This window comes from Actinophytocola glycyrrhizae, from assembly GCF_042653545.1.
In the GTDB taxonomy this organism is placed as follows: domain Bacteria; phylum Actinomycetota; class Actinomycetes; order Mycobacteriales; family Pseudonocardiaceae; genus Actinophytocola; species Actinophytocola glycyrrhizae.
In genome coordinates this window covers 1-56056 of record NZ_JBHSIS010000022.1, presented here as the reverse complement: position 1 = coordinate 56056, position 56056 = coordinate 1, and the positions used below count along the sequence as shown (strand labels likewise).

Here is a 56056-nt window from a genome sequence, read left to right as displayed (position 1 = left end):
ACGAAGACGAGCAGACGCACAGAGCCACAACGCGCTGCCATCGAGGAAGACCGCAAGCAGCGATCGAAGTGAGGCCGAAGGGAGGTCGAAACCCTCCCTGGCTGGAACTAGATCGGCCACAGAAGGGTCGCATCGCTGGCAAGCCTGGCAGACGGCGAGTGAGGATCAACCATCTGGGCTTGTCACGCTACGTGATCAGGCATGATCTTTCGCGTTCGATAGAGGCGACTCAGCAAAGTCTGACTCGATCTAAGTAAGAAGAGATCTTACTTAGATCGAGTCAGACTTTGACGGCGTTCCGGGGGACGCACCAATGATCTTGCGCTGCTGGACAGGCAGCTTCGCCTGGTCCGCGAGGGGGTCGCGACAACCCCCGGACAGGCCTGTCGATGGAGTCTCTCCAGGAGTACGGTCGCCCCTTTCACTGCCGCGCCGCGCGAATGCTCGTCCGTCCTCTCGACCCCGCCGACGTGCGAGAGATGACTGCCCTCGACCCCGGCCGAGGCCATCGACGCGTTCCTGATCACCGGCGGCTTTCCCGAAATCGTCCAGCGGTGGGCGCCAGGCACCAGCCGCACCGGGCTCCTGCACGACCAGCTCGCCGACCCGCTTTCCCCGCTACTGATGGCCGGCGAACTGTCGCTGCTCGGCGAAGTCCCCGAGCCATCGCACAGCCGCTCAGCACTTGAGGCGATCGGTGCCGGCGAACGCACCTTCGGCACGATCGCCAATCGAATCGGTGTCGGAAATCCGATCCCTTCCGGCACCCTCGCTCCCATCCTGAACACCCTGACCGCGAAGCGCATCGTCGCCACCGACACCCCGCTTGCCACCCGTCCGGACACCAAGAACAAGCGCTACCGGATCGAGGACCCGTACCTGCGGTTCTGGCTCGCCTTTCTGCAGCGCGCCATCGCCGAAGTCGAGCGCGGCCGCGGCGACTTGGTTGCAGCACGACTCGAACGATCCTGGCCATCCTGGCGCGGACGCGCCGTCGAGCCAGTTGTCCGCGCCAGCCTCGAACGGCTCCTGCCCGACGATCGGCTGTCCGGCGCGGAAGTGGTGGGCGGCTGGTGGAATCGGCAGAACAACCCGGAGATCGACCTGATAGGCGCGGACCGCGAGCCCACAGCGACCCGCATCGCCTTCACCGGCTCCATCAAGTGGCTGGAAACCGAACGCTTCGGTCAACGTGAGTTGGAAAGCCTGCTCGCCGGATCCATGTCGGTACCGGGGCGCGACCACACCACTCCGCTACTCGCAGTCTCCCGCAACGGCGTTGAGGAAGGGCTACCGCTGGCCGCATCCTTCGGCCCCGAAGAGATCGTCGCGGCATGGCGGAACTGAACTCCCGAGACCTTCCTGATATTCGTGAGCGCTGTCAACACGCCGACAGTCATGAATGGTCACAGGTGGTGGGGCCGAAGGGAGTCGAACCCTCACTGGCTGGAACCTAAATCGACTACACGCCGCAGCACCTTCGGCGACCTGGGCGAACGCCGCATCCAGAGGACGACTCCGTAGATCCAGAGGCACGGATGGCGGGACGTTCGCACCCAGACTCGCACCCAACCCAGTCCCCTTGACCTGCAAGTCCAGGAACGTTACGGCACACCATATCTTGAGCCCACCTGGGCTACTACCCAGGCGAACCACCACGAGGTGGTCACTCGCTTGTAGTGGACCCACCCGCCTAGCGCTCGTCTAAATGGGTGATTAAGCATTGATCACCTCCAAGACACCCGCAGCGGGGGACGGCACTGCATGCTTGATCAATATAACGCTACTGCCGATCAACCCACCGCGACCTGCATGTATCGAGGCATAAAGATCAACTAACTGATCGTCGAGGGTTGCTACCATCCTCGGGCCGCATGACCAATTTCGACCTGTCATCAAATTGACCAGAATTAGGACTCCACTAATGCCCGAGCAGTGCGCGATACTTTGCCCGTAACGCGCAACGGCACAGGGAGCGACTGTCAGGTACGGAGGCGTGACTGGGGCGCCAACACGGACGGCGACCAGCGAGACGAAGGGCGTAAGCGCTTGTGAGACGACTAAAGGACCTCAGCCGGTACGTCATGACCGGAGCTCTTCCTGTCGTCATCGCGGTCACATCCAGCATCTCCGCAGCTAACGAAGGTCAAGTAAGAGTCTACTGGGCGCTCGGTGCAATTGCCTCCACTAGCGGCCTTTCTCTTCTGAGCATATTCAAGGAGATTCGATCCGAGAAGGCAACTCTACGCGCAGAGAGCGGCCAGGCGAAATTACGTATGCTGCTGGCCAACGCTAGCCAGCCTCTCGTTACAGCACTAGGTCGCGTAGCTTCTGCCAATGACCTGTCGAGAAGGAAGGAAACAGTCCATACTCTTGTTCAAAGCGCCGTCTCAACCGCCAGAGCAGAATGTGGCACCGGTAATCGGGAACAATACCGCAGCTGTTTCTACTCTTTATGCAACAGTCACCTTTCTCGCGTCCATTATGAAGGTCGCGAAGGAACTGATCCGCCGAGGACGAAGTTCGACCTTAATGACAAGAACCTCTCGCGTCGCGCAGACGCACAATTCGCTCGCGACGTCGCCAGAGGCGAGCGTGCTGTACTGATCGAAGACCTCCATGAGGAGGACTTGGACGATGAGATTTCAAAACCAAAGGATCGATTCTACCGGACAATGTTGGTCGTGCCCGTGAATGCCGGAGACCAACATTTCGGGTTTTTGTCAATTGACTCACCGGAGCCCAGAACCCTAAAAGAAATTGACCGCAAGAACACGGTATTGATTGCGGGAGTACTTGCGACAGGTCTAGCTATTCTCCGTCAAGACGGCTACAAGATGGTAGCGGACGGCAGTTTTGAGAAGGTGAGATGACGATGAGCCTGCGTGCTGATAGCAACTCCGCGCCGCTGCGTTCGGAATTTGAGGATGACTTCCTCGCAGGCCGAATAACCGCCGTCCAGTATCTCGAACATGCAAGGGCAGTCGCCGACAGGACTGTCGCCGCAGAGCGCCAGCAGGACACCGCCGAGCAGAAACGTCTCGACTTGCTTAGTCATAGACTTGTACTTCTGGTTCGAGTGATCTTCCTTGTCATTGCACCGCTTGCATATGTCAGCGTGGGCGTAACTCAAATATCAACGGGGGCCAGTATAGATATCGGCGTGTTGAGCATCGTCACCGGAGCAGCGATCAGTGCCGCAACTGCGGCGTGGCGGCGTTATCTACGCGTGCATAAAAGGCGAGGATAATTTTCCCTTCATCTGACGCCTGCGAACGCAGGTAGCATTGCAGTAACACACAACTCAAAACAAGATAGCAATCGCAAAAAATCCAACACTAAGCAACGCCAGCGATAGAGAAACTTGGACCAGTCTGTGCTTTCGCCAGTTTCTTTTGCTCATTTCGATGAGTTGTAGGCACAGCATATCAAGCTGCATGTCTGACTCAAAGGCGCACAGTTCGGCCCGAAAACGTCCCGGTTCCCAATGCCGCAGGTGGCCAAAATATATGAAGTTGCCCCGATGAGCGCGCTCGTGGCTCCGGGAAGACCCTAATTGGGGGTACACGGCTCCAACTGCGACAACGAGAGCGGCGAGCAGTGTCGAGGCCCCAATTATCTCGAGGATCTGACGCCAGCCAACGATTTGCGAGAGCAGTCCGCCTTTAGCATTAGCCGACAGTATGGCAAATAATGCACCGCCTTCCAACGCCAATAGAATCGCGGCTTTGGTATCTACCTTACTTGTCCACGCTTCCTGAGCCCCGTGCACTCGCCAGGCGAAGTCTGTTGTGAGCACCCCAGGCGCCTCGGTCGGCCCTTGTGGCGACGAGTGTCGATCACGAAACCACATTACGCTGTTCCTGAAGGTAGGCGTGAGCAACGTCGCGAACAGCAGGATCGCTAAAAGCTCGCCTTAGGCATTTAATCCATTTTTTATGACAGTTTCCGAGTCGCCGACCGGAACCGCACGGACAGCGATAACCAGGACTGGCTGGATTCTCGGCGGCCTTAAGCAGACTCTCAAATTGATCGGGACTAAGACCTTTCGTGGTCTCTCGAAACCACTGTCGATGGCCGTGATGACCGTGGTCCCACTGCTCACCAGCCCAGTGCGGCACTATTCCATGCTTTCGTCGCGTGTCGTACATTTGCTGTAAAATAATAAACTCCTGCATACGTATGATGTATCTAGCCAGGCCGCCGGGCCGCTGAAAGTCATCGATAGGCGCAGTTTGCGGAAGCCACATACAGAATCGACCCGACGATTCAATATGCCGGTCAGCGTCTCGCGGAAAATTATGATCCAAGTCGTACGTATCGGGTAGAACGAAAGGGTCAAGGCTGGGATAAGCGATATAAAGTTGGTAGGCGTCCACGCGACCGTCCTGGCGTGGCACCTGAACCGATCCAACAATTCGAGCACTAGAGACGCCGCGGTTAATTACTCGAAGACCCGGCTGGATTGTGGCGAGTTCGACACGATCTCGTTGCCACCGCCGGTAGCCGGCATCCGTTAGCCGTTCGACCACGGCTTGGCCGGCTTCCGCGACAGCACTACGGCACCGGCCGCAGCCAGCCCCACGACAGCAGTGGTGGCGGCAAGGGCACCCAGTGCCCGATCCTTCTGCTCGGAGGCCTCCAAGATGGCCAGATCATTGTATGTCAGGTCGGTAGCAACATACGCTTGCACCGAGGATGACCAAGGAAAGGCCTGCTGCAGCCATGCAGGGAGATAGTCCCTCACGGACCGGTCAAGACCGATCTGGCCTCCGTCGAGTCGCTGTTGGATCGTAGCCGCCGCCGCTGTAGAGCCACCAAGGCTGATGACATCAGTGTTGCCGTGCTCCCCGACCCTAGACACCAGTACTTGCCCCCACGACAAGCCGATAGCCAGCCGGTGAGCCGGCAACTCAGGCAACACGTGCGGGATGACTTCATCTGCCACGCTTGTCAACGCTGCGGCCAGACGTACAGCCGAGAGAGCAGCTTTCTCTTCCTCCTGCACGGGCCGGTATGCGAGGGACTGCATCCGGTCGCCCTGGTATTGGATCCGTAGAGCCTCGAAGTCCTGTACGGCAGAGTCACGCATGACACCCCGGATCACGTGAAACAGGCGGATGGCCTCAACGAGATCGTCATCAAGGGACTGTAGACCGTCGATATAGCTGGTGAAGCCATCCACATCAGCGAAGATCGATGCACCCTGCACCCGCTTGGTATTGGAAAGGGTTAGGGTCGCCTTATCGATCTTCTCCTTCACCTTGGTGCTGGTGACAGAGCCGACCGGATAGCGCTCGGCTGCATCCTCAAGGCGCTTCCGGCTATCCGCCCGGGTCCAGGGCCAGCCGTACTCCGCAGACAGACGTTCGACCTCACTCGCTGACAGCGATATCCGGTAAGTGCCGTCGCCCATATCTTCCACTTTATCCTGGAACGTTTGGGGCAGGAGGTCATACACGCGCGTCGTCATACGAACACCGGAAGATTGCAGCAATTTGGCCGCGTGGTTGGCTGCGCCCCCCAAGAACAGGAGTTCCTGGTCACCACCGGCACCGTTACGAGTGGCAATACAGCGACCGTGATCAAGCCCTGCAGCAATCTGCCATGCTTCTGATCCGTCAAGATCAAGAACGTCGTTGAATACAGCGGTCGAGTGGCGGATTGCCAAGCACGTCAGTACGGCCTTTACAGCGATCGTGGACTCGTCCGAGATCGGGCGATAGGACAGAGCGTGAACACGGGGCCCCTGAAAGTGGATCTTCTGCCCATCGAAGTCGTGCGCGATGATCTTGCTTACCTCACGAGCAAAAACGTGCAGCATCCGCAGTAGCTCTTCACCGTCATCCCCATCCTCCTCCTGAGCCCTTAGCTGCCGGTTGAAGTTGACGATGTCCACGTACAAGTGTGTACCCGTGACACGGCGCGGCCGTGTCCTGGAGATATTGTCGAAATCGATCTTTCGAGTAACATCTTCAATCCGAAGATCGGCGGTTTGCATGTAGCGATCTTCGGCACGTTCCTGTGCCAGCTCAAAGGTCCAAGTCACGTTCCGCGCCTACTTACACGGTAGTAGTTACAAATTTGTTATTAGCATACGCAAGGTGGTCCATGAACAGCCACCAACAGTCGTAGACCAATGGCGCATACAGCAGCACCGGTAACCTTCTGTAGTCAGTGCTACGTCAAGTAACGTTCCTGCGATGTGCGTGTCATCAGCTTCGGCGCCGGTCGACGACAAGCGCAACAAACCCATCAAAAGATGGATCACTCGTCCCGTCAGGTACCTTGCTCGGCGAACCGGATTAGGGAACCGATGTCGCGAACCAGGAGCCGCTTACCGCCAGTATCGATGAGGCCGGCTCGGCGGAGGTCCCGTAACGCTCGCTCTGCACTAGCTCGTTTGACACCAACCAGAGTGCCTAGCTCGATCTGGGTCAGGTCTACGCCGATGATCAATCCAGCGCCCGTACTGCCATTCCCGTGGGTCTCCACCAGTTCGCGGAGAACCCTGGCCAGACGTACCGCCGGCGGACAACCGGTGTAGTCGACGCGGCGTCGCGTGGCGGACCGCAGCTTGCCGCTCATGTAGGCGCTCAATGCAAGCATCCCGCTCGGATCATCACGGAGAATCGCGATGAAGTCAACGCGATCGAGTTTGCTTGCAGTTACTGGCGTGCGCCCGCAGGCCCTCACCGTGGCAGATCTCTGTCGCGCATCGACAGCGGCTAGCTCACCCACGAGATCACCGCCGAACCGGACAGCTAGCAGCGCTTCCCCAACCTCGCCTAGCCGCGCAGTGACTTTGACGCATGACGACAGCAGCAGGTAGACGGATGTATCCGTATCACCCTCGGTAATCAGGGTGTTGCCCGCATGAAACTCAACCATACGGCCTGCTGAGATCAGGTTCCCGAGGGTGCCGCTGCCGAGCTGGAACAGGAAGCTGTCTGGCCGCCAGGACTTACGGTGCGTCGCTAGTGCCAGCTCTCTGTTCATAGCTCCTGCCCAGGAGTCGATACCAAGCGGTTGATCGATGGTATCTTCACCCGCCTGCATCTGAACTTGGACATGAAGACTCAGTCTTCGCCCCGCGTGGATTCTAGACATCAACGGAGCACAAGGCTTCTATGATCAAGTTGTGCGATCTTGTTTAGACCGTCGCAGCTGGTAGAAGTAGTGGGGCCGAAGGGAGTCGAACCCTCACTGGCTGGAACCTAAATCCAGTGCCTCTGCCTGTTGGGCTACGGCCCCGGGTGGTGCGGTGACAGCGTAGCCGGGCGTGGGGTGGCCGGACCAACACCATCCGGGCCTGGACTGGCTACGATCTCACCGTCAGTGACCAAATGGGTTCGCACAGGGTTCGCGGTGAACAGCGAGAGCGACGGGGACGCGTGCAAGGTCTACTGCGCGTACGGACTGGTCGCGTGGCACCATTCCTGTACGGCAGGTGAGGAGGCCCGGTATGCGGTTACCGCACCTCTTCGTGCGGCTCGTTGACCGGTTCGAGGAGCGTGGGGTCTACGTGCCCGGCGAGGACAGCAAGGCGATCTCCCCCTGGCGTGACTTCGGGTGGTTGATCACCTTCTTCATAGTGACCATGGCAGTCTTCGTGCTGTTCTTCGCGCTCGCTGCGTGAGTGGCGTCGGTCACTCCTGGTGGCGCTCTGGTCACAGCTCGGCCACGGCTGGACACCAGGTCCGGCAACGGACCCCTGCACCAGCTGTCGCACCGGCATAGTGCATTCAGACGTACCGATCTCCCCCTGGAAGGGGCCCCTTCGTGCCAGTGGTCAGACTTGCGGTCGCGGCATGCGTTCTGCTGGTCCTGACGGCCTGCGGCGCTGGTCACGCGGCCGACGACGACGGCAGCGTGCGCCAGTCGCTGACCACCCCCGACCCCACGGTGGCCGCCGAGCGGTCCGATCTCGCGTCGGGTGGGCTCGTGCGTTCACTCGCTGAGGGGATCACTCTCACGGTGTCGGCGCCGACGTCGTTCACGCCCACCGACACCGCGTACCCGAGGGCGGCGCGGGCGGTGGCGTTCGAGCTGCTCATCGAGAACGGCAGCGACACGGTCTACCGGCCCGCACAGATGTCGTTCGTCGCCACCGCGGACGGGGCCGCCGCCGTCCAGGTCGTCGACTCGACGCAGGGGTACACCGGCGTGGTCGGGGCCATCGACGAGGTGCCGCCGAGTGACACCCTGCGGTTCGCTGTCGCGTTCGGGGTGCCGAGCAAACCATGCGTGGTGCGGGTCGCGGTGCGGCCCGCGTCGTCCGCCGCCAGTGCGATCCCCATCTTCGACGGCACGGTCTGAACAAATTGTCGGTGCCACCGGATAACGTCCCCGCCATGAGCAACCGACTCGCCGAGGGCGACGCCGCCCCCGGCTTCACGCTGCCCGACTCGGAGGGCGCCCAGGTGTCGCTGTCCGACTACCGGGGCAAGCACGTCGTCGTCTACTTCTACCCCAGCGCCGGCACGCCCGGCTGCACCAAGCAGGCGTGCGACTTCCGTGACAACCTGGCCGAGCTGAACGACGCCGGGTTCGCGGTCCTTGGCATCTCGCCCGACAAGCCCGCGAAGCTCGCCAAGTTCGTCGCCGACGAGGGGCTCACGTTCCCGCTGCTGTCGGACGAGAACCGCGAGGTGCTCACCGCGTGGGGCGCGTACGGGGAGAAGCTGAACTACGGGCGCAAGATCATGGGTGTGATCCGCTCCACGTTCGTCGTCGACCCGGACGGCAAGATCGCGAAGGCGATGTACAACGTGCGAGCGACCGGTCACGTGGCGAAGCTGCGGCGGGACTTGAACGTCTGATTCGCCCGCCACACAACTGAAACAGAACCGAGGGCAACCTGACGTGTGCGGCACGCGTACGTCACAGACGTGCGAAAAGTTGCCGCGCGACCGGGTCAACTTCGCCGAACCAGGCGGCGTATTCAAGGCATGCTCAACCATGCTGCCCGCCGCGTCGCGATCCTCGCCGTTCTGGCGGCCACCACTGTGGTGGTCGGCAGCGGCTGCGGCGCGCGTCCGTCCGCCTCCGTCGGCGATCCGGTGATCCTGGCGGCGCCCGCACCAGCGGCGCCCCAGCCATTGCCGCTGCCGAAGACGGGGACGGGGACGGGGACGACACCGACGCAGCCCCCGGCCAATCCGGACGTACCCGCGATCGAGCCTGCGCTGCCGGAGGCAGCGGCCAGGAAGGTGGAGCCGAACACGACGCTGGGGGCGGTGGTGTTCGACCGGGTGAGCAACGGAGCGCGGCTGTCGGTCAACGCGGACCGGCAGTTCCGGTCGGCGTCGCTGGTCAAGCTGATGATCGCGATCGACGCGCTGCACCAGGGGGTCAGCTCGTCGGAGCGGCGACAGCTCGTACGGATGCTGACGGTGAGCGACGACGAGATCGCCAGCTCGTTCTGGGTGAAGCTCGGGCCGGACCTCGTCCCGAGGGTCGTGCGGCTGGTCGGCCTGGCGGACACCGAGGCACCCGAGCTCGCCGGCAAGTGGGGCGAGGTCAAGGTCAGCCCGGACGACGTCGTGCGGATCTACCGGTACGTCATGGAACACATGCCGTCCGAGGACCGCCGCCTTGTGGTGGACGCGCTCGCGCGGGCTCCCGAGTACGCGGCCGACGAGTTCTACCAGCACTTCGGGATCCCCGACGGGCTCGACGCCCAGTGGGCGATCAAGCAGGGCTGGGGGAACAACGAACACGCGATGGTGCTGCACAGCACCGGGCTCGTCGGCGAGGACTGGCGCTACGTCGTGGTCCTGCTGACCGAGCACCCGCTCGGTTCCGGGTGGCGGACGAGCGCGGACTCGGTGACGGCCGCGGCTAACGCGCTGGCCGAGGCGCTGCCCGAGACGTGAGTCAGCGGTCGCCGAGACTGCGCAGGTGGGGCAGCAGCAGCGACAGCGCGCGGCCCCGATGGGAGATCGCGTCCTTCTCCTCGGTCAGCAGCTCCGCCGACGTCCGGGTCTCGCCGTCCGGCACGAAGATCGGGTCGTAGCCGAAACCGTTGGTGCCACGGGGTTTGCGCACCAGTGTGCCCGGCCAGACCCCACGCACGACGATCTCCGTGCCGTCGGTGAGCACGAGCGCGGTCGCGCACACGAACTGGGCGCCGAGGCGCTCGTCCGGCACGTCCGCGACCTGCTCCAGCACCAGTTCGAGGTTCGCCTGGTCGGAGCGGGCGCTGCCGGCCCACCGCGCGGACAGCACGCCGGGCATGCCGTTCAGCGCGTCGACCGAGATACCGGAGTCGTCGGCCACGGTGGGCAGCCCGGTCGCGGCGGCCGCGTCGCGGGCCTTGGCGACGGCGTTGTCCTCGAACGTCGCGCCGGTCTCCGGCGCCTCCTCGAACGGCGGCACCTCGTCGAGGCCCACGACGGTCACGCCCTCGATGCCTGCCCGCTCGATGATGCGGCGCATCTCCTGGAGCTTCTTGGCGTTGCGGGACGCGACGAGCAGCTGGGTACTCATGACCGGACCGCCTTCGGAGTGGGCAGTTCGCCGGGGTACGGCTCGGCCAGCACCGAGGTCTGCAGCGCGTTGATCTCCGCGCAGCCCCCGAGCGCCAGGTCGAGCATGCGGTCGAGCGTGGAGCGGGTGAACGTGGCACCCTCGCCGGTGCCCTGCACCTCGATGATGGTGCCGGCGTCGGTGGCGACGACGTTCATGTCGACCTCCGCGCGCGCGTCCTCCTCGTACGGCAGGTCGAGCCGCACGCGGCCGTCGACAACGCCGACGCTGATCGCCTGCACCGCGCACGACAGCGGCTGCGGGTCGGCGAGCCTGCCCGCGGCGCCCAGCCACGTGACCGCGTCGGCCAGCGCGACGTAGCCGCCGGTGATCGCCGCGGTGCGGGTGCCGCCGTCGGCCTGGATGACGTCGCAGTCGATCACGATCGTGTTCTCGCCGAGGGCGGCCAGGTCGATGCACGCCCGCAGCGAACGGCCGATGAGGCGGCTGATCTCGTGGGTGCGGCCGCCGACGCGGCCCTTGACCGACTCCCGGTCACCTCGGGTGTTGGTCGCGGACGGCAGCATCGCGTACTCCGCGGTCACCCAGCCGAGACCGGAGCCCTTGCGCCAGCGCGGCACGCCCTCGGTCACGCTCGCCGCGCACAGCACTCTGGTCTTGCCGAACTCGACCAGCACCGAACCGGCCGGCCAGATCTGAAAACCACGAGTGAGCTTGATGTCCCTGAGCTGGTCGTCGTTCCTGCCATCGCTACGTGCCACAGGGGAAGCCTATGCACTGTGGCCGACGTTACCCCGTTCGGGCTCATCTTTTCGATTGACCGGACGGCAGGCACGGAGGACCATTCAACGTAGGTTGAAATCGGAGGCGGCCATGCCCGAGGGGGACGAACCGGCCAGGAACAAGCACAGCCACCCGGTACTGACCGGCGCGCTGAAAGCCGCCGCGGTGGTGCTGGTCCTGATGGTCGCCGCGTTCTTCCTGCATGGCAACCTGCCGAGTGCCGCAGCGGTGGGCGAGGCCCTCGCGGGCGCCGACGCGGGCTGGCTCGCCGTCGCGGCGGGTGCGGAGTTCGTCTCCATGGCCATGTTCGCCCACCAGCAACGCCGCCTGCTCACCGCGTTCGGCGTGCGGATGCCACGCCACCGCGCGCTCGCCCTGTCCTACAGCCGCTCCGCCATCGCGATCAGCCTCCCGGCCGGCTCGGCCGTGTCGGCGGCGTACGCGTTCCGCCGGTTCCGCACCGACGGCGCGAGCAAACGCACGGCCGCGACCGTGATGGTGCTGTCGGGCCTGTTGTCCTTCGCCGCTCTGGCACTGCTGTACGCGACGGGCGCGCTCGCCGCCACCGCCGTGCACCTCGGTCTGGCGTGGCGGGAGCACCCCGGCGTCGCACCGGTCGCGGTGGCCTTGTCGACCGTGCTGATCGCGTTCGTCGGGCTGTTGGCGTGGCACTCGAGCGCACAGATCCACCCGCACCGGCCACGCGCACACCGCCCGGTCACGGCACGCTGGCCGCGGCTCGCGCCGCTGCTGCGCCCGGTGACCGACGCGCTCGCCAGCTCACGCGAGGTCGACGGCAGGCACTGGACGCTCGCGCTGGGTGCCGCGGTCGCGAACTGGCTGACCGACCTGCTCTGCCTGTACGCGGTGGCCCGCGCGTTCGGGCTGCCGGTGGGCATGGTGGAGATCGGCGCGGTGTACCTGACCGTGCAGATCGTCCGGCAACTGCCGCTGACCCCGGGCGGGATCGGCGTGATCGAGGTGAGCCTGCTGGCCGGCCTGGTCTCCGCGGGCGCGGGCGAGGCGGCCGCGGCGGCGACCGTACTGGTCTACCGGCTGCTGTCCTGCTGGCTGATCATCCCGGTCGGGCTGCTGTGCTGGCTGGTGCTGCGCCGGCCGTCACCGCACCACCCGGTCGAGCACGAACGAGAGGTGTTCGGGCAGGTCGGCGGTCGCGCGCTCGTCCCCGGACAGGTGCCCGAGCAGCGCGTTCTGGAACACGCCGTCCACCAGGGCATAGGCCAGGTAGGCCGACGTCGTGAGCCGTAGGCCGGCCAACTGCGCGTAGTGGCCGAAGATCCGGCCGATCATCCGCTCCAGACTTGAGTCGATGGCACGAACGTCCTCCCGGAACGCCTCGGAGAACATGCTCTGGTTGCGCAGGTCGTACCAGAGGCGGTGCATGGGCGCGTCCTGGCGCAGGGTGGCGACCATCGCGCCGATCCACTGGTCACGCAGCTCGTCCGGCGTGGTCGAGACCGCGACGACCTGGTCGTAACGCGCAACCGACGCGGCCTTGTACTGGCGCACGCAGTAGGTGATGAGGTCGACCTTGTCGCGGAAGTAGTAGTGCAGAACCCCGTGGGAGAACTCGGAGTTCTCGGCGATGTCACGGAGACTGGTGCCCGCGTACCCCAGCTTCGAGAGCGTGCGGAGCGCGGAATTGGCAAGCTGCGCACGACGCACAGCGAACTTGTCGATCTGTCGGCGGACTGGTTTCCGCTCGGCGATCTGGGACACGGCGTTCCTTCGCGTCGTCCCTCCCCCGGCCCACGCCCTGCGGGCCGAAGCCAAGTCTACCCGGCAATTGCCGCCGCCAAGATCATGAACACGCCGGACCAGCCGGATGGCCGAGAGCGACGACGCTGAGTGACACCCCACGCCCCCCGCTACCGCGACGCCACCTCCCGAGGGAGCCGGATGCCGTGAAAGGCGCATTGACGGCACACGACATGCCCTCAATGGCACATTCACGGCGCCCAGCGCCCCTGAATGGCCCATTCACGGCACCACCGATGTCCCAAATGTTCCGTTGATCAAGGACCGGCCCCGCTACGCGGGCCGCGCCGCGCGCGGGCGAGCAGCGCCCGCAGGGCGAAGCCCGCGAAGCGGGCACGCCGCGAAAGGCGCGTTCACGGCACACCCCATGCCCTCAATGGCACATTCACAGCGCCCAGCGCCCTGAACGGCCCATTCACGACACCACCAATGTCCCGCACGCGCCGTTGATCAACGACCGGCCCCGCTACGCGGACCCCCGCCCCGCGCGGGCGCGCAACGCCCGCGGGGCGAAAACCCGCGCAGCCCGCGAAGCGGGCGAAGCCCCCCGCCCCCAACACACCCCAACCAGAAAACCACTAGAGGGTTCGGTGGTGGCGGCGGGCAATCCAGTGGCAGGGCGCCAGCCCTGCCCGCAAGGTCCCCTGCAGGGCGGCGGAGGCTCGCGTGTCAAGGGTGGCGAAGCCATCGCGAAGCGACGCCGAAGGCGCCCTTGACACGTGAGGGGCCGCCCGTAAAATCCGCCGCCACCACCGAACACCAACACTCGCCAAAGCACCCCGAAGACCCAAGCGGGACAACAAAACAGCCACAAGATCAACACGCGGCCTCCGGCCCCCCGGAATCCAGCGTAACGAGGCCCACCGACAGAAACGGCAGACCACGGCAGGCCCATGTGGACAACCGTCAGATCTCGTACGTGGCGCCCCGCGTGGCCAGCTCTACCGGTCCCGTGAACACAGAGCGGGCCTCGGCGAGGACGGCGTCGGGGTCGGTCCACGGCGCGACGTGGGTGATCAGCAACCGGCCGACACCGGCGCGGGCCGCGAGCGAGCCCAGTTCCACACCCGACATGTGCACCCCGGGCGGGTGGTGGTCCGCGTGGGTCCACGATGCCTCGCCCAGCAGGACGTCCACATCGGCCGCCAGGTCGTCCAGGGCCTCGCACACCGCGGAGTCACCCGTGTAGGCGAGCGTGGCGGTCCCGTGCGTGAACCGGAAGCCGTACGCGTCGCACGGGTGGAAGACCTGCGCCGTGCGCACCGAGAACGGGCCGATGTCGCGCGACCCCGGTGCGAGCGGGTGGAAGTCGTAGACGTCGGTGAGGACCTCGGTCTCGAACTCCTCGCGGTCCGGGGCGTACGCGGCGGCGAAGCGGGCCGGGGCCGCCTTCGGGGCGTGCACCGCGAGCCGGTGGGTTCTCGGGTCCGCCGGGGGGTTCGGGTGCCAGCGGCGCAGGACGGTCAGCGCGGAGAAGTCAGCGCAGTGGTCGGGGTGGAGGTGGGAGAACACGAGCCCACCGAGGGTGAACGGGTCGCGGACGGCCTGCAGTTCGGCGAGTGTGCCGTTGCCGAGTTCGACACCCAGTGCGAACCCGTCGGCTTCCAGCAGGTAACCGGACGATGGTGAGCGGGGACCCGGGGTGCTCCCGGAACAGCCGAGCACGGTCAGCAGCACAAGCGACAGCCTTACACACGGGTGGCCGCGAAGGCACCGAGGTCGGGGCCGAGGAAACGGCGTGCCAGCCTGGCGAACGGCGCCGGGTCACCGGTCGCGGTGAGCTCGTGGCGGGGCCCGGTGCCCGGTTCGGCGAACATGTCCAGTTCGGTGAGCACGCGGACCACGTCCTTCGCGGTTTCCTCCGCGCTGGACACGAGTGTCACGTCCGGGCCCATGACGATCTGCAGCACCCCGGTGAGCAGCGGGTAGTGGGTACAGCCGAGCACCACCGTGTCCACGTCCGCCTGCTGAAGCGGCTCCAGGTACGCCTGTGCGAGCCCCAGCACCTGCCTGCCGGACGTGATGCCGCGCTCGACGAAGTCGACGAACCGGGGGCAGGCCGCACTGGTGACCGAGAGGTCCGGCACGGCGCCGAACGCGTCCTCGTAGGCGCGGGAGCGGACCGTGCCCTCGGTGCCGATGACGCCGACGCGGCGGTTGCGGGTGGTCGCCACCGCGCGCCGCACGGCGGGGACGACGACCTCGACGACCGGGATGTCGTACCGCTCACGCGCGTCGTGCAGGCAGGCCGCCGACGCCGTGTTGCACGCGATGACCAGGAGTTTCACGCCGCTGGCGACCAGGTCGTCGGCCACCGCGATCGCGTGGCGGCGCACCTGCGCGACCGACAGCGGGCCGTACGGGCTGTTCGCGGTGTCACCGACGTACCGCAGCGCCTCGGAGGGCAGTTGGTCCGCGATGGCGCGGGCGACCGTCAGGCCGCCGACGCCGGAGTCGAAGATGCCGATCGGGTCGCTTTGTTCGCCACGGAAACCAGCCACGCCGCGAGTATGCCGCCGATCGCGCCGAACAGGTGTGCCTGCCACGACACGCCCGGGTCACCTGGCAGGACGCCCAGCAGCGTGCTCCCCCAGTACAGGAACAGGGCCACGGCCACCACGATCTGCCCGAACGCGCGGTTGAAGATGCCCCGGACCAGCAGGAACGCGAGCCAGCCGAACGCGAGCCCGGACGCGCCGATCGTGGTGCCGTCGGCGCCGGTCAGCCACACGCCGACACCGCTGAACAGCCAGATGGTGAGCGTCACAGCGGCCCACTGGCCGACGCCGTTGGACATCGCGAGGAAGCCGAAGACCAGCACCGGCAACGTGTTGGCGAACAGGTGCGCCCAGCCGTGGTGCAGCAGCGGTGCCCACAGGATGCCGTCGAGCCCGCCCACCGCGCGTGGCTGGATGCCGAACTGGTCGAGCCTGCCGGACATGGCCGCGTCGACGATCTCGATGACGTACAGCAGCACGGCGAAGGAGCCGATCACGATCAGCGCCTGCAGCGGTCTGGGCGGCAGGACGCGGTTGACCGGGTTCTTGGGCTTCTGCGCCGGTGCGGGCAAGGTGCTCACGTCATCGAGGCTACGTGGGAATCGCGGCGCCCGCGTCGGGTTCAACCCTGAGAAGTCCCTGGTATCCCGGCGAGGCCCATGGCGTGGTCGGCGGCCAGCTCGGCGTGCAGGCGGGTGGTCGGGAAGACCGGGACCGGGCTGTCGTCCTGGCCGACCAGCAGCTCGATCTCGGTGCAGCCGAGGATCACGCCGTGCGCACCGCGTTCGACGAGACGCTTGATCACGTCGCGGTAGACCTGGCGGGACTCCTCGCGGACCACGCCGACGACCAGCTCCTCGTAGATGATCCGGTGCACCTCCGCGCGGTCGGCCTCGGCGGGCACGAGCACGTCGAGGCCGTGGGCCGCAAGGCGGTCGCGGTAGAAGTCCTGCTCCATCGTGAAGGCCGTGCCGAGCAGCCCGACCCGCGTGACGCCCGCGGCCATGACGGCCGCGGCCGTGGCGTCGCCAAGGTGCAGCAGCGGGAGGACGGTGAGCTCGTCGGCGACCTTGTGCATGGTGTTGGTGCAGAGCACGAGGAAGTCGGCGCCGGCGAGCGCGAGCGCGGCGGCGGCCTCGGCGAGCACGTCGCGGGCCTCGCTCCACCGGCCGCCCGACTGCAGTTCCTCGATCTCGGCGAAGTCGACCGAGTACATGACACAGTGCGCGGAGTGCAGCCCGCCGAGCCGTTCGCGGACCCGCTCGTTCACATACCGGTAGTATTCGGCGCTCGACTCCCAGCTCATGCCGCCGAGCAGGCCGATGACCTTCACGACAGCACCCCGGCGAGCCGTTCCAGCGAGCGGTCCATGTTGCGTTCGATGTCCTTGGTGCCCACGCGCCGCATGAGCCAGCCCTTCACCGGTCCGCCGGGTGTCTGCAGGGACCGCAGCCGGACCGTGGTGGTCTCGGCGTCGCCGTCGAGCTCGATGCGGAACTCGGTGCGGGTGGCGAACTTCGGCGCAGGCCTGCCGTCGATCCGCTCCGCGACGTGCCGCCAGGCCAGCACCTTGCCGGGCACGCACTCGGTGATCTCCTGGTCGACCTCCGACCTGCGGCGGCCCCAGTGCCCGTGCTGGGTGCGCAGCTGGCCGACCCCGTCCCCGGACCGGACCTCGGTGCGGTCGGCGAAGTCGAACCAGTCCGCCGCACGGCCGGCGTCCGACACGACCGCCCACACGGTGTCGATCCCGGCCGGGACCCGTGTCTCGCGCATGACCTCGATGACCTGGCTCACAGCGGCAAGCTTATTCAGGAGGCGTGGGGTCAGGCCCAGAGGTGCCCGTCGAGGCGGGCGGCCGCCTCGTCCACCGAGCCGCTGTAGGCGCCGGTCGACAGGTACTTCCAGCCGCCGTCGGCGACGATGAAGACCACGTCCGCCTGCTTGCCCGCGCGTACCGCCTTGTCGGCCGCGGCCAGCGCGGCGTGCAGGATCGCGCCGGTCGAGATGCCCGCGAAGATGCCCTCGGTCTCCAGCAGCTCCCTGGTCCGCCGCAGCGCGTCGTAGGAACCGACCGAGTACCGGCCGGTCAGCACCTCAGGGTCGTACAGCTCCGGCACGAACCCCTCGTCGAGGTTGCGCAGGCCGTACACGAGCTCGCCGTAGCGCGGCTCGGCCGCGATGATCTGCACGTCCGGCTTGTGCTCACGCAGGTAGCGGCCCGCGCCGACCAGGGTGCCGGTGGTGCCGAGGCCGGCGACGAAGTGCGTCACCGACGGCAGGTCGCGCAGGACCTCCGGGCCGGTGCCGTGGTAGTGCGCGCCCGCGTTGTTCGGGTTCCCGTACTGGTACAGCATGATCCAGTCCGGGTTCTGCTTCGCGAGCTCCTTGGCCCGCCGGACGGCCTCGTTCGAGCCGCCCGCGGCGGGCGAGTTCACGATCCGCGCGCCGTAGGCGGCCAGCAGCTGCCGCCGCTCCTCCGACGTGTTCTCCGGCATCACGCACACCAGGCCGTAGCCCTTGAGCTTCGCGGCCATGGCGAGCGAGATGCCGGTGTTGCCCGACGTCGGTTCGAGGATCGTGCAGCCGGGCCGCAGCAGCCCGTCCTCCTCGGCCTTCTCGATCATCCGCAGCGCCACGCGGTCCTTCACCGAACCGGTCGGGTTGCGGTCCTCGAGCTTGGCCCACAGGCGGACGCCGTCGCCGGGTGACAGGCGGGGCAGTCCGACGAGCGGGGTGTCGCCGAGCGCGTCGAGCAGCGAGTCGTAGCGGGCCAACGTCAGCCGCCCGCGACGGCGGGCAGGATCGTCACGTTGTCGCCGTCGGCCACGGCCGCTTCCAGCCCACCGGAGAACCGCACGTCCTCGTCGTTGACGTAGATGTTCACGAAGCGGTGCAGCGTGCCCTCCCTGACCAGGCGGCCCTTGATGCCGCCGTGGTTGGACTCGAGGTTGTCGATCACCTCGGCCACGGTGCTGCCGTTCGCCTCGACCGTCTTCTCACCACCGGTGTGGGTGCGCAGGATCGTCGGGATGGAGACGGTGACCGCCATGTGGAACCTCCGCTTGCAAAGGGGGACTTACTCGGAAAACGCCTGTGTCGACGGTTCGTATTCCGCCACGATCTCGACCGGTTCCTCGGTGATCTCGCCGTCGACGATCCGGTACGAACGGAACTCGCCGGTGTCGTCGCGGGTGGACACCAGCACGTAGTGGGCGTCCGGCTCGGACGCGTACGAGACGTCGGTCCGCGACGGGTACGCCTCGGTCGCGGTGTGCGAGTGGTAGATCACCACCGGCACCTCGTCGCCCGCGTCCATCTCCCGGTACAGCTTCAGCAGGTCGGCCGAGTCGAACTCGTAGAACGTCGGCGACCGCGCCGCGTTCAGCATCGGGATGAAGCGCTCGGGCCGGTCGGATCCCTCCGGTCCGGCGACGACACCGCACGCCTCGTCCGGGTGGTCCCGGCGGGCGTGCGCGAGGATGGCGTCGACCAGGTCACGGCGTATCCGAAGCACGTTTATGAATCTTACTGGCCGGACGCCGGGTTCCCAGTTGATGGGACGGGCCACACGTCCCGGTAGGCGGGGAGCCCGGCGAGCGACGTCGCGGCCAGCAGGCCGTGCACCATGGCCCGCGCGAAGGTCTCCGCCGCCGCGGTGCACAGGCGGTCCAGCGCGGCCGCCCGTGCGACCGGGCCGAACGGCGCGCCGGCCGTCGCCAGCGCACGAGCCCCGGTGGCGACCGCGAACACCGTGTCCCCGTCGAACATCGTGTGGGCGGGGCGCACCGCGCGGGCCAGGCCGTCCTGCGCGGCGACCGCGAGGCGGCGGCACTCGGTCTTGGTGAGGTCCGCGTCGACGGCGACCACGCCGATCGTGGTGTTCAGGTCGGTGCGCGCCACGTCCGGCAGCACACCGGGAGCGTGCGGCCACACCACCCCGAACTCGCCCGCGACCTCGTGGTCGGCCGCGTAGGGCACGCCCGTCTGGACGTCGACGGCCGAGCCCGCCGCGTTCACGGCCGCCAGCGCGCCGACGGTGCACCCGTCGACGGTGGCCGACGCGGTGCCGATCCCGCCCTTGAGCTGCCCGACCTTCGCACCGGTGCCCGCGCCGACCGAGCCGGCCGCGAACTCGGCGGCCGCGTTCTCGCACGCCGCGTAGCCGAACGAGGCGTCCGGGCGGTTGCCCCAGTCGCTCCTCGGCAGGTCGAACAGCACCGCACCGGGCACGATCGGCACGACCTCGTGCTCGCCGGCACCGACCCGCAGGCCGCGGTTGCGTTCGGACAGCCAGCGCATCACGCCGTCGGCGGCGGCGAGCCCGTACGCGGACCCGCCGGACAGGCACACCGCGTCGACCTGCGCCACCAGGTTCTCGGGCACGAGCAGGTCGGTCTCGCGGGTGCCCGGCGCGCCGCCCCGGCCGTCGACAGCGCCGGTGGTGCCGGGTGGCAGCAGCACGACCGTGGTGCCGGTCGCCCAGCCGTCCCCGGTGCGCTGGTGGTGGCCGACGAGCACCCCGGCGACGTCGGTGATCGCGTTACTCATCGCCGCCGGTCAGCGCGGCGACCAGGCTCTCCTGCATCCACGTCAGCCAGTGGTAGATCCCCAGGTGCGGGGCGCGCGGGTCGTCGTCGGGCAGCTGGTCGGGCATGTCCTCGGACACGCCGATGGTGGTGCCCAGCGCCAGCCGCACGTCGTTGAGCGCCGAGAGCCACGCGTCCGCCTGCTCCAGCGACAGCTTGACCAGTCCACCACCCGGCGGGCACGTGTCCAGCAGCACACCGGCCACCCCGGTCTTCAGGTCCAGCAGCTCCGGCTCGTGCAGCGAGCGCAGCGCCGCGGCCGAGTCGCGGTCCTTGGTGTCGGCGTCCTCGTAGTCGAGGCGGTGGAAGTCGGGCAGCAGGCGGGACAGGATCGGGTCGTCCGGCGCGGTGGCCGGGCCGGTGCGGATGCCGGTGAGTGCCGCCAGCTCGTCCTGCGGCGCCTCGGCCTGCCTGGCCTTCAGCATCTCGTCGATCTGGCCGACGACCGTGCGCAGCACGGCCGACTCCTGCCGGTCGACCTTGGTCATGACGGTGTCGCCCGCCCGCTCCCAGGGGATCACGACTCGCGCTGCATGGTCGCCCAGAGACCGGCCGCGTGCAGTCGCGCGACGTCGCCCTCCACCTTCTCCTTGGAGCCCGAGGACACGATCGCTCTGCCCTTGTGGTGCACGTCAAGCATGAGTTTCGTCGCCTGCTCACGGGAGTAGCCGAACAGCTTCTGGAACACGTACGTCACGTACGACATGAGGTTCACGGGGTCGTTCCACACGATGGTCTGCCACGGCTTGTCCTCGGCCGTGAACTCGGCCGTTACCGGTTCGACCCGCTCGACGGGTGTCGACATGGAAACCGACATAAATCCATGGTGGCATGTCTACGCTCTGCGTTCATGACCGGTACCAGCACCGCGCTCCTCACCGACCACTATGAGCTGACCATGCTCGCCGCGGCCCTGGCCGACGGCACGGCGGAGCGGCAGTGCGTGTTCGAGACCTTCGCCCGCAGGCTGCCCGCCGGCCGCCGCTACGGCGTGGTCGGCGGCACGGGCCGTGTGGTGGAGGCCATCAGCAGGTTCACGTTCGGCGAGGCCGAGCTCGCGCAGCTGTCCGGGGTGGTCGACCAGGCCTGTCTGGACTGGCTCGCGGACTACCGGTTCACCGGCGACGTCGACGGCTACGCCGAGGGCGAGCTGTACTTCCCAGGGTCGCCGCTGTTCACCGTGCGCGGCACCTTCGCGGAGGCGGTCGTGCTTGAGACGCTGGTGCTGTCGATCCTCAATCACGACAGCGCGATCGTGTCGGCCGGTGCGCGGATGGTGAGCGCGGCCAACGGGCGGCCGATCATCGAGATGGGCGGGCGGCGCACGCACGAGGAGGCGGCGGTCGCGTCCGCGCGGGCCGCGTACCTCGCGGGGTTCGCGACGACGTCCAACCTGGAGGCGAAACGCCGGTACGGCATCCCGACCGCGGGCACGTGCGCGCACGCGTTCACGCTGCTGCACGACAGCGAGCACGCCGCGTTCACCGCGCAGGTCGAGGCACTCGGCACGGACACCACGCTGCTCGTGGACACCTACGACATCACCCGGGGCATCGAGACGGCGATCGAGGTCGCCGGTCCCGGTCTCGGCGCCATCCGCATCGACTCCGGTGACGTCGGGGTGCTGGCCAGGCAGGCCCGCCAGCAGCTGGACTCGCTCGGCGCCCGCAACACCAGGATCGTGGTGTCCGGCGATCTCGACGAGTACGCGATCGCGGCGCTGCGCGCGGAGCCGGTGGACGCCTACGGCGTCGGCACGTCGCTGGTGACCGGCTCCGGCTCGCCGACCGCCGGGATGGTCTACAAACTGGTCGAGGTGGACGGTCGGCCGGTGGCCAAACGCAGCTCGCACAAGGAGTCCAAGGGCGGGCGCAAGGCCGCGCTGCGCAGGCACAAGCCGACCGGGACCGCGCTCGAGGAGGTCGTGCACGTGGTCGGCGCCGAGGTCGAGGAGGGCCCGCACGACCGGCGGCTGCAGGTGCCGCTGCTGCGGGGTGGACAACCGGCCGCTGATGGGCCCAGTCTTGAGGAGAGCAGACAACGCGTCCGCGACGGACTGGTCAGCCTCCCCTGGGAGGGGCTGAAGCTGTCGCAGGGCGAGCCCGCGATCCCGACCGTGTACGTGGAGAAGTGATGACAGCGCTCATTGTCGTGGACGTGCAGAACGACTTCTGCGAGGGCGGCTCGCTCGCGGTGGCGGGCGGGGCCGCGGTGGCGGCGGAGATCTCCGCGCTCTACGGGGCCTACGACCAGGTCGTGGCGACGCGGGACTACCACATCGACCCCGGCGCGCACTTCAGCGAGGAACCCGACTACGTCGACACGTGGCCGGTGCACTGCCGGGCAGGCACCTCGGGGGCGTCGTTCCACCCGGCGCTGGACGTGGCCGGGATCCAGGCCGTGTTCTCCAAGGGCGCGCACGCGGCGGCGTACTCGGGGTTCGAGGGCACCACGCCGGAGGGCACGCCGCTCGCCGACTGGCTGCGCGCGCACGACGTGTCCGATGTGGACGTGGTGGGCATCGCGACGGACCACTGCGTGCGGGCGACCGCGCTGGACGCCGCCGCGAACGGGTTCCGGACGCGGGTGCTGCTGGACCTGACGGCCGGGGTCGCCGCGCCGACGGTGGAGTCCGCGCTGACCCGGCTCCGCGACGCGGGCGTGACGCTGACCGGCACACCCCGCCTGCCGTGAAGGCGCCGACCGTTCCAGTTCGGTAACTCCGCGCCCGGCCGGCCCTGCCGTACAGCAGTCTGCACGGATGCATCTCTGGGGGTTGGCGCTGTTCGGTGCGGTGGCCGCGGCGACGTGGTGGGCCCCGCCGTGGCCGGCCGAGCAGGCGTTGCACAGCTCGCTGACGGTGGTGGCGCTCGGCGGGCTGTGGTGGGTCCACCGGCGGATCGGGCTGCCGGCCCGGGTGTGGACGTGGGCGCTGGTCTTCCTGACGCTGCACACGATCGCGGCGCGCTGGCTGTACTCGTCGGTGCCCTACGACGACTGGACCGGCGGGTTGTTCGGCTTCCGGCTCTCCGAGGTGTTCGGCTGGGAGCGCAACCACTTCGACCGGCTGGTGCACTTCGCGTACGGGCTGTGCCTGGCGATGGCGCTACGCCTGAGACCGGTGCGCGCGCTGGAGGTCGTACTCGCGACCAGCGCGCTGTACGAACTGTTCGAGTGGGGCATCGCGGAGCTGCTGGCGCCGGGCACGGCCGAGGCGTACAACGGCCAGCAGGGCGACATGTGGGACGCGCACAAGGACATGGCACTGGCGGCGCTGGGCGCACTCGTGGCGGTGGTGGTGCACACCGTCCGCCGCACACCCCGGCACGACGCGATACTCGGGGCGGGGCAATTGAGTGGCCGCCGTCCGGTCAGGGGTGGCAACCTGCGTTGAGCCTGCCCAGCAAGGAGAACGCATGACCGAGGAGCACACCTACCGCGTGCTGGTACGCGGCCGGTTCACCGAACTCGACGACGAGGGCCGCGCACGGCTGCGGGCCGTCGCCGGGGAGCACGACATGCTCGCCGCCGGGTTCACCGAGGCCGGGTCGCTGGCCTACGACCACGCCCTGGACTTCTTCAGCTTCCGCGTCGAGTTGCCCGCCGAGGCCGAGAAGGCCGCGTGCGAGCGGGGAAAGGCGCGTGCCGCCGCGGCGGTGGACGGGCTCGGGGTGGACTTCCGCGACCTGAAGGCGTCCGCCACCGACATGGACCTGATCAAGGTCAGGCGGCGCCGGTAGGCCGGGGCCCGCCGGCGCCGCGCGATCTCAGGGCACCGGCGCGCAGCGCACCGTGCCCACGTACGCGTCACCGGGGGTCGGGCCACCCTCCGGGAACATGCGGATGTGCATCAGGTGCACGGTCATGCTGCCGTCGGGGGGCGACGGGGTCACCGCCTCGTTGAACGTCACCGTCGCCAGCGGCTTGCCGTCCAGGTCACCCGGGATCGTCACCACGTGGTTCGACGGCAGCTCTGATGGCACCGTGACACCGTGCAGACCGGAGAACCGGATCGACGAGTTGCTGCCGGTCAGCGTCGTCTCGCACGTCGCGGTGTAGTCGGACAGGCGGAGCCGGGGGCCGCCGTGGGGCAGCAGCGCGTCGAAGCGGAACCGGCCACCGGTGACGGTCGTCTTCGCGATCTCGCCCGCCTCGTCGATGGTGCACGTCGAGGTGCCCGAGGAGTACGTGGCCACGTTCGGCACGGCCACCTCGCCGGACTCGCCGGAGGACGGGCCCTCGGTGCTGCACGAGGCGATCGGCCCCACCGTGGCCTCGCCGATGGTGACGCCACCCGCCGAGCCCTCCGCGACCGCGTCGCCGGGCGCCGCACCGGCGGGCGCCGCGGTGAACGCGAGGCCCGCGGCCGCCAGGCACACCACGCTGAAAGTGCTACGAAATCTCATGGCGACGAGGAGAACCCGGCACCCACGCCGCGGGCCAGGCCAGCCACCCGGTAGTGCACACAGACAACCCGGTAGTGGTAACCGGGTGGCCGCACGAGACTGTCGGGGGTCGGAGGTACCGTCTGCCTGTGCCGTCTTCCACCGACCTGCCCGGGGTGAACGAACTGCTCGCGACCGCGGTCGGAGCGGTCGGGGGCAGCGAACGCCCAGGTCAGGTCGCCATGGCGGAGGCCGTCGGCAAGGCGATCCGCACCGGTGATCACCTCGCCGTGCAGGCGGGCACCGGCACCGGCAAGTCGCTCGCGTACCTGGTCCCCGCGCTGCGTCACGCGGTGGCGACCGAGTCGACGGTCGTCGTCTCGACCGCCACGATCGCGCTGCAGCGGCAGCTCGTCGACCGCGACCTGCCGCGTCTGGAGAAGGCGCTGTCCAAACCGCTCGGTCGCAAGCCGACGTTCGCGATCCTCAAGGGCCGGCGCAACTACCTGTGCCTCAACAAGCTCGACAGCGGCATGGAGGACGAGCAGGACGACGCCGCCCTGTTCGACCCGTTCGAGGTGTCGCGGATCGGGCGGGAGGTGAAGCGGCTGCGCGAGTGGGTGTCGGACACCGAGACCGGCGACCGCGACGAGCTGGTGCCCGGCGTGTCCGACCAGGCGTGGCGGCAGGTGTCGGTGACCGCGCGGGAGTGCCTCGGCGCGTCCCGCTGCCCGATGGGCACCGACTGCTTCGCGGAGAAGGCGCGGACCGAGGCCGGGCGCTCGGACCTGATCGTCACCAACCACGCGCTGCTCGCCATCGACGCGCTGCAGGGCTACCAGGTGCTGCCGGAACACGACCTGGTGATCGTGGACGAGGCGCACGACCTGGTCGACCGCGTCACGTCCGTCGCCACCGCCGAGCTGACCTCCGGCACGGTCAACGCGGCGGCGCGCCGCGCGAGCCGGGTCGTCGACCAGGAGATCGCGGACCGGCTGATGGAGGCTGGCGACGGGCTCGCGCTGATCATGGACGACCTGCCGACCGGGCGGCTCGACGAGATGCCCAAGCCTCTGCTCGGCACGCTGACCACGCTGCGCGACGCCGCGCACGCGTGCATCACCGGGCTCGGTTCGGACAAGACCGGCGACGTCGACGTGCAGACGATGCGCAAGCTCGCCCTTTCGCAGCTGGAAGAGGTGCACGACACGGCGGTGCGGCTGCTCGACGCGTGGGACGGGGACGCCGCGCAGCGGCGGGACGTCGTGTGGCGCACCGGCGACAGCGGCATGGGCCCGCCCCGGCCGCCGACCATCAAGGTGGCGCCGCTGGCAGTGTCCGGGCTGCTGCGGGAGCGGCTGTTCGGTGCCACCACGACCGTGCTGACGTCCGCGACGCTGACACTGGGCGGGAACTTCGACTCCATGGCGCGTTCGTGGGGTCTGCCGCCCGAGAACGGCCCGAGCGTGCAGGTGCCGGGCGCGGCGTCGGAGAAGTCCGTGGACGGTCCGAAGTGGACGTCGCTGGACGTCGGCTCGCCGTTCGACCACGCCCGCAAGGGCATCCTCTACCTGGCCAGGCACCTGCCGCCGCCGGGCCGGGACGGGCTGCCGCCCGCGTACCTGAACGAGATCTCCGAGCTCATGGAGGCGGCGGGCGGCCGCACACTGGGCCTGTTCTCGTCGATGCGTGCGGCCAAGCAGGCGACGGAGGAGCTGCGGAAGCGGTCCGGCCTGGAGATCCTGTGCCAGGGCGAGGACTCGACGGCGCTGCTGGTCCGCAAGTTCGCCGAGGACGAGACGACGTGCCTGTTCGGCACGCTGTCGCTGTGGCAGGGCGTCGACGTGCCCGGCCCTTCCCTGCAGTTGGTGATCGTCGACCGGATCCCGTTCCCCCGGCCGGACGACCCGTTGGCGTCGGCGCGGCAGCGGGCGGTGGAAGCCCGTGGCGGCAACGGTTTCCTGTCGGTCGCGGCCACCCACGCCGCGCTGCTGCTCGCGCAGGGCACCGGACGCCTGCTGCGCAGCACCGACGATCGCGGTGTCATCGCGATCCTCGACCCCCGTCTGGCGACCGCGCGGTACGGCGGATTCCTCCGCTCGTCACTGCCGAGTTACTGGACGACGAGCGACCCCGACGTCGTCAGGGCGGCGCTCGGCCGCCTCGACGACGCGGCGAACTGAGCAAAGGAGAATGCGTGTCCACTGCTGACACCGGCATCACGGTCGACGACGACGGCGTCCGCCGGCAACTGGCCGACGGCTCCGAGGAGTCGGTGACCTGGGCGAAGCTGTCGGAGGTCGCGATCAGGACCACCCCGGAAGGCCCGTGGAAGGAAGACGTGTTCTTCCTGCTGGTCGCGGAGGGCGGCGGCGGGTGTGCGGTCCCGGCGGGCCACCCGTCGGCCGACGACCTGATGAACCGTCTGCAATCGCTGCCGGAGTTCGACAACGACGCGTTCGTCGAGGCCATGACCACCACGGAGGACGGCCTGTTCGTCGTGTGGCAACGACAGCGGTAGCTCGATCGGGTGGTGAGATCCCGCGCGCGGGCGTGCACGCGGACAGTGGTCATGTGGCCACACACATCAGCCCGGTAGTGCTGCGCCAGGAGGTCGGCAGGCGCATCCGCCTGGCCAGGCGGCACGCCGGGCTGACCGTCGTCGAGGCCTCGGCACGGCTGGAGATCACCAGGAGCGCGCTGAGCCGCTTCGAGAACGGCTTCGGCGGCGTCAACGTGCACCTGCTCCGCTCGATGATGGACGTCTACGACCAGCGCATGGACGACCTGCTGGACATGATCCGCCAGGCCCGCGCCCCCGACTGGTGGCGCCAGTACGGCGTTTCCGACAAGGCCTTCGTCGCGTTGGAGACCGCCGCCACCCGGGCCAGCACCTACGAACTGTCGTTCGTGCCGGGGCTCCTGCAGACCGCCGACTACGCCAGGGCGCTCTTCCTGTCCGGGCGGGAACGCCGAAGCGAGGACTGGCTCGCCAACATGCTCGCCGTCCGGATGATCCGCCAGGAACGGCTGACCGACGAGGAACACCCGCTCGAACTGGACGCCGTCCTGCACGAGTCCGCCCTCCACCTTCCCGTCGGCGGGCCGCCCGTGATGCGCAACCAGTTGCTGCACCTCACCTTGATCAACGAGTTGCCGACTGTGACGCTGCGGATCCTGCCCACGAGCCTGATCTCGAACGAGGCCCTGGTCGGTCCGTTCACCGTGCTGGACTTCCCTCTGGCGGGGCAGCCCGGCATCAGCTACGCCCTGCACGCGCTCGGCGACGAGCGGCAGGACAAATCCGAACACGTCGAACCGGCTAGACTGAGGTTTCGCCACCTCCGATCGTTGGCGTTGACTCCCGAAGCATCGATCGAGTTGATCGAGCGGGTGGCGAACGAGTTGTGGTCGAGCTGAGAGGCGAACGCGATGTCCACTGTGGACCTCACCGGCGCACGGTGGCGCAAGAGCAGCTTCAGCAGCGGCACCGGCGGCGGAAACGACAACTGCGTAGAGGTGGCGATCCTCAGCGACGCGACCGCGTTGCGGGATTCGAAGAACGCCGAAGGCCCCGCCCTGGTCGTCCCCGCCATCGCCTGGCACGCCCTGCTGACCGCCACGAAGTAGGGCCGGTCTCCGTCCTGCCATCGGTGATGCACTGGCAAACCGCACCACTTTCAGGACGTCGCTGATGTCGTGAGAGTGCCGATAGGGACGCTGGATGCCCCTATCGGCACTCTCACGACGTCGGCACCGTCCCGAGAACGCCGTTCGGGACACGTGCCCGCTTCGCGGGCCGCGACGGTGTCAGGGCAGTTGTGCCAGCACGGTCACCGTGCCGGGGTCCACTTCCGTGAAACCCGCGTCCCGGACCGCGACCACGCGGCGGCGCCGCCACGCGCCAAGCGGGTCGTCGCCGGGGTGGAGTGCCGCCCAGTCCTGCCGCGAGGGGGTGCGGACCGCGCAGCGGAAGTCCTTCCAGTCGTCGAAGTACGACTCCTGGCCGTCCGCGCGCAGTGCCGCCGCCAGCAGCATCGACGCGTGGCCCACCTGTGCGGCCGCCTTCCCCGCGGTCATCGCCACGGCCGGGTTCAGCCACAGGACCGGGACACCGTCCGGGACCGGGCCGGGGTCGTCGTCCGGGACCTCGCTGCCCGAGATCTGCAGGCGCGTGACCTCCTTGGGCATCTCCGCGACCCTGCCCGGCAGCAGTGCCCGCACCTGCGCACCGTCGACGGTGATCGTCACGCCAGGGAGGGACTGGACCGCTTCCCAGTGGGCACCGCGAGCCCGGCGGGCAACCTTGCGGATGGCGACGTCCACCCACGCCGCCAGCGGCTCGTGCCACTCGTCGTCGGCTCGGGGATCCAGGCAGACCGCCACCGCCGCGGCGGCCGCCGCCTCCAGCAGCGGCGTGCGGGAAGGTGGGTCCGCGCGTTCCATGCGCAGCACCACCGGCATGGCACGGACCTCGGCCGGGTCGTCGTCGATCGCTTCTCTCGTGGCGGCCGCGGGCATGCCCAGCCACTCCGCGTACCGCGCCGCGAGCGGGTCGAGTACCGCTCCGCTCATGACCGGGGCAGGGTCAGGCCGTCGGCCGCGTCGGCGGCCTCGACCTCGGCACGTGTCACGCCGAGCACGAACAGCACGACGTCCAGGTACGGGTGCGACAGCGCGGTGTCGGCGACCTCCCGCAGCGCGGGCTTCGCGTTGAACGCCACCCCGAGACCGGCGGTGGTCAGCATGTCGATGTCGTTGGCGCCGTCGCCGATCGCCACGCACTGGGCCAGCGGCACACCGAACTCGGCGGCGAACTTCCGCAGCGCGTCCGCCTTGCCAGCCCGGTCCACGATGTCGCCGAGCAACCGGCCGGTGATCTTGCCGTCGACGACCTCTAGCTCGTTCGCGACGAAGAAGTCCAGGCCCAGATCGTCGGCGAGGCGCTCGATGATCCGGGTGAAACCGCCGGACACGATGCCGCAGCGGAACCCCAGCCGCTTGAGCGTGCGGACGGTCGTGCGGGCGCCCGGCATCAGCTGCAGCGAGTCCGCGACCTCGTCCAGCACCGACTCCGGCAGCCCCGCCAGGCACGCGACCCGCCGTTCCAGCGACTGCGCGAAGTCCAGCTCGCCGCGCATCGCGGCCTCGGTGACCTGGCGGACCTCGTCCTCGCAGCCCGCGTGGACCGCGAGCATCTCGATGACCTCGCCCTGGATGAGCGTCGAGTCCACATCGAACACCACGAGCCGCTTGGCCCGCCGGGTCAGGCCCTCGCGTTCGACCGCGATGTCCAGACCGACGCGGGATGCGACCTCCGCGAGCGCGGACCGCAGCTCGGCGTCCGACTCACGCGTGTCGTGCGCGACCGACACCCGCAGCTCCAAGCCGGTGACCGGGTAGTCGGCGACCCGGCGGATGGCGTCGATGTTGGCGTCCAGCGCGGCGAGCCGCCGCGCCACCTCGGCGAACGCCCGCGCAGGCATCGGACGGCCGAGCACCACCAGCACGTGGCTCGAACCGAGCCGGGACGGGGACTGCGAGTCGGCACCCACCTCGACAGTGACGTGCATCGTCACCGTCGCCATGGCCTGCTCTACCGCCTCCTGCAGCCCCTCGGGGTCGTGGTCGGTGCCGACGAGCACCCCGAGGACCAGCTGACCGCGGATGGTGACCTGCTCGACGTCCAGGATGTCGACACCGTGGCGGGTGAGGACCGCGAACAGCACCGAGGAAACCCCCGGCTTGTCCGGTCCCGTCACGGTGATCAGGACCGGCGTGCTCGTGGGTGGCTGGGTCACCGGTCAGGCGCTGTCGGTCGGTTTGTCGGGCTTGTCCGACGGCGCGTCCTCCATCGCGTGGGACAGCTTCTCCGACGGGGCGTCCCCGATCGCGGCCTTGTGCTTCCCGCTGAACGCACCGACGTACTTGTCGCGGTGGGCGTCGTCGATGGCGTGCGGGTAGTGCAGGTCGAACGCGGGCCGCTCGGACCGGATCCGGGGCAGCTCCTTGAAGTTGTGCCTCGGCGGCGGGGTCGTCGTGGCCCACTCGAGCGAGTTGCCGTAGCCCCACGGGTCGTCCGCGGTGGTGGTCTCGCCGTACCGGTAGCTCTTGAACACGTTCCAGATGAACGGCAGCGTCGACGCGCCGAGCACGTAGGCGCCGATCGTGGAGATCGTGTTCAGCGTGGTGAAGCCGTCGCTGGCCAGGTAGTCGGCGTACCGGCGCGGCATGCCCTCGTTGCCCAGCCAGTGCTGGACGAGGAACGTGCCGTGGAAGCCGATGAACGTGGTCCAGAAGTGCAGCTTGCCGAGCGGTTCGTCCAGGTACCGGCCGGTGATCTTCGGGAACCAGAAGTAGATGCCCGCGAACGTGGCGAACGCGATCGTGCCGTACAGCACGTAGTGGAAGTGCGCGACCACGAAGTAGGTGTCCGACACGTGGAAGTCGATGGCGGGCGCGGCCAGCAGGATGCCGGTCAGACCGCCGAAGAGGAACGTGACCAGGAAGCCGATGCTGAACAGCATCGGTGTCTCGAAGGTCAGTTGTCCCTTCCACATGGTGCCGATCCAGTTGAAGAACTTCACCCCGGTCGGGACCGCGATGAGGAACGTCATGAAGGAGAAGAACGGCAGCAGGACGGCGCCGGTGGCGTACATGTGGTGCGCCCACACCGCCACGGACAGGGCCGCGATGCCCAGGGTCGCGTAGACCAGGCCGCGGTAGCCGAACAGCGGCTTGCGGCTGAACACCGGGAAGATCTCGGAGACGATGCCGAAGAACGGCAGCGCCACGATGTACACCTCGGGGTGGCCGAAGAACCAGAACAGGTGCTGCCAGAGGATCACGCCGCCGGTGGCCGGGTCGAACACGTGCGCGCCGAGCAGGCGGTCCGCCAGCAGGCCGAACAGGGCCGCGGTCAGGATCGGGAACGCGATCAGGATCAGGATCGACGTGATGAAGATGTTCCACACGAAGATCGGCATCCGGAACATCGTCATGCCGGGCGCGCGCAGACAGACCACGGTGGTCAGCATGTTCACACCACCGAGGATCGTGCCGAGACCGGACAGCGCGAGGCCGACGATCCACAGGTCACCGCCGACACCTGGCGAGTGGATCTTGTCCGACAGCGGGGTGTAGGCGAACCAGCCGAAGTCGGCGGCGCCACCCGGCGTCAGGAAGCCCGAGATCACGATGATGCCGCCGAACAGGAACAGCCAGTACGAGAAGGCGTTCAGCCGCGGGAACGCGACGTCCGGCGCGCCGATCTGGATCGGCAGCACGAAGTTCGCGAAGCCGAACAGGATCGGCGTCGCGTACAGCAGCAGCATGATCGTGCCGTGCATGGTGAACAGCTGGTTGTACTGCTCAGCCGACAGGAACTGCTGGCCGGGGAACGCCAGCTCGGAGCGGATGAGCATCGCCATCGCGCCGCCGATCATGAAGAACGCGAACGCCGTGACGAGGTACATCACGCCGATCTTCTTCGGATCGGTCTCCCGGAACAGCTGCAGCAGGTAAGAACCCTTGGCTGCCGGACGCGCCGGGTACGGCCGCGTTGCGATCGGCTTCGGGGCTACTGCCGTCACTCCATGCCTCCTGCGTGTCTGCAACCACGCCTCACCGTGATTCGGGAGCGATCGTAGCCCGCGCGCTCCGGGCCAGCTCGGTTGGGCTGGCGGGGGTAAAAGCCGAGCGCAGGCGGCGTTCGCGCTGACACCATCCCCCCATGTCGATCAGTACGCAAGCCGCGGTGACGGTCGCCACCTCTCTCGGCGTGCCGTGCGACGACCCGGTGGTGCTGCAGGACGGGTCCAACGTCGTCGTCCACCTGCGGCCCTCGCCGGTCGTGGCCAGGGTGGCGACGCTCACGGCGGATGTCCGGCCGGGCGTCGAGGCGTGGCTGACCAGGGACATCGCGGTCGCCACGCACCTGGCGGCGCACGGCGTCGCGGCCACGGTGCCGCTCTCGGAGCCGGTCGAGGTGGCCGGGGCGGTGGCCGTGCTGTGGCGGTACGAGCCACACGACCCCGCATCCGCGTTCTCCCCCGCGACGATGGCGGAACGACTGGCTTCGCTGCACGCGGCGCTGGACTCGTTCGACGGGGAGCTGCCCCGGCTGGCGCCGTGCGCCGACCTGGACCGGGCGCTGGCGCTGGCGGACCTGCCGCCCGAGGTGACCGCACGGCTGGCCGCCGCGAACGACCGGTTGCGGGAGGCGTTGTCGACGCTGCCCGTGCGGCCGCTGCACGGGGACGCGCACCCGGGAAACCTGCTGGCCACGCCGTCGGGACCGGTGTGGAACGACTTCGAGGACACGTGGCTCGGCCCCCTCGGGTGGGACCTCGCGTGCCTGCTGGGGTCCGGCCGGGTCGACGGGGCGGCGGCGGTGGCGGCCTATCCGGGGCCGTACTCGCGGGCGGAGCTGTCCGTGTGCGCCGAGCTGCGCGAACTGTTCGGCGTGGTGTGGCGGTTCGTGCTCGCACGCCGGTTCCCGGACCACCGGGCCGACGCGGACACGCACCTGCGCGAATGGCTGTCCCGACCCGCCAGATGATCCGATCCCATGCAGATCAGGCGTGTAAGCCCGGCAGGACACCCGACGCTCACCAGGGCGACTGACCGTACTGCGCGCCGCCAAGCAGGTCGGGCCGGTACATGCGCACCCACTGCCCCATCGGGCCCCGCAGCCAGTCCGGGTCGATGCCGCCGAGCGGGATGGCCACCTCGGGACGGCCGTCGTACGGGTTGACCGGCGCGGCTGCCACGTTCTGCCGCAGCCAGGCGGGCGCGTTACCCGGCACCACCCGGTGGCCCCAGCCGATGATGCCCTGCGTGCGCACCGCACCGGCGCCGACCTGCGTCCCGCCCGCCCTGCCGATCGTGGTCGGGTTCGCCAGCTGGCTCCTGACCTCGTCGATCCGCGTGATGTCCGGCCAGTCGAGGCGGACGTGGAAGCCGAGGGTGTCGCGCAGCTCCACGCCGTACTCGGAGAACCGGACGACCGTCCCCTGCTTCATGCGGTCGAACTTCCGGTACAGGACGCCGACCAGCACCCCGGTCCCGGCCACGGCGGCGATGATCCCGCCAGCCAGCCCCGCGAACACCGACCCGAGCAACAACATCACGGCGGCGAAGAAGACCAGCAGGAACACGAACGGCACCATGAGCCTGCCGAAGCCGCCGCCCGCCATCCGAAACTCCCGGGGAAGCGCCTGGTTGGGGTAGGTCACCCGGTCGAGGATGCCACGGGACCACAGCAAGACCGCACCGGATCGAGTAGTCAACCGACTACACGTCGTGAGAGTGATCGTTTTGTTTCACCCGATCGGCGGCTCGCCTGTCCACTTTTCTTCGCACCGAATTCGCAGCGTCACAAAGCCTGAGCCGACCGAGCGGAAAAGCCTGACAAGATTGGGACAAGACCCTCCCGGCAATCACGCTCGGGATACGCTGTCTGCCGAGTATCTGGATATTCCGGCTGGGGGAATCAATGGAACTCGAAGGCGACAGTCCCGCCCCACGACCACCCGCCGCACCAACGCAGGGAATCCCCCCGAGCCTGCACGTCACCCCGGAGAACGTCGTCACGCTGGCGGCGACGTTCCGCCGCTGCGCCGACCGTCTGGAAAGACAGCTTCCCCACCTGGACGCGGACCTGGCCCTGAAGGCGCCATGGCTGGACGACCCCGTCAGCGGATGGGCACAAGAGCGGTTCAACGAGTATTTCGTGCGCAGTGAACACGCATTCGTCCAAATAGTTCACTCCGAGTACGAACAACACAAGGCACTCCGGGACGCACTGGTCGCCACCGCAAAGCTGTACGGGCTCACCGAGGAATTGATCAGCGCCGGGTTCACGGATGTCGAGGCGGAGCGATGAATATCCGCATCATTGTCATCGCCGTCGCGATATCGGGCACACTGGCCGGCTGTGCCGTGCGCAGCAGCGGCGATCCCAGGCCGACGCACACCAGCACGACCGAGTCGCGGTTCGCCGACCTGCTGCCACCCCGTCCGGGAGAGCTCGACCTGGCCGACGTCGACCCGTGCTCGGAACTGCTCACGGAACGACAACTCCGCGAACTGCGCTACGACCTCGGCTACGCCCGCCCGCCCCTGGCCGACCACAGCGACATCCACGGTGGCGCCGACTGCACGTTCTCCTCCACCGGCGGCGCGGGCGGCGTCGACCGCAACATCCGCACCCTGGTGGGCATCTCCACCACCGAGGGTGCGCTGACCTGGGTCACCGACCCGAACCGGGCACCGGAAACCCGGCCGGAGGTCGTCACCGTCGACCGGTACTCGGCGCTCGTCCTCCCCCATCCCCTGCTGCCGGACAACTGTCTCGTCGTGGTGGACACCGCCGAGGGCCAGTACCTGGAGGTGTGGGTGAGCCCTGCCGTGGGTGATGGCGTCGGCCCCGGCCCGTACTGCTCGGAGGCGGAACGGGTCGCGGGCATGGCGATACAGACCGTCTCGGCGTCCAGATGACCATCCAGTGACGTGGGGGAGCAGATCGTGCGTGAACCGGACGTCCGCTGGGACGACGTGTCCCACCAGCAGATCGTCGCCTGGACGCGGCACGGGCTCGGCGCCGCCGCGACCGAGCGACTCGAGGAGCGGCTCACCAGCGTGGCCGAGGCGCTCGCCGACAACTCCGACGACGTCAACGCCACCCTGCAGCGGGTCGACGGCGGGGAGTGGACCGGCAGCGCGGCGACGGCGGCCGCCGCGGCGATGCGGGTCGTGCGGGACTTCGACGACATACTGGGGCACCACGGCAGGATGAACGTCCTCGCCGCGTTCGGGCAGTCCGACAACGCCAACTGGGCCAGGGCCAACGTGCCGCCCTGTGTGGACGTACGGGCCGCGCAGCAGCCGACCGGTTCCCCGCTCGACGCGCTCGGCGCCACCGCCGACCACCAGCACCAGCTGCGCGCCGCCAAGGACGCGGAGGAACGGGCGCGGCAGGTGATGCGCCAGTACCACTCGATGACCACCGCACGGGTCGCCGCGCTGCCGCCGCTGTCCCCGGCGCCGCGGGTGGTGATCACCACGAGCGACGGCATCACCGTGCCGTCCGGCGGGGACCCGGCCGGTGGTCACGTCGCGCCGCGCGGCACCCGGTCCGGCGACGGCTTCCCGGACGTCGTGGACGTCCGGGAAGCCGGGTCACGTCCCGCCGACCGGCCGCCGCCCGACGGGCCCGCGGTCCCGGCTCCGGGAAGGACCGGTTCCTCGTCCTTCTCGCCGGGCATCCCGGCACCGAGCGGGGCCCCGGCGGCGAACGGGGGCGCACCGACCACGGCCAGCGGCTCGGCTCCCACGCGGGAGCCGGACGTCGTCCGCGGGCCGCTGCCAGGGAGCGGACAACCCGGCAGCGGTGGACAGCCGGGCAACGGGCAGCCGGGCGGTGGCCAGCCTGGAAGCAGGGCCCGCGACGGTCGTCCCGGTGACGTTGTCGGGGTCCACCCCGGTGACCGGGCGCTCCGGGCAGGAGGGCGGGGCGGCCTCGCCGACGTACAGGGGCAGGCCGCGCGCGGCGGGGCGCCGTTCGGGGTCACGCCGGGTACCGCGGGCAAGGCCGAGGACCAGGAACGGCGCGGCCGGTACGCGGTGCCGGGGTCGGAGATCTTCGAACCGGACAACGACGACGGCCTGCTGCACGACCCGTTCCGGCCCGGCTCCTACGTCGCGCCCGCGTCGATCGGTGACGACGACGAATGACCCGGTTCGACCTGTCCGCCGCCGAGCTCGACGTGCTGTGGCGCGCTGCCGGGTTCGGGGACCTGCCGCTGGTCATCGACGTGCCCTCGCCGGGAGCCACCCACGCCGAGCGTGCGGTGCTGGAGCACCGCGTGTGGGCGGATCTCGTCGCGCGCGGGCTCGCCGACGACCACGGGCACGCGCACTGGCGGCTCACCGACCGCCTGGCCACCATCGCCGAGTGCGGGCGGTCGCTGCAACTGAGGACCGTCGGTGACGGCGCGACCGGTGCGATCCTCGCGACCAGGGGCAGGCACAACGTGCTCGGTGTGCTCGGCGAGCGGTTCCACCTCACCGCGGTGCCCGGGACCGGGCGGGCGGCGACCCTGGTGTCGCTGCTGCCGGAACTCCCCGCGGGGCAGGGACATTCCGTCAGCGTCGACACGGCCGTGTTCACCTCGGCCGCCGCCGGCCCGGCCGGCGCGCACGACACGCTCCGCAGGCACGGTCTCGGCACCGACGACGCCCGCACGCTCCTCGCGATGACCACCGGCGCCGTGCGCATCACGCAGCTCGTCACCGAACGCCGAGGCGACGGGGTCGAACGGTCCAGGCCGGTGTCGGTGCTCGACACCGCGGCCGGGCGCTACCGCGTCATCCGCACCGTCACCTCGGCCGGGGACCACCTCACCGTCACGCCCGCGACGGCTGCCTCGCTGGTCGAGGCGCTCACGTTCCCATGACCGACTCGTACGCGGCGATCGTGTCACGGAGGACGTCCGCGCCGGGGCGGTTCCACAGGGCCTCGTCGAAGACCTCCACCTCGATCGGTCGGTCGTAGCCGGTGGCCAGGACCGCCTCCACCAGCGGGGCGAAGTCGACGTGGCCCGTGCCGGGCAGACCGCGGCCGACGAGCACGTCCGCGGGCAGCGGCACCACCCAGTCGGCCAGCTGGAAGCACGCGATCCGGTCGCCGTTCGCCTCGATCAGCGGCAGGACCTGTTCGTCCCACCACACGTGGTAGGTGTCCAGGGTGATGCCGACCACCGCAGCGGGATAGGGGGCACACAGTTCCAGTGCGCCCGCCAGTGAGGCCACCACGCTGCGGTCGGCGGCGAACATCGGGTGCATGGGCTCCACCGCGAGGGTCACTCCCACCTCCAGTGCGTGCGGTACCAACGCTTCCAGGCCCGCCGCCACGCGGGACCGGGCCTCGGCGAGTGGGCGGCCGGACAGGCCGCCGCACACCAGGACGAGTGCAGGCGCGCCGAGGGCGGCGCACTCGTCGAGGGCGCGGCGGTTGTCGTCGAACCAGTCGTCGGCACCGAAGAAACCGCCGCGGCACAACGAGGTCACCGTCAGGCCGGCGTCGCGCACCAGTGCCGAGGACCGGTCGAGGCCGTACTCCCGCACCGGTTCGCGCCACAGGCCGACGTACCGCACCCCGGCCGCCGCGCAGCCCTTCACGGCGTCCACGAGCGGCCAGTACTTCGCCGTGGCCTGGTTGAACGAGAACGGTCTCACCGCTCGACCCCCGCCGTCGCGAAGAACGACCGCGCCCGTGCGGCCGCCAGGTCGGCGTCCGGCAGCAGGCCCACCTCGTCGGCCAGTACCAGCAGCTTCGCGAGGTGTGCAACGGACCGGCCCGACTGCAGGCCGCCGACCATCACGAAGTGGTCCTGGTGGCCGGAAAGCCAGGACAGGAACACGATTCCCGTCTTGTAGTACTGCGTCGGCGCGCAGAACAGGTGGCGGGCCAGCGGCACCGTCGGGTCCAGCGCGGCGCGGAAACCGGCCGGGTCGCCACGGTCCAGCTTGTGCAGCGCCGGGCCGACCAGTGGCGCCAGCGCGGCGAACACCCCCAGCAGCGCGTCGGAGTGACCGCGTTCGTCACCGGCGATGAGACTCGGGTAGTTGAAGTCGTCGCCGGTGTACATGCGCACGCCGGGCGGCAGCTTGCCGCGCAGCTCGATCTCGAACGCGTCGTCCAGCAGCGACATCTTGATGCCGTCCACTGTGGACGAGTGGTCCTTCAGCAGGCCGAGCACCGTGTCGGCGGCGGCGCGCGGATCGGCGGAGCCCCAGTAGCCGGCCAGCGCCGGGTCGAACATGGGGCCCAGCCAGTGCAGCAGCACGGGTCGGTCCACTTCGGACAGCAGCGTCGAGTACACCGACACGTAGTCGTCGGGCCCCTTCGCGGCGGCCGCGAGATGCCTGCTGCACATCAGCACCGGCACCGCGCCCGCCGCCACCACGTCCGCGAGCTGTTCCCGGTACGCGTCCAGGACCTGCGGCACCGTGGCCGGGCCGTCGAGCTGGTCGGTCGCGACACCGGCCACGATCCGGCCACCGGCCGAGCGGGCCTGCGCCGCGCTGCGGCGCACCAGCTCGCGCACCACCGGGTAGTCCAGGCCCATGCCGCGTTGCGCGGTGTCCATGGCCTCGGCGACCCCGAGACCGTTGCGCCACAGGTGGTGCCGGAACCCGAGCGTCGCGTCCCAGTCCAGCACCGCGGGCGCGCCGGGAACGTTCTCCGCGAGGGGATCCGCGACCACGTGCGCGGCCGCGTACGCGATCCGGCTGCTGGACGGGGACACCCCGGCACCGGACGGGAGCCCGCCACGCAGTTCGTGGCGCTTCCCGCCCGGCAGCACGACCGACGTCATGACGCCCCCTCGCAGGCTCCGTGGCGTCCTGGGCATCGACGACTCGCTCCGCAAGCTCCGCTCATGTCAGCTCCGGGATCTCGACGCGCCTGCCCTCGGTCGCCGCCTGGAGGCCAAGCTCGGCGAGCTGCACACCGCGGGCGGCCGCCGCGAAGTCCCACGGGAACTCCTCACCGGCCACGACGTGGCGCAGGAACCGCTCCCACTGCACGCGGAAACCGTTGTCGAAGTGCTCGTTGTCGGGCACCTCGGCCCAGTCGCCGCGGGCGTCGACGTTCGGCGGGGCGTCCGGGTCCCACACCGGCATCGGCGTGGCGGCCCTGGACTGGGCGCGGCAGTGGCGCAGACCCGCCACCGCGCTCCCGTCGGTACCGTCCACCTGGAACTCGACCAGCTCGTCGCGGAACACCCGCACGCACCAGGACGAGTTGAACTGGGCGACCACCCCGCCGTCCAGCTCGAAGATCGCGTACGCCGCGTCGTCCGCGGTGGCCGCGTACTCCTCGCCGTTCTCGTCCCAGCGCCTCGGGATGTGCGTGCGGATCGTCGCCTGCACCGCGCGGACCGGGCCGAACAGGTTCTCCAGCACGTAGTGCCAGTGCGGGAACATGTCCAGCACCACCCCGCCGCCGTCCTCGGCCCGGTAGTTCCACGACGGCCGCTGCGCGCGCTGCCAGTCGCCCTCGAACACCCAGTAGCCGAACTCGGCACGCACCGAGAGCACGCGGCCGAAGAACCCGCCGTCCACGAGCCGCTTCAGCTTCCGCAGCCCCGGCAGGAAGATCTTGTCGGCCACCACACCGTTGCGCACCCCCGCCGCCTCGGCGGCCCGCGCCAGGTCCTGCGCGCCCGCGAGGTCCATGGCGAGGGGCTTCTCGGTGTAGATGTGCTTGCCCGCGTCGATCGCCTGCCTGATCGCCTTCTCGCGCCGCTGGGTCGTGAGCGCGTCGAAGTAGATCTCGACGTCGTCGCGGGCGAGCGCCGCGTGCAGATCCGTGGTCCAGTCCGACAACCCGTGCCGTTCCGCGATCTCGGCGAGCTTGCGCTCGTTGCGGCCGACCAGCACCGGCTCCGGCCACAGCACCGTGCCGTCCGGCAGCGGGAGGCCGCCGTCGTCGCGGATGGCCAGAATCGAGCGGACCAGGTGCTGGCGGTAGCCCATGCGCCCGGTCACCCCGTTGAGCACGATGCCGATCGACCTACGAGACATGTTGATTACTCCTGATTGGATCTTTGTGGGCCGGTCCTGGTCTGATCAGCGGTTACCTCAGGGGAACGTGACGGCACTGGACCACCAACCGCCTGCGGTCCCCGGGTTCGCCGGGTCGAGACCAACACTGTGTAATCCGGGAGGCGGACTAGCCGAGCAGTTGGCGGATCTCGCGGGTGAGCGAACCGAACTTCGGCTCGGCCATCACCTGCGCGTAGTCCCGCTCCCTCGGCAGGTCGACCGGCAGCGTCCGCATCAGCCTGCCAGGGCGCGGGCTCATCACCGCCACCCGCGTGCCGAGGAACACGGCCTCGGCGATGGAGTGCGTGACCAGCAGGATCGTGGTGCCGGTCTCCCGCCAGATCTTGTTCAGCTCGGCGTTGAGCTGCTCCCTCGTGAGCGCGTCCAGCGCACCGAACGGCTCGTCCATGAGCAGTACCGGCGGCTCGTGCAGCAACGCGCGGCACAGGGCCACCCGCTGCTGCATGCCGCCGGACAGCTCGTGCGGCAACGCCTTCTCGAAGCCCTTCAGGCCGGTCAGCTCGATCAGCTCGTCGGCCCTGCCGGCCGCCTTCGCCTTGTCGAGACCGCGGATCTCGGCCTGGAGCAGGATGTTCTTGCGCACCCCGCGCCACTCCAGCAACGCGGCGCGCTGGAACGCGAACCCGATGTTCCGCTGCGGGCCCTTCACCACGTCCCCGAACAGCGACACCTCGCCTTCGCTCGGCCGCACCAGCCCGGCGACCACCTTGAGCAGCGTGGACTTGCCACAGCCGGACGGGCCGACGATCGAGATGAACTCGCCCGCCTCGACCCGCATGGTGACGTCGTCGAGCGCGGTGGTCGCGGACCGCTTGGAACGGAACCGCACCGAGAGGTTCCGGACGTCGACGGCGGTACCGGTCATGACACTGGTCATCAGCCGTTGGCCTTCGTGTGGCTGCCGTCCCAGTACTTCGAGGGCTCGCCGACGTCCTTTAGCTCCGCGTTGGCGGCCATGATGCCGATCGTGTCGGCCCACTGCTCCTCGGTGTTGACGCCCGGCGCGCCCGCGGTGTCCAGCTGCAGCAACGGTTCCGCCAGCTTGAGCTGCTCGACGAGCACCTCCTCCGGCGGCTCGTTCTCCGCCAGGTCGACCATGGCCTTCGCGGCGTCCTCGGGGTTCTTCACTGCCTCGGCCCACGACTTCTGCGTGGCGCGCACGAACTTGCCGACCAGTTCCTTCTGCGACGACAGGGTCTCGTCGCCGACCACGATGCCGGTGCCGAGCAGGTTCAGCCCGGAGTCGGCGAACAGGAGGTGGTCCACCTCCTTGCCGGTGCGGGACTCGATGGTCGGGCCCTGGTCGTGGAAGAAGCCCATGATCGCGTCGACCTGGCCCTCGGCGAGCTGCGCGATCTTGTTGGCGGCGTCCATGTTCACGACGGTGACGTCGGCCTCGGTCATGCCGTTCGCCGCGAGCAGCGCGGGGAACGTCGCGTACATGGCGTCGCCAGGGGTGCCGCCGACCCGCTTGCCCTTGAGGTCCTTGATGGACTCGAAACCCTTGTCCGCGAGGAACTCCACCGACGACGGGCCCTTCTGCAGGAACACGCCGACGCTCTTGACGGGCATGCCGGAGCTGATCGCGTTGAGCAGCGGCGGCGTGTCCGCCCAGCCGAACATGGTCTGGTTCTGTGCCACGGCCTTGATGGTGTTGCCGGAACCGCTGCCCGGCTCGATCTTCAGGTCGATGCCCTCGTCGGCGTAGAAGCCCTCCTGGATGCCGTAGTAGAAGGGCGCGTGCTCGCCGTAGGGCACCCAGTTCAGGGTGAACGTGACCTCGGTGGCGTCAGCGGGTGCCTCGGTGTCGCCGGACCCGCCGCTGTCCTGCCCGCTCGGGGCGCACCCCGCGACCAGCAGTGCCGCCGCGGCGATTCCTGTCAGTAAACGCTTCATCGGGTTGACCTTTCGCGGAGTTTGCTGAGCGGACACCAAGCACTGTCAGGATGTGGTGAGCGGAGTCGCGGACCGGCGGCTGGCGTGCCACGGAATCAGCAGTGCCTCGGCCACCTCGACGATCACGAACAGGAGGATGCCGATGAGCGACATGAGGATCAGCGCGGCGAACAACAGTGGGGCGTCGAGGTTGCCGTTGGCGATCATCAGCTGGTAGCCGAGGCCCTCGCTGGCGCCGACGAACTCGCCGACCACCGCGCCGACCACGGCGAGCGTCACCGCGACCTTCTCCCCCGCCATCAGGTGCGGCAGCGCGTTCGGGAAGCGGATCTTGCGGAACGTCTGCCACCGGCTCGCGCCCATGGTGGCGGACAGCTCCAGCAACTCGGGATCGGTCGACCGGAGGCCGGCGACCCCCGAGACGACCACCGGGAAGAACGCGATCAGCACCGCCAGGATGATCTTCGGCGCGAGGTCGTTGCCGAACCACACCACGATCAGCGGCGCGATCGCGATCTTCGGGATCACCTGGGCGAACAGGACGATCGGGTAGAGCGTGCGCTCCAGCGTCCTCGAGTACGCGATCGCCACGGCGGTCGCCAGGCCGAGCACACTCGCCAGCAGGAAGCCGGCGACCGTCTCGTACAGCGTGACGTAGGAGTGGTACATCAGCGACGACCAGTCCTGCGTCGTGCGCTCCCACACCTGCGCGGGCGTCGGCACGAGGTAGTCCGCCACCCAGCCCCGCGCGGTCACCACCCACCACGCCACGAAGATCAGCGCGAGCAGCACCGCGGGCCGCCAGATCGCGTCGACCAGCCGCAGCAGGCGCGTGCCGATGTCGACCCGCCGGGCGGGCTCCGGCGCCGGGGGCGACGGCACCGGCTCGGCCCGGGTCTCGTTGGGGGTCACCATGCTCGACACCTATACCTCCGGTCCGAACTCGAACCAGTCCACGTTGAACAGGTCGCCGGTCACGCCGGGATTCCTTGCCACCAGGAACAACTCGTGCGTGCTCCCCGGGTCGACGACCGGAGCGGTCACCTCGGTCCACGTCTGGCCGCCGCCGGTCACCGGCACCGCGGCCGAGCCGAGCAGCGGACCGTCCTGCGCCCCGAACCGGACCTCGATGGTCCCACCGTTCGCGCTGCTCGCGACCCGGAACCGCAGGCTGCCGACGTTCCTCAGGTTCACCGGCGTGACGCTGACCCAGTCACCGTGGGAAACCCCGGAGACAAGGCCACCACCCGCACTGTTCCTGACGATGCGGACGCCGCTGGACCGGTCGTGGTGCTCGGCCTCCTTGCGACGCGGCTGCAGGGTGACGCGGTCGCGGTCGGTCAGCCGCGGCCGCCCTCGGTCGGTGTAGCTCGCGTCGAGGACGTAGGTCAGGTCGTCGTCGACGGTGTGCCCTTCGACGATCGACGGGACCAACTCCCCGGCACAGCCCCGGTTCCGGCTCACCGCGTGCACCTGCCTCGCGTGCCCGACACCGCCCTTGGTCAGCGGCTCCGCGCAGTCGACGCCGCCGTCCGGGTCGGTGGCCCGCAGCCGGTAGGGAATCGGTACGCCCCAGTCGAAGATCTCGCCGTCGCGCGGGGACTGGATCTTCACCTTCGGCGCGGTGTTGCCGACGGTCACCTTGACGTTGACCGGTTCGCGGCGGCCCGTCGGGTCGGTGACGATCAGCCGTGCGAGGTGGGTGCCGTTCGCGGTGAACGTGTGGACCGGGTCGGCCGCACGCGAGTCGATCGTGCCGTTCCCGTCGAAGTCCCACTCGTGGGTGAGGGCGTGCCCGTCGGGGTCGGTCGAGGAGTCGGTGAACCGGACCGTCAGGGGCGCCTTGCCGGACGACGGGTTCGCGGTCGCCTTCGCGATCGGCGCGCGTTCGCCGGGCCGGACGTAGTCGATGCGGTGGATGCCGGAGTCCCAGTTGGGGTCGCCCCGGCCGGAGCCGCCGTAGTTGGTGCCCCACTCGATGACGTACAGCGAGCCGTCCGGCCCGAACTCCATGTCGATGGGCCGCAGGAACCCGCCGCGCGGCAGGAACCTGTTGAGGGAGACCGCGTTGCCCGCCTCGTCCTGCTTCACCTCGAACATCGCGTTGCGGGTCCAGTCGGCGACGATCGTGGTGCCGTCGTAGTACTCCGGGAACTTCGTCTCCGACTCCAGCTCCGGGTCGTAGTGGTAGGTCGGGCCGCCGACCGCGAGCCGTCCGCCGTTGCCCATCTCGGGCCATTCGTCCGACACCCGGTACGGGTAGGCCAGCCACGACGGTTGCGCAGGCGGCAGCTCGGCGAGACCGGTGTTGTTCGGCGAGTCGTTGGCCGGGCCGCCCGCGCAGTCGTACGGCTGGCCGGACCGGCCGGTCGTGAAGTCGTACTCCACGTACGCCCGGTTGTCGCCGATGCACATGGGCCAGCCGAAGTTGCCCGCCTCCTTGGCGACGTTGAACTCGTCGTAGCCCATGGGGCCGCGCAGCGGGTCGTCGTTCTGCGCGTCCGGACCGACCTCGCCCCAGTACACCCAGCCGGTCGCCGGGTCGACGTGCAGGCGGTACGGGTTGCGCAGGCCCATCACCCAGATCTCCGGGCGCGTCCTGTCCGTTCCGGGCGGGAACAGGTTGCCCTCCGGGATCGTGTACGTGCCGTCCGGCTCCGGGTGGATCCGGATGATCTTGCCGCGCAGGTCGTTCGTGTTCGCCGACGTGCCCTGCGCGTCCTGGTTCTGGCGGCCCGCCCGCTCGTCGATCGGCGCGAAGCCAGCACAGCACGGGTCGACGTTGTCCCCGGTCGACAGGTACAGGTTGCCCTCGCTGTCGAACGCCATCCCGCCGCCCTCGTGGGCGTTGATCTCGCGCTGGGAGAAGAACTCCAGCAGGACCTTCTCGCCGCGGACCGTGTTGGTGAACTCGTCGAACGTGACGCGCGAGAGGCGGTTCACGTTCTTGGTGCGTGGTGAGTAGTAGACGTAGATGTAGCCGTTGTCCTCGAAGTGCGGGTCGAGGACCAGGCCGTGCATGCCGTGCGTGTGCAGGACGAACGCGTCGAACCGGCCTGCCTCGTGGCTGTACCCCTTGCTCGGGTCGTACACGTTCAGCTGCCCGCCGCGCTGGAGGTAGAACACGCGGCCGCTGTTGTCGATCTCCATGGCCAGCGGGTCGTCGGTGTCGCCATCGAGGAGCGTCTTGACGTACCGGTCGTCCTCGGTGGCGCCGCAGTCGCCGGGCACCGCGCCCGCCGCCCACTCGATGCCGCCGAGGATGTGGGACCGGAAGGCGGGGTCGTCGTAGGTGGCGGCGTCGTGGCCGAGGCCGGTGTACCAGGAGCGGCCGCCCTCGAAGTCCTGGCACCACGCGATCGGGTGGTCGGCGCCCATGGTGTGGCCGGTGTAGCTGCGGGTGTCGTAGCTGGCGAGGACGTGGACGCTGCCGCGCGGGTTGGCGCGGAAGTCGTAGGGCTCCTCGGTGCGCTCCCAGACCTGTGGGAGTCGCCTGGTCGACGGGTGCGCGCGGTCGTCGACCTGGACCTTCAGCGGCTGGCTCGCCGGGTGCCTGTCGAAGAAGGCGCCCATGAGACGGCCGTACCAGGCCCAGTCGTACTCGGTGCCGCTCGCGGCGTGGATGCCCGCGTAGCCGCCGCCCGCCCTGATGTAGCGCTCGAAGGCCGCGCGCTGGTTCGCGTCGAGGATGGCGCCGTCGCGGCCGTTGGTGTTGTTGAAGACCACCGCGTCGAAACGGGCCAGGCCGGTGTCGGTGAACAGGGCCGCGTCGTCGGAGACGACGACGTCGAAGCCGTGTTCGGCACCCAGCTCGGTGACCGCCCGCCGACCGGCCGGGATGGAGTCGTGGTGGAAGCCGTTGACCTTGGAGAAGACGAGCACGGTGAAGCGGGGTGCGGCAGCCGCGGCCGGGGCCACGACGATGCCGAGCACCAGGGCTGCCACCAACGCGATGACGCGTCTCCGGTTGCGCACGAAAGTCCTCCCGCCGAGGGCGACACTGCCAGGCAAGCGCTTTCCTAGGATGCTATTTGTCCGTACCCGACATGGGCAAGGGCTTTCCTGTGATCAGTCGTAACGGTAGGTGTTCAGGAGACCGCACATGCCGAGGCGGCCCTCCTCGTCCGGCACCGGCTTGGTGCTCACGCGGGATTCCCGCAGGTGGGCCGGGTCGCCGGCGGCAAGGGCGGCGAGCTGGCGGCCGGTTCGCTCCGCGGCCTCCCGCGCGCCCCGCTCCCAGCGCGCACGCCAGTCGTCGAGCAACGGCTGCTTGAGCTTCACCGCGGCCTCGTGGAACTCGGCGAGCTTGTCGCCGTCCCGCAGCTCGTGGAAACCCTGGACGGCGAGGTCGCGGCGGCGGTAGGCCGTGGTCACGTCCGTGCCGGGGGCGCCGCCGCCGGGCAGCGCGGCGGCCTGCGCGTACCGGGCGGGGTCGCGGACGACGTCGAGCGGGAACGTGAGCACGGCGTCACCCGCCTCGGGCAGGCCGCTGTTGGCCATCAGCACCACGATCTCCAGGCCGCCGCGGTTGACGAGGCGGTGGACGGTGCCGGGGGTGAACCACAGGACCGTGCCGGGACGCAGGTCGTGCTCCGCGAACCCGTCCTGGCCCGAAAGGGTCTGGACCATGCCGGTGCCGCCGACGACGACGTACGCCTCCGTGCAGCAGAGGTGGAGGTGCGGGGTGCCGCCGGGCAGCCCGTCGGGGGTGAGGGTGTCGTACACGCAGAGTTTCGAGACGCCTACCGCGCCCGGTAGTGGATCACGCATCGGTACCCCTCGGCGTGGCGGCCTTGCTGTCGCGGGGCCGCACAATGGACACTGCGGTGATACGCCTCCAGACGCGGGGAAAGGGCTTTCCCTTGTAGTCTGACGCTAGGCGGGCAAGGTAATGGGTGTCAACGGCGGAGGTCTGGCAATGGCGACGCTAGCCGATGTCGCGCGTAAGGCCGGCGTTTCCGCCGCGACCGTGTCACGGATCGTGAACGGCAGTCCCAAGATCGTGTCCGAGGAACTGCGCGAACGGGTGCTGCGGGCGGTGCAGGAGCTGCAGTACGTGCCGAACGCGCACGCGCAACTGCTGGCCCGCTCCCACCGGACGACCGTCGGCGTCATCGTGCACGACGTGTCGGACCCGTACTTCGCGGAGATCACCCGCGGCCTGCAGCGAGTGGCGTCCGAGCAGGGCAGGCTCGTGATCATCTGCAACTCCTACCGCGACCCGGACCGCGAGCTGGAGTACGTGGAGCTGCTGCGCGCCCACCAGGTGGAGGCCATCATCCTCGCCGGTTCCGGCTACCACGACCCGGCGTTCACGAAGTCGCTGAACGCGAAGCTGTCGGCGTACATGGCGACCGGCGGCCGCGTGTCGGTGGTCGGCCGCCACAAGCTCGCAGGCGACGCGGTCATGCCCGCGAACGAGGAGGGCGGCTACCTGATCGGGGCGGCCGTGTTCGCAGCGGGGCACAAGCACGTCGGCGTGGTCGCGGCTCCCCGCCAGCTGACGACGACGACCGACCGGCTCGCCGGGCTGCGCCGCGCGGCCCGCGAACACCGCAGGAGCCTGCCATCGAAGCGGATCGCGTACGCCGAGTTCGACCGCGACGGCGGCGCCGTGGCCACGGCCGCACTGCTCGACGCGGACCCCCGGCTGACGGCGATCATCGCGCTGAACGACTCGATGGCCATCGGCGCCCTGTCCGTCCTGCGGGACCGGGGCCTCTCGGTCCCCGGCGACGTCTCGGTGGTGGGTTTCGACGACATGCCCATCGCCCGCGACGTGACCCCACCCCTGACGACGGTCCGGCTCCCCCTGGTGGAGATCGGCGCCAGAGCGATCACCCTGGCCCTGGACACCCCCCACCCGTCCCCACGCGTGGAAGAAGTCGCAGCAAAGATAATCCACCGCGACTCCCTGTCCACCCCCCACAACTAACCGCGAGTCCCCCATCCAGAACCCGCGAGTCCCCCGTTCAGAACCCGCGAGTCCCCCGTTCAGAACCCGCGAGTCCCCCGTTCGGGACCGCCGAGTTGACCGTTCGGGACCGTCGCAAACCGCGAACTCCTCGGTCCTGAACAGGGAACTCACCGGTCCTGAACAGGGAACTCACCGGTCCTGAACCGGGGACTCGCGGGTTCCGAACCGGGGACTCGCGGGTTCCGAAGCCGGGACTCGCGAGTCCTGAACGGGGGACTCGCGGGTTCTGAAGTGGGGACTCGCGGGGTGTCAGGCTGGGAGGATGGCGTACTGGCGTAGGCACAGGTCCGGGTAGGTGACCGGGCCGCGGGGGCCGGGGACCTTGTCGATGTTGATGCCGGTCTCCGGGACCGCCAGCAGCTTGAAACCGTCCAGCAGGCGGGTGGTCGCGTTCCAGAAGACGCCCGTGCCGGTGTACGCGTCCATGAACGCGGTCGCCGTCGCCTCCGACGTGGTGACGATCGACGCGGCCAGACCGGACGTCTCGGTGTTCGCGACCTCGGCGGCCTGCGCGGCCGACGACACCGGCAGCACCGTCACCGTCGCCTCGCGGTCGGCGTCCAGCGCCCATTCGTACCCGATCGGGTGGCTGTGCGGCGGCAGCGAGACGGCGATGCCCAGCTCCGCGAGCAGCTCCGACACCCTCGGCAGCAGCGACTCGTACCGCGACGAGTGGATCAGCAGCAGGTTCAGCCGGTTGCACACGCCCAGCCGGTCGACGCTCTCGCGGACCAGCGACAACGCGCGCTCGACGTCCGCGTCCACGTCGACGTACAGCACGCCGCCGCCGTCGGCGTGGGCCAGCGTCCGCACCCCGTGGCGGGCGGCCTCCTCACCAAGCGTGCGGGTGGTCTCGCCACTCCCCCGCAGGATCACCAGCGGGACGTGCGCGGGCTGCGCCACCAGCGCCGACGCGCCCGCCCGGTCCGGAGTCGGCACCAGCTGGATCGCGGCCGGGTCGAGCGACACGTCCGACAGCGCGGGCGCGACCACCTCCGTCAGCAGCGCGGTCGCCGAGCCCAGCGCCGCACCACCGGTGCGGAGGACACCGGCGTTGCGCGACTTCACCAGCTGCGACGCGACGTCGACCGTCACGTTCGGCCGTGCCTCGTAGTTCGCGCCGATGACCCCCACCGGCCTGCGGCGTTCGTACAGCCTGAGCCCGCCGGGCAGGTCACGCACGAACTCCGAGCGCGGCGGGTGCGGCGTGCCCGCGAGCAGCTCCAGCGCCGACGCCATCGACTCCAGCCGCTCCGGCGACAGGCGCAGCCGGTCCAGCAGGCCCGCGCTCATCCCGGCCGACTCGGCCGCGGCCACGTCCGCCTCGTTGGCCGACATCAGCGTGCCGACCGAGGCTCGCAGCCGCGTGGCCATCGCCGAGATGGCGCCGTCGATGGCCGAGTCGGGCGCCGCTGCCAAAGACGGCGCGGCACGGTGGGCAGCGGACGCACACGACGCGACAACGGACGAAACGGCCTCGGACACGACAGTCATGCGGCAAGTCTGCCTCACCCCAGCAACCACAATGCCGCGAGTGCCAGCGCCCCCAGGTTGATGAAGAAGAACATGCCCACCCACAGCAGCCCCGGCGTGCCGGTGAGCCGCGCGAGCTGGTCGGCGTCGGAGTCCCGCGCCCGCCCGCGACGGCGCTTGCCCTGCAGCTCCCCGACCGGACGAACACCACCCAGAAGGAGGAACCACGTGATCAGGTAGGCGAACGCCCCCTGCACCGGCGGCGAGGTCCACCACGCGACCCCGAACAGCACTGCGCCGGTCAGCACCACGGAGAAGAACCCGTACACGTTCCGCACCATGACCAGCACCCCGAGCAGCAGAACGCCGCAGACCACCAGCACGGCGGCCGTCTGCTCCACCTCGACGAGTGCCGCGAACCCGAGCCCGAGCACCGACGGCGCGACGTACCCGGCGAGCGCGGTGGACACCATGCCCGGCCCGTACGGCTTGCCCCTGGTGAGGGTCAGCCCGGACGTGTCCGAGTGCAGCCGGATCCCGGACAGCCGCCGCCCCGCCAGCACGGCGACCAGTGCGTGCCCCGCCTCGTGCACGATCGTGATCACGTTGCGGGCGGGCCGCCACAGTTCGCCGAACGTGACCACCGCAAGGGCGAGCACCCCGGTCACCAGCACCACGGCCGCCTGATCACCCAACACGTCCACGCGGCACAGCCGACCACAACCCAGGTGCGATCACTGTTACGTGGCAGGCGCGCGCATCTCGGGGCTGCCGAACCTGGCGACGTGATGCCAGACCCGTTTGAGGGCCTGTTCGTCGTACCGGCCGGTGCGGGACGCGTCACCGATGACACCGGGGTCGAGCAGGTCGTCGCGGGCGATGGACACGCCGAGCGCGACGAACTCCGGCCCGCGGTAGCCGGGGTTGGCGCGCAGTTCCGTCGTGGTCAGCGTGAAGCCGCCGTGCCACTCGACCGGGCACGGCAGCGCCTTGGCCGCGATCTCGGTCCGGGTGCCGAGGTAGCTGGGGTCGAGCACCAGGGCCTCGACGTCCCGTTCGAGGTCGACGACGCCGTGCACCTGGGCCTCGACGTAGTCGTCGAGCGCGTCCTTGTCGTCCGCCTCCGCCATGGCCACCAGGGTCGACAGCCGTGCCGCCACGCCGAACCGCTCGGGCTCGAAGACGCTGTCGGGGTAGCAGAACGTGGTCCGGTCCAGGGTGTGCGGGCGCAGGCGCAGGTGGGCGGAGCCGAAGCGGGGCGAACCGCCGACCAGGCGGCGGCGGAAGTTCAGCGATCCGTACTTGGGCCGGGTGGCCGCGGGCGCGTCGTCGTAGGCGCCCGCGAAGATCCGGCTCTCCCACCGCCAGCGGTCGCCACCGGGGTGGGCGGTCAGGCCCCCGTTGCTGGTCCCGGTCTCGAACTGCGACCGGTAGACCCCGTCGCGGGCCATCAGCCGCAGGATCGGCTCCCCGGCCGTGAGCCGGTCGGGGTGGAAGTGCAGCGTCACCCGCAACGCCGGGTCCACCGGCGCACCGCTCGCCAGCGTCGCGACGTGGGCGATGGCCCGCTCGTGCGGCTTGGGCATGGCGGGAGTATCCACGAACGGCGGTGCCGCGGCGCGGAATTATCCGTGGACCAGCCCGTCCTCCGGGTGCCAGCCGAACGGCCGCGCCAGCGACCTGACGAACACCGACCTCGGCAACGTCCGCAGTGCCGCGTTCCTGGCCGCCCGTGCGGGTGCCCACGTCAGGTGCGACACGGTCCGGCCCATCAGTGCCTTCCTCGCCAGCGCCTGTGTCCTCGGCCGCCGCAGTTCGTCGTACCTGCGCAGGGCCGTCGCGAGGTCGGGCTGTGTCTCGACCGCCACCGACAGCGTCGCCGCGTCCTCCAGTGCCTGGCAACCACCCTGCCCGAGGTTCGGTGTCATCGCGTGGGCCGCGTCGCCCAGCAGCGCGACCGGGCCGTGCACGTACGTGCGCAGCGGTGGCAGGTGGTGGATGTCGTTGCGCAGCACCTGTTCCTCGGTCGCCGCCGCCAGGACGGCCGGGATCGGCTCGCACCAGTGCTCGAAGCGGCGGCGCAGTTCGGCCAGTTCGCCGTTCGCGCTCCGTTGACCCGGCGGGACCGACCCCGTGCCGTAGCAGTACACGCGGTCATCCGCCATCGGGAACATGCCGAACACCGCGCCGGGGCCCCACGTCTCGGCCCAGATCCCGGCGCCCGCGGCCATCAGGGTTTCCGGGCGCGGCATGATCAGCCGCCACGCCGTCTGCCCCGAATAGCTCGGCGGCGCGGCGGCGGGCCACAGCGCCCGCCGGACCGCGCTGTTGACCCCGTCCGCGCCGATCAGCAGGTCGGCCGACAGTTCACCGCCGTCGTGCTCGACGATCGCGCGGGCCCCCTCGACCCGCGCGTTCCGCACGCGCACCCCGGCCAGCTGACAGTGTTCCGGCACCTGCGCGAGCAGCGCGGTCCGCAGATCGTGCCGGTGTGCCACCACCGCCTTCGCCGTGTGGCCCGCCGCGACCTCGTCGTCGTCCATGCGCACGAGCCACCGGCCGCGCCAGTCCCGCAGTCCGCCGGCGGCGCCCAGCGCCTCGCCCGGCACCGTGGCGCCGACCGCCGCCAGCGCGCGGAAGGCGTTGGGCCACAACGAGATCGCCGAGCCGACGACATCGAACTCCGCGGTCTGCTCCAGCACCGTGACGGCCCAGCCGCGTCTGCTCAGTCCCGCCGCCACCGCCAGGCCGCCGATGCCCCCACCCGCCACGATCGCTTCCATGCCGCCTCCTCTACAGATGTAGTGGACTCTACATCCGTAGAGTGGCGGCGTGACAGACCGGCGAACCGTGATAGCCGACGCGGCCATCGCGACCCTCGCCCGCGAGGGCATGCGCGGCTTCACCCACCGCGCGGTGGACCGCACCGCCGCGCTCGCGGAGGGCTCCACCTCGTACTACTTCCGCACGCGGGAGGCGCTGGTGTTCGCGGCGCTCGCGCGGATGGCCGAACTGGACACGCTCGACGTCGGCGACGTACCGGAGCGGGGCGGCACGGCGGACCTGGAGACGCTGACCGACCTGCTGGCCTCGGTCGTGCGGACCTGGCTGACCGAGGGCCGCGAGCGCACGCTCGCCCGCTACGAGCTGACGCTCGAGTCGACCCGCCGCCCGGAGCTGCGCGCGAAGATGGCGGAGTACGGCTCGGCGTTCCGGGCGATGGCGGAGAAGACCCTCGCGGCGGCCGGGGCGAGCGAGCCGGAACGGCGTGGCCACACGCTGGTCTCCCACCTCGACGGCCTCGTGCTGCACCAGCTGACCGACGTCGGCGCGGGTCGGACCGATCTTCGTGCGGCGTGCCGGGATCTGCTCGTGATGGCACTGGCGCCATGAGGATCTTTGTGCGAAGGTCCGCGCCTGCGCCGGGACGCAACCCACACATGGAAATCCGGGGAGGCGAACTTTGGACCAGGTGAGTTACGTGGTGTCCGACGGCATCGCGACGGTGACGCTGAACCGGCCGGCGGCCCGCAACGGCTACACGGTGACGATGGCCGACGAGCTGGCGGCGGCGTTCGACGAGGCCGACCGCGACCGGTCCGTGCGGGTGGCGGTGCTGACGGGCGCGGGCAGGGACTTCTGCGTCGGCGCCGACCTGTCCGCGGGCGGACTGGACCTGACCGCCGACAACGCGGCCGAGTGGGACGAGCCGGCAGGCCGGTGCTCGATGCGGATCTTCGCGATGAACAAGCCGGTCATCGCGGCCATCCGCGGCGCGGCCGTCGGCGCGGGCTCGACGATCATCCTGCCCGCGGACTTCCGGCTGGCCGCCACCGACGCCCGCTTCGGGTTCGTGTTCTCGCGGCGCGGCCTGTACCCGGAGGGCGCCTCGACGTGGTTCCTGCCCCGGCTCGTCGGGCTCGGCCGGGCCATGGACTGGATGGTGAGCGGCCGGGTGTTCGACGCGCCGGAGGCGCTCGCGGCGGGGATGGTGCACTCGCTGCACGAGCCGGACTCCGTGCTGGACAAGGCCTACGAGCTGGCCCGCGAGCTGATCAGGACGACGGCTCCGGTGTCGGTGGCCGTGATCCGGCAGCTGCTCTACCGGGCGGCGCCGCTGGACTCGCCGTTCCCCGTGCGACGACTGGACTCCCGGCTGATCGCGGGCAGCGCGGCCAGCCCCGACACCGTCGAGGGGATCATGTCGTTCCTGCAGCGCCGCGATCCACAGTGGACCGGAAGGGTGCCGGAGGACCTGCCCGACCACCTGCCCTGGCTGGAGAAGTAGTAGGCATCCCGAAGCGCCCGGCGGGTAGCTACGGGATGCCCGCTGGTCGTGTCGGCGTGCGTGGCCGACCACGACGTGCGGTGCCGGATCGAGCACGGACCGCACACGTAGCGCTGTTGACCGGTCGCCAATAGTGGCAGTAGCCTCCGAATGTCGTCAATGCCCGGTTCGGCGTGGACGTGGGCGGTCACTGGTGCTTACGATCACGCCCTACTCGGGGGCTGACCCGGCGCATCGGAGCGTGGCTAAATGAACGAGACAACCCCGTTGCAGCACACACTGTGCGCGGCATTCCAGGAGTTCGTCAGCAAGACACCGGACGAGGTCATCATCCGTACGCCGGGCGGCGCGACGGAGATCACCTGGCGTGAGTGGGATCGGCGGGTCCGCGGACTCGCCGCGGGCCTCGCGGCCGTCGGGGTCGAACGCGGTGACACGGTCGGGCTGATGCTCGCCAACCGGCCGGAGTTCCACCTCGTCGACGCCGCCGCGCTGCACCTCGGCGCGACCCCGTTCTCGATCTACAACACCTCGACGCCCGAGCAGATCGCCTACCTGTTCGGCAACGCGGGCAACAAGGTCGTGTTCTGCGACGGCCGGTTCCTCGACCGCGTCAGGGACGCGGGCGGCGGGGTCGAGCACATCGTCAGCGTGGACGAGGTGTCCGATGTGGACGGTGTGCTGTCACTGGCGGACCTGGAGGCCAAGGGCGACCCCGACTTCGACTTCGACGCCGCGTGGCGGGCCGTCGAACCGGAGGACCTCTCGACGATCATCTACACGTCGGGCACCACCGGCCCGCCCAAGGGCGTCGAGCTGACGCACGCGAACGTGATCGCCGAGGCCGACGCGGTCCGGATCCTGTTCAACGCCAACCCCGGTGACCGGGTGCTGTCCTACCTGCCCGCCGCGCACATCGCGGACCGGGTGACCGCGCAGTACTTCGCGATCCTGTTCGGCATCCAGGTCACGTGCGTCGCGGACCTGACCAAGCTCGCCGAGGCGCTCCAGGACACGCGGCCGCACTCGTTCTTCGCCGTGCCGAGGGTGTGGCAGAAGCTGAAGGCGGCCATCGACGCCGGGCTCGCGGCGGAACCGAGCGGTGCCAAGCGGCGGATCGCGACGTGGGCAATCGAGACCGGCGTCAAGGCGGCGAGGCACAAGCTGGCCGGACGTGCGCTGCCGCCGGTGCTCGCCGCCCAGCACCGGCTCGCGGACAAGCTCGTGCTCGCGAAGCTGCGGGACAAGCTGGGGCTCGACGTGGTGACCGGCCCCGCGTCGGGCGCGTCGGCGATCTCGGCGGACATCCTCGAGTTCTTCTGGGGCCTCGGGATCCCGGTGTACGAGGTGTGGGGCATGTCGGAGACCGGCGGCGCCACCACGGCCAACGCGCCCGGGCACACGAAGCTCGGCACGGTCGGCCGCGCCGTCAAGGACATGGAGATCAAGATCGCCGAGGACGGCGAGCTGCTCACCAGGGGCCCGACGATCATGCGCGGCTACCGCAACGACCCGGAGAAGACGGCGGAGACCATCGACGCCGACGGGTGGCTGCACACCGGCGACATCGCCGAGGTCGACGCCGACGGGTACGTCCGGATCGTCGACCGCAAGAAGGAACTGATCATCAACGCGTCGGGGAAGAACATGTCCCCGTCCAACATCGAGAACGCGATCAAGGCGGCGACCTCGCTGGTCGGCCAGGTGGTCGCGATCGGCGACGACCGGCCCTACGTCGCGGCGATCGCGGTGCTGGACCCGGACGCGGCGGCGGCCTTCGCGACCCAGCACGGCTTCGGCGGCGCGTCGCCGGACGAGCTGGTGGCGCACCCGGAGCTGCGGGCCGCGGTGCTGGCCGGGCTCAAGGAGGGCAACGAGAAGCTGGCGCGGGTGGAGCAGGTCAAGCGCCTGCGGCTGCTCCCGTCGACGTGGGAGCCAGGCGGCGAGGAGCTGACCCCGACCATGAAACTGCGCCGCAAGCCCATCACGAAGAAGTACGCCTCAGAGATCGACTCCCTCTTCACCGAAACCCCAGACGACACCATCCTCCAACCCTGACCCCCACCCCCACCAAACCCCGCGAGTCCCCGGTTCAGAACCCGCGAGTCCCCGGTTCGGGACCCATGAGTTCCCCGTTCGGAACCGCCGACTCCCGTTCGGAACCGTCAACTCGGCGGTCGCGAACGGGAGACTCGCGGGTCCTGGCTCGAAAATCGGGGGTGATCAGGGCGTGGGGCAGCGCCCTGGCTGAGCGGAGCGAGGTC

58 protein-coding genes, 1 tRNA gene and 1 pseudogene are annotated in these 56056 nt (G+C 69.3%); 25 read left to right on the top strand and 35 right to left on the bottom strand.

The features are described from left to right. Nucleotides 1-624: 624 nt before the first annotated feature. The 3 genes from ACFPCV_RS31280 (at nucleotide 625) to ACFPCV_RS31270 (ending at nucleotide 3250) form a co-directional block, all read left to right on the top strand. On the top strand, nucleotides 625-1347 hold the full coding sequence (locus ACFPCV_RS31280; RefSeq protein WP_378060155.1) for a DUF234 domain-containing protein: 723 nt from the start codon (nucleotides 625-627) through the stop codon (nucleotides 1345-1347). Between the two features lie 737 nt (nucleotides 1348-2084). Next, complete coding sequence (locus tag ACFPCV_RS31275) at nucleotides 2085-2873, top strand: hypothetical protein (protein WP_378060154.1); 789 nt, start codon at nucleotides 2085-2087, stop codon at nucleotides 2871-2873. After that, a complete protein-coding gene (locus ACFPCV_RS31270; RefSeq protein ID WP_378060152.1) occupies nucleotides 2870-3250 on the top strand; it encodes a hypothetical protein in 381 nt (126 codons plus the stop codon). The genes ACFPCV_RS31275 and ACFPCV_RS31270 overlap by 4 nt, the downstream gene beginning before the upstream one ends. Before the next feature lie 54 nt (nucleotides 3251-3304). On the opposite strand, the gene ACFPCV_RS31265 is transcribed toward ACFPCV_RS31270, so the two are convergent. From ACFPCV_RS31265 to ACFPCV_RS31250, 4 genes are all read right to left on the bottom strand, one after another. Next, the gene (locus tag ACFPCV_RS31265; RefSeq protein WP_378060150.1) at nucleotides 3305-3799 is read right to left on the bottom strand and encodes a Pycsar system effector family protein; all 495 of its coding nucleotides are present in this window, start codon (nucleotides 3797-3799) and stop codon (nucleotides 3305-3307) included. A 717-nt stretch (nucleotides 3800-4516) separates the two neighbouring features. Continuing rightward, nucleotides 4517-6049, bottom strand: a complete 1533-nt coding sequence (locus tag ACFPCV_RS31260) for a hypothetical protein (RefSeq protein WP_378060148.1) — start codon at nucleotides 6047-6049, stop codon at nucleotides 4517-4519. Nucleotides 6050-6279: 230 nt separating this feature from the next. Beyond that, nucleotides 6280-7059, bottom strand: a complete 780-nt coding sequence (locus ACFPCV_RS31255) for a Crp/Fnr family transcriptional regulator (protein ID WP_378060146.1) — start codon at nucleotides 7057-7059, stop codon at nucleotides 6280-6282. Between the two features lie 121 nt (nucleotides 7060-7180). Further along, nucleotides 7181-7254: transfer RNA gene (locus ACFPCV_RS31250), tRNA-Leu, on the bottom strand. 211 nt (nucleotides 7255-7465) lie between these two features. On the opposite strand from ACFPCV_RS31250, the gene ACFPCV_RS31245 reads away from it, so the two are divergent. The 4 genes from ACFPCV_RS31245 (at nucleotide 7466) to ACFPCV_RS31230 (ending at nucleotide 9878) form a co-directional block, all read left to right on the top strand. Next, nucleotides 7466-7639 (top strand): hypothetical protein, encoded by a 174-nt coding sequence (locus tag ACFPCV_RS31245; protein ID WP_378060144.1) that lies wholly within the window; start codon nucleotides 7466-7468, stop codon nucleotides 7637-7639. 143 nt (nucleotides 7640-7782) lie between these two features. Further along, on the top strand, nucleotides 7783-8319 hold the full coding sequence (locus tag ACFPCV_RS31240) for a hypothetical protein (protein ID WP_378060142.1): 537 nt from the start codon (nucleotides 7783-7785) through the stop codon (nucleotides 8317-8319). Between the two features lie 35 nt (nucleotides 8320-8354). After that, nucleotides 8355-8822, top strand: a complete 468-nt coding sequence (gene bcp / locus ACFPCV_RS31235; RefSeq protein ID WP_378060141.1) for a thioredoxin-dependent thiol peroxidase — start codon at nucleotides 8355-8357, stop codon at nucleotides 8820-8822. Between the two features lie 129 nt (nucleotides 8823-8951). After that, nucleotides 8952-9878, top strand: coding sequence for a hypothetical protein (locus ACFPCV_RS31230; RefSeq protein ID WP_378060139.1), 927 nt, complete (start codon nucleotides 8952-8954; stop codon nucleotides 9876-9878). 1 nt (nucleotide 9879) lies between these two features. Here ACFPCV_RS31230 and rdgB read toward each other — a convergent pair whose 3' ends face one another. Both rdgB and rph read right to left on the bottom strand, forming a co-directional pair. Next, nucleotides 9880-10491, bottom strand: a complete 612-nt coding sequence (gene rdgB, locus ACFPCV_RS31225) for an RdgB/HAM1 family non-canonical purine NTP pyrophosphatase (protein WP_378060137.1) — start codon at nucleotides 10489-10491, stop codon at nucleotides 9880-9882. Beyond that, nucleotides 10488-11252, bottom strand: coding sequence for a ribonuclease PH (gene rph, locus ACFPCV_RS31220; RefSeq protein WP_378060135.1), 765 nt, complete (start codon nucleotides 11250-11252; stop codon nucleotides 10488-10490). Before rph ends, rdgB begins: the two co-directional genes overlap by 4 nt. On the opposite strand from rph, the pseudogene ACFPCV_RS31215 reads away from it, so the two are divergent. Then, nucleotides 11209-12369, top strand: a pseudogene (locus tag ACFPCV_RS31215) (lysylphosphatidylglycerol synthase transmembrane domain-containing protein); the annotation flags it as partial. The gene rph and the pseudogene ACFPCV_RS31215 sit on opposite strands and share 44 nt — an antisense overlap. 24 nt (nucleotides 12370-12393) lie before the next feature. Here ACFPCV_RS31215 and ACFPCV_RS31210 read toward each other — a convergent pair. The 12 genes from ACFPCV_RS31210 to clpS form a co-directional block, all read right to left on the bottom strand. Beyond that, nucleotides 12394-13014, bottom strand: coding sequence for a TetR/AcrR family transcriptional regulator (locus ACFPCV_RS31210; protein WP_378060133.1), 621 nt, complete (start codon nucleotides 13012-13014; stop codon nucleotides 12394-12396). 945 nt (nucleotides 13015-13959) lie between these two features. Continuing rightward, complete coding sequence (locus ACFPCV_RS31205; protein WP_378060131.1) at nucleotides 13960-14730, bottom strand: MBL fold metallo-hydrolase; 771 nt, start codon at nucleotides 14728-14730, stop codon at nucleotides 13960-13962. Between the two features lie 11 nt (nucleotides 14731-14741). Then, nucleotides 14742-15554, bottom strand: a complete 813-nt coding sequence (murI, locus tag ACFPCV_RS31200) for a glutamate racemase (protein WP_378060130.1) — start codon at nucleotides 15552-15554, stop codon at nucleotides 14742-14744. Further along, the gene (locus ACFPCV_RS31195) at nucleotides 15488-16132 is read right to left on the bottom strand and encodes a rhomboid family intramembrane serine protease (RefSeq protein WP_378060128.1); all 645 of its coding nucleotides are present in this window, start codon (nucleotides 16130-16132) and stop codon (nucleotides 15488-15490) included. The genes murI and ACFPCV_RS31195 overlap by 67 nt, the downstream gene beginning before the upstream one ends. Nucleotides 16133-16173: 41 nt before the next feature. Beyond that, nucleotides 16174-16884: an aspartate/glutamate racemase family protein gene (locus ACFPCV_RS31190; RefSeq protein ID WP_378060126.1), complete on the bottom strand. Its 711-nt coding sequence runs from the start codon at nucleotides 16882-16884 to the stop codon at nucleotides 16174-16176. Then, nucleotides 16881-17348 (bottom strand): SRPBCC family protein, encoded by a 468-nt coding sequence (locus ACFPCV_RS31185; protein WP_378060124.1) that lies wholly within the window; start codon nucleotides 17346-17348, stop codon nucleotides 16881-16883. The genes ACFPCV_RS31190 and ACFPCV_RS31185 overlap by 4 nt, the downstream gene beginning before the upstream one ends. A gap of 29 nt (nucleotides 17349-17377) precedes the next feature. After that, on the bottom strand, nucleotides 17378-18328 hold the full coding sequence (locus ACFPCV_RS31180) for a PLP-dependent cysteine synthase family protein (RefSeq protein ID WP_378060122.1): 951 nt from the start codon (nucleotides 18326-18328) through the stop codon (nucleotides 17378-17380). 2 nt (nucleotides 18329-18330) lie between these two features. Beyond that, nucleotides 18331-18603 carry a MoaD/ThiS family protein gene (locus ACFPCV_RS31175; RefSeq protein ID WP_378060121.1) on the bottom strand — a complete coding sequence of 91 codons (273 nt, stop codon included), beginning with the start codon at nucleotides 18601-18603 and terminating at the stop codon, nucleotides 18331-18333. Nucleotides 18604-18630: 27 nt separating this feature from the next. Continuing rightward, complete coding sequence (locus ACFPCV_RS31170) at nucleotides 18631-19068, bottom strand: M67 family metallopeptidase (protein WP_378060119.1); 438 nt, start codon at nucleotides 19066-19068, stop codon at nucleotides 18631-18633. Between the two features lie 11 nt (nucleotides 19069-19079). Next, on the bottom strand, nucleotides 19080-20102 hold the full coding sequence (locus ACFPCV_RS31165) for a P1 family peptidase (protein WP_378060117.1): 1023 nt from the start codon (nucleotides 20100-20102) through the stop codon (nucleotides 19080-19082). Beyond that, a complete protein-coding gene (locus ACFPCV_RS31160; protein ID WP_378060116.1) occupies nucleotides 20095-20661 on the bottom strand; it encodes a DUF2017 domain-containing protein in 567 nt (188 codons plus the stop codon). Before ACFPCV_RS31160 ends, ACFPCV_RS31165 begins: the two co-directional genes overlap by 8 nt. Next, on the bottom strand, nucleotides 20658-20945 hold the full coding sequence (gene clpS / locus ACFPCV_RS31155) for an ATP-dependent Clp protease adapter ClpS (protein ID WP_378060115.1): 288 nt from the start codon (nucleotides 20943-20945) through the stop codon (nucleotides 20658-20660). Before clpS ends, ACFPCV_RS31160 begins: the two co-directional genes overlap by 4 nt. Before the next feature lie 45 nt (nucleotides 20946-20990). Here clpS and ACFPCV_RS31150 point away from each other — a divergent pair, with 45 nt between their 5' ends. The 4 genes from ACFPCV_RS31150 (at nucleotide 20991) to ACFPCV_RS31135 (ending at nucleotide 23880) form a co-directional block, all read left to right on the top strand. Next, nucleotides 20991-22274, top strand: a complete 1284-nt coding sequence (locus tag ACFPCV_RS31150; protein ID WP_378060113.1) for a nicotinate phosphoribosyltransferase — start codon at nucleotides 20991-20993, stop codon at nucleotides 22272-22274. Next, on the top strand, nucleotides 22271-22834 hold the full coding sequence (locus tag ACFPCV_RS31145; protein WP_378060112.1) for an isochorismatase family protein: 564 nt from the start codon (nucleotides 22271-22273) through the stop codon (nucleotides 22832-22834). Before ACFPCV_RS31150 ends, ACFPCV_RS31145 begins: the two co-directional genes overlap by 4 nt. 67 nt (nucleotides 22835-22901) lie before the next feature. Continuing rightward, the gene (locus ACFPCV_RS31140) at nucleotides 22902-23534 is read left to right on the top strand and encodes a DUF2238 domain-containing protein (protein ID WP_378060110.1); all 633 of its coding nucleotides are present in this window, start codon (nucleotides 22902-22904) and stop codon (nucleotides 23532-23534) included. 22 nt (nucleotides 23535-23556) lie between these two features. Next, on the top strand, nucleotides 23557-23880 hold the full coding sequence (locus tag ACFPCV_RS31135) for a DUF6204 family protein (protein ID WP_378060109.1): 324 nt from the start codon (nucleotides 23557-23559) through the stop codon (nucleotides 23878-23880). A gap of 27 nt (nucleotides 23881-23907) precedes the next feature. Here the strand turns inward: ACFPCV_RS31135 and ACFPCV_RS31130 are convergent, their stop codons facing one another. After that, a complete protein-coding gene (locus ACFPCV_RS31130) occupies nucleotides 23908-24546 on the bottom strand; it encodes a hypothetical protein (RefSeq protein WP_378060107.1) in 639 nt (212 codons plus the stop codon). A gap of 128 nt (nucleotides 24547-24674) precedes the next feature. Here ACFPCV_RS31130 and ACFPCV_RS31125 point away from each other — a divergent pair, with 128 nt between their 5' ends. The 4 genes from ACFPCV_RS31125 to ACFPCV_RS31110 are packed head-to-tail and all read left to right on the top strand — an operon-like array spanning nucleotide 24675 to nucleotide 28155. Then, the gene (locus tag ACFPCV_RS31125) at nucleotides 24675-26708 is read left to right on the top strand and encodes an ATP-dependent DNA helicase (RefSeq protein ID WP_378060105.1); all 2034 of its coding nucleotides are present in this window, start codon (nucleotides 24675-24677) and stop codon (nucleotides 26706-26708) included. 14 nt (nucleotides 26709-26722) lie between these two features. Next, nucleotides 26723-27046, top strand: a complete 324-nt coding sequence (locus ACFPCV_RS31120) for a hypothetical protein (RefSeq protein WP_378060104.1) — start codon at nucleotides 26723-26725, stop codon at nucleotides 27044-27046. A gap of 53 nt (nucleotides 27047-27099) precedes the next feature. Further along, nucleotides 27100-27945 (top strand): helix-turn-helix domain-containing protein, encoded by an 846-nt coding sequence (locus ACFPCV_RS31115; protein WP_378060103.1) that lies wholly within the window; start codon nucleotides 27100-27102, stop codon nucleotides 27943-27945. A 12-nt stretch (nucleotides 27946-27957) separates the two neighbouring features. Then, a complete protein-coding gene (locus ACFPCV_RS31110) occupies nucleotides 27958-28155 on the top strand; it encodes a DUF397 domain-containing protein (protein WP_378060102.1) in 198 nt (65 codons plus the stop codon). A gap of 180 nt (nucleotides 28156-28335) precedes the next feature. On the opposite strand, the gene ACFPCV_RS31105 is transcribed toward ACFPCV_RS31110, so the two are convergent. From ACFPCV_RS31105 to ctaD, 3 genes are read right to left on the bottom strand one after another with little or no spacing between them, the layout of a single operon-like run. Then, nucleotides 28336-29100: a peptidyl-tRNA hydrolase gene (locus tag ACFPCV_RS31105; protein WP_378060101.1), complete on the bottom strand. Its 765-nt coding sequence runs from the start codon at nucleotides 29098-29100 to the stop codon at nucleotides 28336-28338. Then, on the bottom strand, nucleotides 29097-30326 hold the full coding sequence (gene serB, locus ACFPCV_RS31100; protein WP_378060100.1) for a phosphoserine phosphatase SerB: 1230 nt from the start codon (nucleotides 30324-30326) through the stop codon (nucleotides 29097-29099). Before serB ends, ACFPCV_RS31105 begins: the two co-directional genes overlap by 4 nt. Before the next feature lie 3 nt (nucleotides 30327-30329). After that, a complete protein-coding gene (gene ctaD / locus ACFPCV_RS31095) occupies nucleotides 30330-32117 on the bottom strand; it encodes an aa3-type cytochrome oxidase subunit I (RefSeq protein ID WP_378060099.1) in 1788 nt (595 codons plus the stop codon). A gap of 140 nt (nucleotides 32118-32257) precedes the next feature. Between ctaD and ACFPCV_RS31090 the strand changes: the two genes are divergently transcribed. After that, nucleotides 32258-33085, top strand: coding sequence for a phosphotransferase family protein (locus tag ACFPCV_RS31090; protein WP_378060097.1), 828 nt, complete (start codon nucleotides 32258-32260; stop codon nucleotides 33083-33085). Nucleotides 33086-33134: 49 nt separating this feature from the next. Here the strand turns inward: ACFPCV_RS31090 and ACFPCV_RS31085 are convergent, their stop codons facing one another. Beyond that, nucleotides 33135-33791 carry a hypothetical protein gene (locus ACFPCV_RS31085; protein ID WP_378060096.1) on the bottom strand — a complete coding sequence of 219 codons (657 nt, stop codon included), beginning with the start codon at nucleotides 33789-33791 and terminating at the stop codon, nucleotides 33135-33137. A 230-nt stretch (nucleotides 33792-34021) separates the two neighbouring features. Here ACFPCV_RS31085 and ACFPCV_RS31080 point away from each other — a divergent pair, with 230 nt between their 5' ends. Genes ACFPCV_RS31080 through ACFPCV_RS31065 form a run of 4 tightly spaced genes read left to right on the top strand, consistent with a single transcriptional unit; the run spans nucleotide 34022 to nucleotide 36983 of the window. After that, a complete protein-coding gene (locus ACFPCV_RS31080; RefSeq protein WP_378060094.1) occupies nucleotides 34022-34411 on the top strand; it encodes a hypothetical protein in 390 nt (129 codons plus the stop codon). Then, the gene (locus ACFPCV_RS31075; protein ID WP_378060092.1) at nucleotides 34408-35025 is read left to right on the top strand and encodes a DUF3558 domain-containing protein; all 618 of its coding nucleotides are present in this window, start codon (nucleotides 34408-34410) and stop codon (nucleotides 35023-35025) included. Before ACFPCV_RS31080 ends, ACFPCV_RS31075 begins: the two co-directional genes overlap by 4 nt. 12 nt (nucleotides 35026-35037) lie before the next feature. Next, on the top strand, nucleotides 35038-36261 hold the full coding sequence (locus tag ACFPCV_RS31070; protein ID WP_378060090.1) for a hypothetical protein: 1224 nt from the start codon (nucleotides 35038-35040) through the stop codon (nucleotides 36259-36261). Beyond that, on the top strand, nucleotides 36258-36983 hold the full coding sequence (locus ACFPCV_RS31065) for an ESX secretion-associated protein EspG (protein ID WP_378060089.1): 726 nt from the start codon (nucleotides 36258-36260) through the stop codon (nucleotides 36981-36983). The genes ACFPCV_RS31070 and ACFPCV_RS31065 overlap by 4 nt, the downstream gene beginning before the upstream one ends. On the opposite strand, the gene ACFPCV_RS31060 is transcribed toward ACFPCV_RS31065, so the two are convergent. From ACFPCV_RS31060 to ACFPCV_RS31025, 8 genes are all read right to left on the bottom strand, one after another. Next, the gene (locus tag ACFPCV_RS31060) at nucleotides 36970-37764 is read right to left on the bottom strand and encodes a sugar phosphate isomerase/epimerase family protein (RefSeq protein WP_378060087.1); all 795 of its coding nucleotides are present in this window, start codon (nucleotides 37762-37764) and stop codon (nucleotides 36970-36972) included. The two genes, ACFPCV_RS31065 and ACFPCV_RS31060, sit on opposite strands and share 14 nt — an antisense overlap. Continuing rightward, the gene (locus ACFPCV_RS31055; RefSeq protein WP_378060085.1) at nucleotides 37761-38906 is read right to left on the bottom strand and encodes a dihydrodipicolinate synthase family protein; all 1146 of its coding nucleotides are present in this window, start codon (nucleotides 38904-38906) and stop codon (nucleotides 37761-37763) included. The genes ACFPCV_RS31060 and ACFPCV_RS31055 overlap by 4 nt, the downstream gene beginning before the upstream one ends. Before the next feature lie 61 nt (nucleotides 38907-38967). Next, nucleotides 38968-40116: a Gfo/Idh/MocA family protein gene (locus ACFPCV_RS31050; RefSeq protein WP_378060084.1), complete on the bottom strand. Its 1149-nt coding sequence runs from the start codon at nucleotides 40114-40116 to the stop codon at nucleotides 38968-38970. 148 nt (nucleotides 40117-40264) lie between these two features. Continuing rightward, entirely contained in the window at nucleotides 40265-41023 is a 759-nt protein-coding gene (locus ACFPCV_RS31045; RefSeq protein ID WP_378060083.1) for an ABC transporter ATP-binding protein, read from the bottom strand. A gap of 11 nt (nucleotides 41024-41034) precedes the next feature. Continuing rightward, a complete protein-coding gene (locus ACFPCV_RS31040) occupies nucleotides 41035-42054 on the bottom strand; it encodes an ABC transporter substrate-binding protein (protein WP_378060081.1) in 1020 nt (339 codons plus the stop codon). Between the two features lie 45 nt (nucleotides 42055-42099). Beyond that, nucleotides 42100-42969 carry an ABC transporter permease gene (locus ACFPCV_RS31035; RefSeq protein WP_378060080.1) on the bottom strand — a complete coding sequence of 290 codons (870 nt, stop codon included), beginning with the start codon at nucleotides 42967-42969 and terminating at the stop codon, nucleotides 42100-42102. 9 nt (nucleotides 42970-42978) lie between these two features. After that, the gene (locus ACFPCV_RS31030; protein WP_378060079.1) at nucleotides 42979-46029 is read right to left on the bottom strand and encodes a ThuA domain-containing protein; all 3051 of its coding nucleotides are present in this window, start codon (nucleotides 46027-46029) and stop codon (nucleotides 42979-42981) included. Between the two features lie 93 nt (nucleotides 46030-46122). After that, nucleotides 46123-46824: a cupin domain-containing protein gene (locus ACFPCV_RS31025; RefSeq protein ID WP_378060077.1), complete on the bottom strand. Its 702-nt coding sequence runs from the start codon at nucleotides 46822-46824 to the stop codon at nucleotides 46123-46125. A 148-nt stretch (nucleotides 46825-46972) separates the two neighbouring features. Here ACFPCV_RS31025 and ACFPCV_RS31020 point away from each other — a divergent pair, with 148 nt between their 5' ends. After that, entirely contained in the window at nucleotides 46973-47989 is a 1017-nt protein-coding gene (locus ACFPCV_RS31020; protein ID WP_378060076.1) for a LacI family DNA-binding transcriptional regulator, read from the top strand. A gap of 291 nt (nucleotides 47990-48280) precedes the next feature. Here the strand turns inward: ACFPCV_RS31020 and ACFPCV_RS31015 are convergent, their stop codons facing one another. Genes ACFPCV_RS31015 through ACFPCV_RS31000 form a run of 4 tightly spaced genes read right to left on the bottom strand, consistent with a single transcriptional unit; the run spans nucleotide 48281 to nucleotide 52287 of the window. Then, the gene (locus tag ACFPCV_RS31015) at nucleotides 48281-49525 is read right to left on the bottom strand and encodes an aldehyde dehydrogenase family protein (RefSeq protein ID WP_378060075.1); all 1245 of its coding nucleotides are present in this window, start codon (nucleotides 49523-49525) and stop codon (nucleotides 48281-48283) included. A 14-nt stretch (nucleotides 49526-49539) separates the two neighbouring features. Then, a complete protein-coding gene (locus tag ACFPCV_RS31010; protein ID WP_378060074.1) occupies nucleotides 49540-50208 on the bottom strand; it encodes a M50 family metallopeptidase in 669 nt (222 codons plus the stop codon). A 36-nt stretch (nucleotides 50209-50244) separates the two neighbouring features. Then, entirely contained in the window at nucleotides 50245-51090 is an 846-nt protein-coding gene (locus ACFPCV_RS31005) for a DUF3626 domain-containing protein (RefSeq protein ID WP_378060072.1), read from the bottom strand. A gap of 39 nt (nucleotides 51091-51129) precedes the next feature. Next, nucleotides 51130-52287 (bottom strand): FAD-dependent monooxygenase, encoded by a 1158-nt coding sequence (locus tag ACFPCV_RS31000; RefSeq protein ID WP_378060071.1) that lies wholly within the window; start codon nucleotides 52285-52287, stop codon nucleotides 51130-51132. Nucleotides 52288-52336: 49 nt separating this feature from the next. Between ACFPCV_RS31000 and ACFPCV_RS30995 the strand changes: the two genes are divergently transcribed. From ACFPCV_RS30995 to ACFPCV_RS30985, 3 genes are all read left to right on the top strand, one after another. Then, nucleotides 52337-52897 carry a TetR/AcrR family transcriptional regulator gene (locus ACFPCV_RS30995; RefSeq protein ID WP_378060070.1) on the top strand — a complete coding sequence of 187 codons (561 nt, stop codon included), beginning with the start codon at nucleotides 52337-52339 and terminating at the stop codon, nucleotides 52895-52897. A gap of 70 nt (nucleotides 52898-52967) precedes the next feature. Next, entirely contained in the window at nucleotides 52968-53792 is an 825-nt protein-coding gene (locus ACFPCV_RS30990; RefSeq protein ID WP_378060068.1) for an enoyl-CoA hydratase-related protein, read from the top strand. A gap of 249 nt (nucleotides 53793-54041) precedes the next feature. Continuing rightward, nucleotides 54042-55850 carry an AMP-dependent synthetase/ligase gene (locus ACFPCV_RS30985; RefSeq protein WP_378060066.1) on the top strand — a complete coding sequence of 603 codons (1809 nt, stop codon included), beginning with the start codon at nucleotides 54042-54044 and terminating at the stop codon, nucleotides 55848-55850. Nucleotides 55851-56056: the final 206 nt, after the last annotated feature.

Coding starts and splice junctions, on each gene's coding strand:
- ACFPCV_RS31150 (WP_378060113.1), top strand. CDS start 20,991: ATGACCGGTACCAGCACCGCGCTCCTCACCGACCACTATGAGCTGACC.
- ACFPCV_RS31025 (WP_378060077.1), bottom strand. CDS start 46,824: ATGCGTGATCCACTACCGGGCGCGGTAGGCGTCTCGAAACTCTGCGTG.
- ACFPCV_RS31245 (WP_378060144.1), top strand. CDS start 7,466: ATGCGGTTACCGCACCTCTTCGTGCGGCTCGTTGACCGGTTCGAGGAG.
- ACFPCV_RS30985 (WP_378060066.1), top strand. CDS start 54,042: ATGAACGAGACAACCCCGTTGCAGCACACACTGTGCGCGGCATTCCAG.
- ACFPCV_RS31255 (WP_378060146.1), bottom strand. CDS start 7,059: ATGCAGGCGGGTGAAGATACCATCGATCAACCGCTTGGTATCGACTCC.
- ACFPCV_RS31140 (WP_378060110.1), top strand. CDS start 22,902: ATGCATCTCTGGGGGTTGGCGCTGTTCGGTGCGGTGGCCGCGGCGACG.
- ACFPCV_RS31080 (WP_378060094.1), top strand. CDS start 34,022: ATGGAACTCGAAGGCGACAGTCCCGCCCCACGACCACCCGCCGCACCA.
- ACFPCV_RS31005 (WP_378060072.1), bottom strand. CDS start 51,090: ATGCCCAAGCCGCACGAGCGGGCCATCGCCCACGTCGCGACGCTGGCG.
- ACFPCV_RS31105 (WP_378060101.1), bottom strand. CDS start 29,100: ATGAGCGGAGCGGTACTCGACCCGCTCGCGGCGCGGTACGCGGAGTGG.
- ACFPCV_RS31015 (WP_378060075.1), bottom strand. CDS start 49,525: ATGACTGTCGTGTCCGAGGCCGTTTCGTCCGTTGTCGCGTCGTGTGCG.
- ACFPCV_RS31135 (WP_378060109.1), top strand. CDS start 23,557: ATGACCGAGGAGCACACCTACCGCGTGCTGGTACGCGGCCGGTTCACC.
- ACFPCV_RS31230 (WP_378060139.1), top strand. CDS start 8,952: ATGCTCAACCATGCTGCCCGCCGCGTCGCGATCCTCGCCGTTCTGGCG.
- ACFPCV_RS31275 (WP_378060154.1), top strand. CDS start 2,085: ATGACCGGAGCTCTTCCTGTCGTCATCGCGGTCACATCCAGCATCTCC.
- ACFPCV_RS31280 (WP_378060155.1), top strand. CDS start 625: ATGGCCGGCGAACTGTCGCTGCTCGGCGAAGTCCCCGAGCCATCGCAC.
- ACFPCV_RS31075 (WP_378060092.1), top strand. CDS start 34,408: ATGAATATCCGCATCATTGTCATCGCCGTCGCGATATCGGGCACACTG.
- ACFPCV_RS31175 (WP_378060121.1), bottom strand. CDS start 18,603: ATGGCGGTCACCGTCTCCATCCCGACGATCCTGCGCACCCACACCGGT.
- ACFPCV_RS31090 (WP_378060097.1), top strand. CDS start 32,258: ATGTCGATCAGTACGCAAGCCGCGGTGACGGTCGCCACCTCTCTCGGC.
- rdgB (WP_378060137.1), bottom strand. CDS start 10,491: ATGAGTACCCAGCTGCTCGTCGCGTCCCGCAACGCCAAGAAGCTCCAG.
- ACFPCV_RS31035 (WP_378060080.1), bottom strand. CDS start 42,969: ATGGTGACCCCCAACGAGACCCGGGCCGAGCCGGTGCCGTCGCCCCCG.
- ACFPCV_RS31040 (WP_378060081.1), bottom strand. CDS start 42,054: ATGAAGCGTTTACTGACAGGAATCGCCGCGGCGGCACTGCTGGTCGCG.
- ACFPCV_RS31055 (WP_378060085.1), bottom strand. CDS start 38,906: ATGACGTCGGTCGTGCTGCCGGGCGGGAAGCGCCACGAACTGCGTGGC.
- clpS (WP_378060115.1), bottom strand. CDS start 20,945: ATGTCGACACCCGTCGAGCGGGTCGAACCGGTAACGGCCGAGTTCACG.
- ACFPCV_RS31045 (WP_378060083.1), bottom strand. CDS start 41,023: ATGACCGGTACCGCCGTCGACGTCCGGAACCTCTCGGTGCGGTTCCGT.
- ACFPCV_RS31130 (WP_378060107.1), bottom strand. CDS start 24,546: ATGAGATTTCGTAGCACTTTCAGCGTGGTGTGCCTGGCGGCCGCGGGC.
- ACFPCV_RS31000 (WP_378060071.1), bottom strand. CDS start 52,287: ATGGAAGCGATCGTGGCGGGTGGGGGCATCGGCGGCCTGGCGGTGGCG.
- ACFPCV_RS31050 (WP_378060084.1), bottom strand. CDS start 40,116: ATGTCTCGTAGGTCGATCGGCATCGTGCTCAACGGGGTGACCGGGCGC.
- ACFPCV_RS31020 (WP_378060076.1), top strand. CDS start 46,973: ATGGCGACGCTAGCCGATGTCGCGCGTAAGGCCGGCGTTTCCGCCGCG.
- ACFPCV_RS31110 (WP_378060102.1), top strand. CDS start 27,958: ATGTCCACTGTGGACCTCACCGGCGCACGGTGGCGCAAGAGCAGCTTC.
- ACFPCV_RS31165 (WP_378060117.1), bottom strand. CDS start 20,102: ATGAGTAACGCGATCACCGACGTCGCCGGGGTGCTCGTCGGCCACCAC.
- ACFPCV_RS31270 (WP_378060152.1), top strand. CDS start 2,870: ATGACGATGAGCCTGCGTGCTGATAGCAACTCCGCGCCGCTGCGTTCG.
- ACFPCV_RS31065 (WP_378060089.1), top strand. CDS start 36,258: ATGACCCGGTTCGACCTGTCCGCCGCCGAGCTCGACGTGCTGTGGCGC.
- bcp (WP_378060141.1), top strand. CDS start 8,355: ATGAGCAACCGACTCGCCGAGGGCGACGCCGCCCCCGGCTTCACGCTG.